The sequence below is a fragment of the Saccharothrix sp. BKS2 genome (assembly GCF_047689505.1).
Classification (GTDB): Bacteria; Actinomycetota; Actinomycetes; order Mycobacteriales; family Pseudonocardiaceae; genus Actinosynnema; species Actinosynnema lopnurensis.
On the sequence record NZ_JAUQOL010000028.1, the window covers coordinates 1 to 57509 of the forward strand.

A 57509-nucleotide genomic window follows, 5' to 3' on the forward strand; every position below is an offset into this window, starting at 1 on the left:
CCGGACCTCGCCCCCCGGACCTCGCCCCCCGGACCTCGCCCCCCGGACCTCGCCCCCCGGACCTCGCCCCCCGGACCCCGGCGCCGTGGTTCCGGCACCGTCAGTGCGACTCGCGGCCGACCCCCGAACCGCTGGAGCCGAGCAGGAAGTCCAGGTCGGCCCCCGTGTCGGCCTGGAGGACGTGGTCGACGTAGAGGCGCTCCCAGCCGCGCCGGGGGTCGGCGAACCCGGCGACCGTGGCCGCGTCGGGCGTGCGCCGGGCCAGCTCCGCGTCGGACACCTCGACGTCGATGCGGCGGGCGGCCACGTCCAGGACGACGACGTCGCCGGTCCGCACCAGCGCCAGCGGACCCCCGGCGGCCGCCTCGGGGGTGACGTGCAGGACCACGGTGCCGTAGGCGGTGCCGCTCATCCGGCCGTCGCACACCCGGACCATGTCGCGCACCCCCCGTTCCAGGAGCTTCCGGGGCAGGGGCATGTTGGCCACCTCCGGCATCCCGGGGTAGCCCCGGGGCCCGCAGCCGCGCAGCACCAGCACCGAGTCGGCGTCCACGTCCAGGTCAGGGTCGTCCACGCGGGCCCGGAAGTCCTCGACGGAGTCGAACACGACCGCGCGGCCCCGGTGGCGCAGCAGGCCCGGCGACGCGGCGGCGGGCTTGATCAGCGCGCCCCGGGGCGCCAGGTTGCCGCGCAGCACCGCGATGCCGCCCTCCGCCACCAGCGGCGCGGCGCGGGGGCGGATCACCTCCGGGTCCCAGGTCGGGGCGTCGTCCAGGTAGTCGACCAGGGGCCTGCCCGTCACGGTCAGCGCGTCCGGGTCGAGCAGGTCCCGCACCTCCCGCAGCACGGCGAGCAGACCGCCGGCGCGGTGCAGGTCCTCCATCAGGAACCGCCCGGCGGGCAGCAGGTCCACCAGCACCGGCACGCGCGAGCCGACGCGGTCGAAGTCGTCGACGGTCAGCTCGATCCCGAGCCGCCCGGCGATGGCCAGCAGGTGCACCACGGCGTTGGTCGACCCGCCGATCGCGGCCAGCGCCACGATCGCGTTGCGGAACGACCCGGCGGTCAGGAAGGAGCTCGGCCGCCGGTCGGCGGCGATCAGGGACACCGCCAGCCGCCCGGTCTCGTGGGCGGCCTCCAGCAGGCGGCTGTCCGGCGCGGGCGTGCCGGCCACCCCGGGCACGACCACGCCCAGCGCCTCGGCGACCAGCGCCATGGTGGAGGCGGTGCCCATGGTGTTGCAGTGGCCCCGGCTGCGGATCATCGCGGACTCCGACCGGGTGAACTGCTCGACCGACAGCGTCCCCGCCCGGACCTCCTCCGACAGCCGCCACACGTCGGTGCCGCACCCCAGCGGCACGCCCCGGAACGTGCCGGTCAGCATCGGCCCGCCGGGCACCACCACGGCGGGCAGGTCGACCGACGCGGCGGCCATGAGCAGCGCCGGGATGGTCTTGTCGCAGCCGCCCAGCAGCACCACCCCGTCGACCGGGTTGGCCCGCAGCAGCTCCTCGGCGGCCATCGCGGCCAGGTTGCGCCACAGCATCGCGGTCGGCCGCACCTGGGTCTCGCCCAGCGACACGACCGGCAGCTCCAGCGCGACCCCGCCCGCCTCGTGGACGCCGGTCCGCACCGACCGGGCGACCTCGGTCAGGTGCGAGTTGCACGGCGTGAGGTCAGAGGCGGTGTTGGCGATCGCGACCTGCGGCCGGTCGAAGGCGTCGCCCGGCGCACCCCGCCGCATCCACGCCCGGTGGATGTAGGCGTCGCGGTCCCGACCCGCGTACCACCGCGCGCTGCGCAGCTCCATCCCCGACCGCCTCCTGTGCACTGGGTACGGTGATCCGGATGCCGGACAACCCCGAAGGTACGCACATGCCCGACGCCGCGACAGCACCCGACCGGCGGGCGGGACGCGGCCGCGCCGCGACGGGCGCCATGCGCGCCTTCGTGCTCACCGGACCGGGCGAGTTCGAGGTCCGGGACGTCCCGGTCCCGGTCGCCGTGCCCGGCGAGGTGGTCGTGGACGTCGAGCGGGTCGGCGTCTGCGGCACGGACGTCGAGTTCTTCACCGGCGAGATGGCCTACCTGCACGAGGGGCACTCCTCCTACCCGCTGCGGCCGGGGCACGAGTGGGCGGGCCGCGTGTCCGCGCTCGGCGACGGCGTGGACCCCGCCTGGCTCGGCCGGCGCGTCATGGGCGACACCATGATCGGCGACGGCTCCTGCCGCCGCTGCCGGCGCGGGCACCGGCACGTGTGCGAGCGGCGGCAGGAGGTCGGCATCCGCGACGGCCGCCCCGGCGCGCTCGCGGAGCGGCTGGCCGTGCCCGCCTCGTCGCTGCACGCCCTGCCCGACGCCGTGGACCCCGTGCTCGGCGCGCTGGTGGAACCGGGCGGCAACGCCCTGCGCGCGGCCCGCGCCGCGGCCGCCGGACCCGGCGACCGGGCCCTGGTCCTCGGACCGGGCACCATCGGCCTGCTGGTCGCGATGTTCCTGCGCGCCGCCGGGGCCGAGGTCCACCTCATGGGCGTCACCCCGGACTCCCTCGCGTTCGCCCGCTCCCTCGGCTTCGCCCACACCTGGACCGAGCACGACCTCCCGGACCTGCCGTTCGACGCGGTCGTGGACGCCTCGAACGCCCGGCACCTGCCCGCCCTGGCCCTCGACGTCGTCGAACCCGCCGGCCGCCTCGTCTACATCGGGCTGGCGGGCGCACCGAGCAGCGTCGACACCCGCACCCTGGCGCTCAAGGACGTCACCGCGGTCGGCGTCCTGTCCGCCTCGCCGGGACTGGCCGCCACCATCGACGCCTACGCCACCGGCGCGGTCGACCCGAGGCCGCTCGTCGCCGCCACCGTCGGCCTCGACCAGGTCGGCGCGGTGCTCGCCGGGCGGCGACCCGCCGGGGCCGGCCCCGGGCCCAAGGTCCACGTCGACCCCCGCCCGGCCTGACCGGTCGCGCCGAGCGGTCGGACTTCGCCGGGGAATATGGGTCGCGGCACCGCCCGCCGCCGCATAACTTCCTCCACGAGCAGAGGAGAACCGTGGAGCACATCAACAAGCGCCTGGTGAACTGGGCGTCCATCCTCGACCCCGGCACCCGCGAGCAGGCCGAGAAGACCTCGCGCATGCCGTTCATCCACCCGCACGTGGCCCTCATGCCCGACGCCCACCTGGGGAAGGGCGCCACCGTCGGCAGCGTCATCCCGACCCTGGGCGCGATCATCCCCGCCGCCGTCGGCGTCGACATCGGCTGCGGGATGATCGCCGTGCGCACCCAGTTCACCCGGGAAGACCTCCGCTCCCGCCCCCTCGCGCCGCTCCGCCAGGCCATCGAGAAGGCCGTGCCGCTCTCCGCGGGCAAGTACAACAACTCGCTCACCGACACCGCCCGCGAGCGCGTCGAGGCGCTCACCCGCAGCGCGGAGGAGGCCGGCTTCGACCCCGCCTCGTACGCGGGCAACTGGCAGCTCCAGCTCGGCACCCTGGGCAGCGGCAACCACTTCATCGAGGTGACCGTCGACGAGACCGACCAGGTGTGGCTGTTCCTGCACTCCGGCTCCCGCGGCGTCGGCAACAAGATCGCGCAGAAGCACATCGCCATCGCCCGGCAGCAGTGCGAGCGGCGCTGGATCGACCTGCCCGACCCGGACCTGGCCTACCTCGTCGAGGGCGAGGAGCAGTTCTGGCGCTACATCCGGGAGATGCGCTGGGCCCAGGAGTTCGCCTGGCTCAACCGCGAGGAGATGATGGACCGGGTGGTCGACCGCCTGTCCGACTGGATCGGCCAGGACGTGCGGCGGCTGGAAGTTTTGAATTGCCACCACAACTACACGGAGCAGGAGAAGCACTTCGGCAAGGACGTGTGGCTGTCCCGCAAGGGCGCCATCAACGCCGAGCGGGGCCGTCCCGGCCTCATCCCCGGCTCGATGGGCACCGCGTCCTACGTCGTGGTGGGCAAGGGCAACCCGGTCTCGCTCAACTCCTCGCCCCACGGCGCGGGTCGCGAGTACTCGCGGTCGCGGGCGCGGCGGACGTTCAGCCGGGCCGACCTGCGCAAGGCGATGGAGGGCATCGAGTACCGGGACACGGACGCGTTCATCGACGAGATCCCGGCCGCGTACAAGGACATCGACGTGGTGATGCGGGACGCCGAGGACCTGGTGGAGGTGCGCCACACCCTGCGGCAGGTGGTCAACGTGAAGGGCGACTGACGGGGGCCACCCGGCGGGGTGCCACCTTTGCGCAAGCTTTCGGCAACCCTTGACCCGCTGGAGGGCCTCGTCTGACGATCGTGCTCACCGCGCCGGCCGGCACGGACCCCGGGCTCCGTTCCCGGTCCGTGCCGGCCGCCGCGTCCCGCGTCCGGAAAGGACCCGTCGAGTGCGCCGATCCTCCCGAACCGCCCTGTCCCTCGCCGTCGTGCCCGTGGTGGCCGCCGGCCTCCTGCTCGCCGCCGGCCCCGCGCTGTCGGCCGCGCCGTTGCCGGACGCGGACGCCGCCGCGGCCCGCACCGGCACGACCCTGGCCGCCGCGGCGAACCTGACCGGTCGCTGGTTCGGCACCGCCGTGGCCGCGAACAAGCTGGCCGACCCCGTGTACGCGGGCATCCTGAACCGCGAGTTCGACGTGGTGACGCCCGAGAACGAGATGAAGCTCGACGCGACCGAGCCCAGGCAGGGCGAGTTCCACTTCACCAACGCCGACCGCATCGTGGACCACGCCCTGGCGCGCGGCGCGGAGGTCCGCGGGCACACCCTGCTGTGGCACTCGGGCCTGCCGGGGTGGTTGCAGGGCCTGAGCGGCACAGCGCTGCGCCAAGCGATGCTGAACCACGTCACCGGGGTCGTGACCCACTACCGGGGCAGGATCCACTCGTGGGACGTGGTGAACGAGGCGTTCGTCGACGGGACCTCGGGTCGGCGGCGCGACTCCTCCTTCCAGCGCACCGGGGACGACTGGATCGAGGCGGCGTTCCGGACCGCGCGGGCCGCCGACCCGGGCGCGAAGCTCTGCTACAACGACTACAACGTCGAGAGCTGGGCGCACGCGAAGACCCAGGCCGTGCACCGGATGGTCCGGGACTTCAGGGCGCGCGGCGTGCCCATCGACTGCGTCGGCCTCCAGTCGCACTTCGGCAGCGGCAACCCGGTGCCCGCCGACTTCCGGACCACGTTGCGCAACTTCGCCGACCTCGGCGTGGACGTGCAGATCACCGAACTGGACGTCGAGGGCTCCGGGCAGGCCCAGGCCGACGGCTACCGCCGGGTCGTCCGGGACTGCCTCTCGGTGCTGCGGTGCGCCGGCATCACCGTGTGGGGCATCCGCGACACCGACTCGTGGCGGGCCTCGGGGACACCGCTGCTGTTCGACGGCCGGGGTGAGGAGAAGCCCGCCTACTACTCCGTGCGGTCCGCGTTGCTGGGCGGTTGAGCGGCGGGTGGGCGGTTGAACGGCCGGAACGGGCCGTTGACGCCGTCAGCGGCCCGTTCCGGCGGCGACTACGCCGACGCCAGGCCCACCTTCAGCGCGCGGGCGATCCCCACCGCGCGGCGCGCCTGGAACGAGATCGCGTCCAGCTCCACCTGGCCGGGCGGGACCTGGCCGTTGTTGGACACGTGGCTGGCACCGTAGGGGTTGCCCGCCTGGAACTGGATCGGGTCGGCGTAGCCGGGCGGGACGATGACGCAGCCCCAGTGGTAGAAGGTGTTGTTGAGCGCGGTGATCGTGGTCTCCTGGCCGCCGTGCGCGGTGGCCGCCGAGGTGAACGAGGTCGCCACCTTGTTCACCAGCTTGCCCGCGCCCCACAGCGGGCCCGTGGTGTCCAGGAACTGCTTCAGCTGCGCGGCGGGCATGCCGAACCGGGTGGGCGCGCCGAAGATCAGCAGGTCGGCCCACTCCAGGTCGTCGAGGGTCGCCTCCGGGAGGTCCTGGGTCTGCTTGGCGTGGCTCGCCCAGCCCTGGTTGCTCGCGATGGCCTCCTCCGGGGCCAGCTCCCGCACCTTCCGCAGCCGCACCTCGGAACCGGCGTCCTCGGCGGCCTTGGCGGCGGCCTGGGCCATGGCGTGGACGCTGCCGGTGGCGGAGTAGTAGACGACCGCGGTCTTCAGGTCTGACATCGGCTCTCCCGGTTCGGCGTGGTGGGGGATCAGCGGGTGGCGTACCCGCTGGGGACCGGGCCTCACCTCCACCCGGGAATTCGGCCCGATCGGGTCATCGCTGTCGAAAGTTTGCGAAACTATTCTCGACCTTTAACCGATGAAACTCACCTTGGCGACCCGCACTGGAGTGCATCGATTCAGCCTTGTGGAACGTCGTGGCTGCTCAAGCTGGTTATTGTCTTTCGCGCTCGCATCGATACTATCGCTGCCATGTGCCGATTGACGATGGCCAGCGCCGCGACCACGGCAGGGGTTCGGTCCGCCGCGGTGACCGGGGTCGCCCACCGCCGGTGCCACGTCGGCCCGTCGACCGGGTGGCGCCCGCGCGAACCCGGGTCGGCGCCGCTGGTGGAACTCGTCCTGCCCGCGCTGAACAGCTCCTGGGCCATGGAGCTCATGCGCGGCGTGGTGGACTCCGGGCTGGACGTGGTGATGTCCTCGCCGGCCGGCCGCGGCCCGTCGCCGGTCACCGGCCTCGTCGAGGCGCGCCGGGCCGGCGTGCTGCTGGTGCTGTGCCCGCTCGACCCCGCCGAGCGGCGCGTGTTCGCCCGCGCCCGGATGCCGGTGGTGCTCATCGACCCCGTCGATGTCGCGGACCCCGCGCTGCCGAGCGTCGCCGCCGCCAACCGGGAGGGCGGCGTGATGGCCGCCAAGCACCTGCTGTCGCTCGGGCACCGGCGCGTCGGCGTCGTCGGCGGCCCGCGCGACGTGCTGTGCAGCACCGCCCGCCTCGACGGGTTCCGCGCCGCCCTGGCCCGCGCCGGGGCGGGACCGGACGCCGCGCTGGTGCGCCACGCCGACTTCACCCGCGAGGGCGGTTACCGGGAGGCGCGCGAACTGCTGGCCTCGCCCCGGCGGCCCACGGCCGTCTTCGCGGCCAACGACGAACAGGCGCTCGGGGTGATCGACGCGGCCCGCGCGGCGGGGCTGTCGGTGCCCGGCGACCTGAGCGTCATCGGGTTCGACGACCTGCCCGCGGCCGGGCGCTCCTCGCCGGCGCTGAGCACCGTCCGCCAGCCGCTCGGTGAGATGGGGCGGCGCGCGGGGTGGTTGCTGGGGGACCTGATCGAGGGGCGGGAACCCGCGGTCGGGCGTGTCGAGCTGGCCACGGAGCTGGTGGTGCGGTCCTCGACCGGGCCGGTCGTGACGCGCCGGTCGTGACGCGCCGGTCGTGACGGGCCGGTCGTGACGCGCCGGTCGTGACGCGGTGGCGCGGGCTGCCGCTCCCCGCGGCACAGCGTTCCGGGTGTTGCCGGGCACGGGGCCCGGCCGGTGGGAGGGAATTCCATGAGCACCATGCGCGCCGTCGTCCAGGACGCGTTCGGCGGTCCCGACGTGCTGCGGGTGGCCGACGTGCCGAAGCCCGCGCCGCTGCCGACGGAGGTGCTGGTCCGCGTGGTCTCCGCCGGGGTGAACCCGGTCGACCACAAGACCCGGGGCGGCGGCGGGATGGCGGGGGTCCTCGGCGAGCCGCCGTTCACCGTGGGCTGGGACGTCTCCGGGGTGGTCGAGGAGGTCGGCTTCGGGGTGCACGCGCTGGAGGTCGGCGACGAGGTCTACGGGATGCCGTGGTTCCCGCGCGCCGCCGGCGGCTACGCCGAGTACGTCACCGCGCCCTCCCGGCAGTTCGCGCGCAAGCCGAAGACCCTCGACCACGACGCGGCGGCCGCGGTGCCGCTGGCCGCGCTCACCGCCTGGCAGGTCCTGGTGGACACCGCCGACGTGCGCGCCGGCCAACGGGTGCTGGTCCACGCCGCCGCCGGGGGAGTGGGCCACTTCGCCGTCCAGCTCGCCAGGCACCTGGGCGCGCACGTCATCGGCACCGCCCGCGCCGACAAGCACGGGTGGCTGCGCGAACTCGGCGCGGACGAGGTGGTCGACTACACCGCCACCCGCTTCGAGGACGCGGTCCGGGACGTGGACGTGGTGGTGGACCTGGTCGGTGACGAGGTCGACGACACCGGCACCCGCTCCCTGTCCACCCTGGCGCCCGGCGGGCTGCTGGTCGCGGTGCCCGGCGGGGCGTCGCCCGAACTGGTCGGGGCGGCGCGGGAGCGGGGCGTGCGGGCCCGGTCGTTCCTGGTCGAGCCGGACGGCGCGGCGCTGACCGAACTGGCCGGGCTGATCGACCGGGGCGTGGTCCGGGTCGAGGTGGCCGAGGTGCTGCCGCTGGAGCAGGCCGCGCGGGCGCACGAACTGCTGGGCGGTGGGCGCGTGCGGGGCAAGCTCGTGCTGCGGGTGGCCCCCTGACCGGTCAACGCCGCCCCAGCACGGTCATCCGCTCCAGCTCCAGCCGCCCGCCGGTCACCCGCACGCCGATCGCGGGTGACCAGCCCTCGACCCGCGCCGGGTCGACCGCGGTGCCGAACGGGACCTCGCGCAGTCCCCGCCACCGGCCCCCGTGCTCGACCCAGCCGGTCATCACGCCCCCGTCGAACACGACCGCGAACCGGTCCCCGGGCGTCCACGTCACGTTCGCGCAGCAGCCGCCGGCGGCGTCACCCCGGTCGCGGCCCCCGACCCGGACGTCGGCGGCCGAGGTGCGGAAGTGGTGGTTGTACCAGGCCGGCACGAGGTCGTCCGGGCCGTTCGCGCGGCCGAGCAGGACGCTGTCCTCCGGCGCGGCCCCGGCGAACGACCGGGGTTCCAGCACCACGGCCAGGTCGCCCGGCGGCGCGGTGACCGGGGCGGCGAGCACGGCGGCGGACTGCCGCAGCGCCTCGACCACCAGCGCACCGCCCTCCGTGCGCGGGTCGGGCACCGGTTCGCCGAAGCGGGCCCCGACCCGGTACGCGCCGAGCGGGCCGTCGAACCGGTCGTCCCACACCGGGGTGGTGAAGTCGGCCGGGTCGAACACCGCCTCGGCGTGCACCAGGTCGGCGGTGTCGCGACCGTCCGGCGGGAGCGTGGGGACCACCAGCCGCAGGGGTGCCCGCTGCCCCAGCGCGACGTCCGCGGGCACGTGCAGCCGCCAGCGCGGCTCCACCGGCCGGTCGGGTGCGACCGCCAGGTCGCCGGAGGGCCCGAGGGGTTCCGCCCGCCGGCCCCGGGGCACCGGCAACGCGGGCCGGACGGTCAGCGGACCGCTCGCGCGCACCTCCGCGACGACCTCGGTGACGAGTCCCGGCCGCACGCGCAGCGCCCCGTCGTCGTCCGCGCGCAGCCGGGCGGTGACCCGGGGGTCCTCGGCGCGCCACGACTGGAGCCCGGTGATGCCGACCGCGCCGCCGTCCGCGCGCGACGGCCGCACCCGCAGCCCGTCGGTCGGCACCGGGGGCGACACCAGCACCCGGTGGACCCGGCCGCGCTCGGGCGTGCGCGGTGTCCTGACCTGCCCCGGCACCTCGGCCCACTCGCCCGCGGGGGTGCGGTACTGGAGGTCGTAGGCGTCCGGGGTGCGCACCCCGCCGCCGTCGTCGTAGAAGGAGATCCGCACGTCGGAGACCGGCGTCGGCGCGCCCAGGTCCACCGCCAGCCAGTCCTGCCGGTCGGGGCTGCCGTAGCTGGTCCAGCGGGTGGACGGGACGTCGAGGTGGAAGTCCTGGCCGTCGACGGCGTCCGCGGGCGAGTCGGCGTGCCAGGTGTGGGAGGCCGACGCCGCCGGGTGGCCGGTCCCGGCGACGTTCGCCAGGTCGTCCACCAGCGGCACGGCCGCGACCCGCCGCGCCGGGCCCACCCGCACGTCGGCGGGGCGCAGGTCCGCCTGGTGGTGCACGAGCTGCCCGTCCACCCACACGCGCAGGCCCGCTCCCCGGTGGTAGGTGTCGCCGTCCCGGTCCCACACCACGGTCAGGTTGCGCCCGTGGTACGGGGCGTTCTCCACGGCGAAGTGGTCCCAGTCCGCCGGGACCAGCGGCGAGATCCGCACCTGCTCGCCGGTGCGCGGCCGGACGCCCAGCAGCCCGGACAGCACCAGGTCGTTGAACGTCGAGTGGTTGTAGTCCTCGCTGTGCCCCCGGCCGTCGTAGAGCCAGCGGTCCTCGTCCGGGTGGTGCGCCTCGGCCACGTACGGCCGGCCGTCCTTGCGCTGGGTCAGCGCGTACCCGCGCAGCACGTCGTAGTAGTCCTGCCGGTCCACGTAAGGCTGGGGCGGGTAGTCGGTGAGCAGGTTCGCCATCGCGGTCAGCGCCTGGCTGGTGGCGTACGGCCAGCTCGGTCCCGACCACCGGCAGCAGCCCACGAGCGCGTCGTGCATGAACCACGGGCTGCGGCGCTCCACCGTGGTCGGGCCGAACCGCGCGGCGAAGCCCATCGGGTCGGTCAGCTGCGCCCACGCCGGGGCGGCGCTCGGCGGGGCCATGCGGAAGTACCAGGGCACGAACCCGATCTGCTCGCGGTCGGGGACCGCGGTCCGGTCGTCGCGCATGACGTGCCGGTAGAACTGCTCGTCGGCACTCCACAGGTGCTTGTCCACATTGGACTGAAGTGCGCGGGCCGCCTCCTCGTACCGGGCGGCGGCCTGCTGGTCGCCGGACCGGCCACGTGACCGCAGCAGCTCGGCGATGGCCACCGCGTCGCCGAACTGGTAGGCGTTGATGGTCGGCCGGAAGCCGTCGCCGCCGTGGTACGGGTCGTCGCTCTGGTAGGCGCTCGCGGTGTACTCCATCGCGTCCCACACCGGGACCTGCCAGTACAGGCCCAGGTCGCGGTCGAACTGCGGCGCCCACGCGGCCCACTGCCGCTCCAGCTCCGGCAGCCGGTCCACGGCGAAGTCCCACCGGCCGTCCACCCGGGCGCGGGCCACCACCGCGTCGGCGGCCCAGAACGAGTACTGGTGGGCCCAGTCGGTGGTGTGCTCGTTGAGGAAGTCGGTGGCGGGCTTGGGTCCCGCGCCGCTGCCCCGCAGCCAGTAGTCCAGGTAATCGTCGAGGTAGCGGCTGTCGCGCAGCCAGCGGCCCTCGTAGACGTGGTGCCCGGCGGCGGCCACGATCCCGCCGCCGGGGGCGGAGTAGCCCACCGGGCCGAGGAACTCGGAGACGATCCACCCGTCCTCGGGGCCGGTGTACTTGAGGGCTTCCTTGTAGGTGCGCCAGCGGTAGTAGTAGGTGTCCTCGATCTCGGCGTCGGGCAGGTCGACGAACGGGATGTTCGCCTCGTACCAGTCCGGTTCCACGAAACCGGCCAGCTTCGCCCCGTGGTCGAACAGCGCCGTGCCCGCGCCCACCGGCGGGTACATCGGGTACGGCTCGGCGGCGGGTGCGGGCGTCGGCGCGGCTGCGACGGGCGTGGTCGCGCCGGTGATCAGCGCGACGGCGAGGAGGACGGCTCCGGGACGGCGGAAGGGCGGCACGGGCGGCTCCCGTTCTTCGTCGGGGCGGCGCCGACGGGGGCTCGTGGGTGCGCCACCCCGCGCCGTCACCGGTGAGATGTTTCTAGCCCACTTTTCCAACGTTGTAAATATGCGCGGAGCACACTGGGCCACCGACCGGTCACCGCCGCTGCCACCGTCGCTGCCGACGCGGCATCGCCGCCGGGCGCAGCTGCCGCTTCGGCCGCACCTCGGTCACCCGCCGGCCGCTCCCGGCGACGCACAGCGAACCGCTGTGGACCAGGACGTCTCAGGACGACGGCACCGGCCCCCGCTCGGTCAGCGCGGTCCCCTCGACGTCCAGCGAGGGCAGCCGGTGCAGCCAACGGGGCAGCCACCACGCGGCTCCGCCCAGCAGCGCCAGCGCGGCCGGCACGACGACCAGGCGCACCACGACGGCGTCGAACAGCACGCCGGTGGCCAGGCCGAACGCGATCGGCTTGATCGCGCCGTCGCCCTCGGGCACGAACCCGGCGAACACGGAGAACATGATCGCCGCCGCCGCGACCACGACGGGCGCGGCCTGGCGGAACCCGGTCACCACCGCGGCGCGGGGCTCGGCCCCGTGCGCGTGGGCCTCGTGCATCCGGGAGACCAGGAACACCTGGTAGTCCATCGCCAGGCCGAACAGGATGCCGACGACGATGATCGGGGACAGGCTCATCAGCGGGCCGGTGCCGTCCGCCCGGACCACGTCGGCCAGCCACCCCCACTGGAACACGGCCGTGGTCGCGCCCAGGGCCGCGCCGGTGGTCAGCAGGAAGCCCAGCACGCCGACCACGGGCACCGGGATGGAGCGGAACACCAGGACCAGCAGGACCAGCGCGAGGCCCACGACCAGCACCAGGTAGACCGGCAGGGCCCGGTCGAGCTGGTGGGAGACGTCGATGCTGACCGCGGTGGTGCCCGTGACGTACACGCGGGCCCCGTCGGTGTCGGGGATCCGGTCGCGCAGCGCGTGCACCAGGTCCTCGGTGGCCCGGTCGTCGGGCGCGGAGGACGGGACGACGGTGATCAGCGCGGCCGACCCGTCGGCGTCGACCTGCGGAGGGGTCGTCAGGGACACGTCGGGCAGGGCGGCGGCCTGCTCGCGCACCTCGGCGGACCTCGCCGCGGCGTCGGGCCCGTCGACCAGCACCAGCAGGGGACCGGTGAAGCCGGGGCCGAAGTGGTCGGAGACCAGCCGGTCGGCGCGGGCCTGCGTGGTGTCGTCGGCCGGGTGCTGGATCAGCGAGGTGCGCATGGACAGCACCGGGATCGCGACCACGCCGAGCGCGACGACGGCGACCAGCAGGCTCGTCCAGCGGTGGCGGGTCACCGTGGTCGCCCAGCCGCGGTAGAAGCCGCGGTCGCGCGGCTCGGCGGGCTCCCGGCGGGCACCGCGCGGCAGCGCGCGCGAGCCGACGAACCCCAGCACCGCCGGGACCAGGGTGACCGCGACCAGGACGGCGATGACCACCGTGCCCGCGGCGGCCAGGCCCATCTCGGCCAGGAACGGGATGCCGGTCACCGCCAGCCCGCACAGCGCGATCACCACGGTCAGTCCCGCGGTGACCACGGCCGACCCGGCGGTGCCGACCGCCGTGGCCGCCGCCTCCGCCACCGGCCGACCGGCCCGCAGCTCGTGCCGGTGCCGGGTGACGATGAACAGCGCGTAGTCGATGCCCACGGCCAGGCCGAGCATCACCGCCAGGATCGGCGTGGTCGACTGGAGCTGCACCACGCCGGTGAGCGCGGTGATGCCCAGCGCCCCGACGCCGACGCCCACGACCGCGGTCAGCAGGTTCATGCCCGCGGTGACCAGGGAGCCGTAGGTGATCGCCAGCACCACCAGCGCCACGACCACGCCGACGGCCTCGGCCGGCCCGCCGACCGCGACGGGCTCCTGGGTGGCCTCACCGCGCACCTCGACGTCCAACCCGCCGTCGCGCGCGCGGCCGACCGCGTCCAGCAGCGCCGCGCGCTCGTCGTCGGTGATCTCGGGGGCGGGCGCGGTGTAGGAGACGGTGCTGTAGGCCGCGCGCCGGTCGGCCGAGACCACCGGTGAGGCCGGGTCGAGGGGGTTGCTCGCCGACCCGACGCCGGGCAGCCGCGCCAGCTCGCCCACCAGCGCGGTCACCTGCCGGGCCGTGGCCGGGTCGGTGATCGCGCCGCCGTCCGGCGCGCGCACGACCACCTGGGCCTCGGCGCCCGAGGACGTCTCGCCGAACCGCTCGGTCACGATGTTCAGCGCCGTGGTCGACTCCTGGCCAGGGATCTCGAACGTGCTGACGGTGTCGTCGGTCAGCACGGCGGCGGCCGCGCCGACGCCGAGCAGCACGAGCAGCCAGGCCGCGACCACCACACCCCGGCGGCGGACCGACGCGAGCCCGAGGCGGTGCAGCAGAGTTGCCATGATCAGGTCCGTTCCGGCGGCGGCGGGCGCCCGTTCGCTCCCGTGGGGACGTCCTCGGGGCGCGATCGCCGTTGGTCTGTCCGGACCCGGGTTGCCGACCGGGCCGGTCGAAAACCGCCCGCGCGGGTGGTCTACCGGGGCCGCGGACCCAGCAGCGCGGTTGACGCGCGCACCGCGACGTCGGCGACCTCGCGCATCCGCCTGCCGCTCTCGGTGGTGGTGGCGCTCAGCTCGCGCAGCCCGCCCAGCAGCATGACGGCGAGCTCCCGCGACACCGGCTCGACCCCGAGGTCCCGCCACCGCTCGGTGCCGCTCAGCTCCTGGACCATGACGATGAACGCCTCCATCGCGTCGTGCTGCAACCGGCGCGCGGCGGGGCCGAGGGCGGGCACGTCGCGGATCCAGCTGACCACGAGGGCGGGCGCGGCCTCGACGCAGCCGATCCACGCCTCCACCGCCTGCCGCACCTGCGCGTCCCACGGCGCGGTCGGGTCCACGGCGGCGGAGATCCGGCGGACCATGTTCGCGGTGGTGTCGGCGAGGAGGGCGGCGAAGCACGCCTCCTTGTCGGGGAAGTGCTGGTAGAAGGTGCGGCGGGAGGTGCGCGCGTGCGCCACCACGTCCGCGACCGTGGTGGCGCGGTAGCCGTCTCGGGCGATGCACGCGGCCAGGCCGTCGAGCAGTCGCCTGCGGTAGCCGGTGGCCCGGTCGTCCTCGCCCGGGTCTGCCTCGCCCGCGCTCGGGTCTGCGACACCTGCGCCGGCCACACCCGGCCCCGCCACACCCGGCCCGGCCACACCCGGCCCCGCCGTGGTCGCCTCCTGCACGCCGTCCTCCGTCCAGCCCCTTGTGAGGCATGGTACGCCAGCGTACCGTCACCCTGGTACGCCAACGTACCAACGAAGAGGTGCCGGTCGATGACGTCGAAAGTCCTCCCGCCCGGCCCCACCGTCCCCCGCGCGGTGCAGGGCGCCTACGCCCTGACGGTCCCCGGTCGCGGCCTGAGGCAGATGCGCGAGCGCTACGGCGACGCCTTCTCGGTCAACGTGCCGATCTTCGGCCACGCCCTGGTCCTCGCCAACACCGCCGAGATCAAGCAGCTGTTCCTGAGCCGCTCCGGGGCGGTGGAGAACATCCAGCCGAACCTGGGCCGCGTGCTCGGTCCGGGCTCGTTCTTCGCGCTCGTCGGCGAGGAGCACCACAAGCAGCGCAAACTGCTCGTGCCCCCGTTCCACGGCCGTAGGCTCGCGGCGTTCGAGCGGATCGTCGAGGAGGAGGCGGCGCGCGAGCTGGCGACGTGGCCGCGCGACCGGGCGTTCGCCACCCTGCCGTCGATGATGCGCATCACCCTCAACGCCATCCTGCGCGCGGTCTTCGGCGCGGAGGGCGCCGAGCTCGACCGCCTGCGCGCGCTCCTGCCGCGCATGGTCGCCCTCGGCTCCCGCCTGGCCACCCTCCCGTTCCCGCGCGGCGGCGCGGGCCCCTGGGGCTGGTTCCGGCGGATGCGCCGCCGGTACGACGAGATCGTCGACCGGCTGATCACCCGGGCGTCCCACGACGACCACCTGGACGACCGCGACGACGTGCTGGCCCTGCTGGTCCAGAGCCGCTACGACGACGGCTCCCCGCTCGGCCGCGCCCAGATCGCCGACCAGCTGCTGACCCTGCTCAGCGCCGGGCACGAGACCACCGCGACGACCCTCGCCTGGGCGGTGGAACGGCTCCGCCGCCACCCCGACGTGCTGCGCGGGCTGGTCGAGGAGTCCGACGCGGGCGGCCGGGCGCTGCGCGACGCGACCCTGCTGGAGGTCCAGCGCACCCGCCCGGTCATCGACCTCGTCGGCCGCCAGGTCAGGGCGGAGAGCTTCCGGCTGGGCCGCTGGACGCTGCCGCGCGGGCAGAACGTCCTCGTCGCCATCTCGCTCGTGCACGAGGACGAGTCGGTCTTCCCGAACGCCCGCGCCTTCGACCCGACCCGCTTCCTCGACGCGAAGCCCGACCTGTACGAGTGGATCCCCTTCGGCGGCGGCACCCGGCGCTGCATCGGGGCCGCCTTCGCGACCATGGAGATGGACGTCGTGCTGCGCACCCTGCTGCGCGACTTCCACCTGGAGCCGACCGACGAGCGCGACGAGCGGTGGTACTCGCGCGGGGTCGCCAGCGCGCCGGGCCGGGGAGGGCGCGCGGTGGTCCGGCGGCGCGACCGGCACCCCCGCCCCGCGCCGCCGACCCGCGACAGCGCGAGTCGCTGACGCCACCGAGGCGCACCCGGGCCGCGATCCTCCGCTCGTCGGTTCCCACCGCGTGCCGGACGCGGACCTCCCGGCCCTGCGCTGACGGTCATCCGGTCGTGCCGCGGTGGTCAGGTCGGCTGATCCGCCGACGTCCGGGCATCCCGCCACATCGGCCGCAGGCGGGCCCGTCCGGGGGCAGGTCGATGTGCGGCCCCAGGGGGCGGAACCCGTGCCGGGCGTACAACTCCGCGCTGCGCGGCGTGCTCGCCTCCAGGTGGACGGGCTGCCCGTCGGCGTCGGCGCGGGCCAACCGGTGCCGCAGGATCGCGCCCCCCACGCCCCGGCCCCGGTGCCGGGGCAGCACCCCCATCGACGCCAGGTACAGGTGCGGCGCCTCCGGGTGGCGGGCGGCGGTGGCGGTGAGGACGGTGGCGAGGCGTTCGGGCAGGCCCTCCACCTCCGGCACGGCCACCGGGCCCGGTGACCACGTCGAGACGCCCTCGATGCCCGCCGGTCCCTCGGCCACCAGCACCTCGTGCTCGCGCAGCGCGTGGTCGAGGAAGACCCGGGCGAAGTCGACCGGCACCTCCTCCCGGCCCGCGCCCACCCACGCGGTGACCGCCTCGTCCGCGCACGCCTCGGCACAGGCCCGGCCGAGGGCGTCGAGTTCGTCCGGTGCCGCACGGCGCACGATCACGGGGGTTCCTCTCCGTAGGCTGTGGAGTCCACAGTGGTCCCGACGGGCCCGGCGGTCGAGCGATTGCGTCACACCGTCGAGGTGTGACGAAAGGGGGGGTGGGCAGGTGGGGTGCGCCCAGTGCGGCACGGTGATCACGCCGTCCGGGCGGGGACGGCCGCGCCGCTGCTGCGGGCGCGCCTGCCAGGCCCGCGCCTACCGCGCCCGCCGGGACCACGGGCGCCCGAGCCGGCGACCCCCGCCGGAGCGGCCGGACCGGACCTCGGTCGTGCGCGCGGCGATCGCCCTGGCCGACGCGGAGGGGCTGGGCGCGCTGTCGCCGGACGTCCTCGCGCGCCGCCTCGGCATCCCGGTGACCTCCCTGCGCCGGCACGTGCCGAGCCGGGAGGCCCTGCTCACCGCCGTGGTGGACGCCGTGCTCGCCGAGCACCGCCCGGTCCGCTCCCCGGACTGGCGGGTGGTGCTGGAGCACGAGGCGCGCGAGGAGTGGGCGCGCTACCGGCGGCACCCGTGGGCGGTGGCCGTGCTCGCCACCACGCGCCCACCGCTGGGACCCGGGGTGCTCGCGACCGTGGACCGGTTCCTCGCCGCGCTCTCCGGCCACGGCCTGGACCACCGGACCGCGCTGTCGGTGTACCTGCTGGTGAGCGGCTACGCGCAGGGCCTGGCCACCACGGCGGCGGCGGAGCACGACGCGGCGCGCGACACCGGCGTGACCGTCCGCCGCTGGTGGACCGCGCGGCTCGGCAGGCTCGCGGGCGCGATCGGGACCGGCCGCCACCCGTGGCTGGCGGTCGACCCGGCGACCCCCGACGTGGACCTCGACGCGGAGTTCGACTTCGGCCTGGCCCGGGTGCTGGACGGGGTCGAGGTGTTCCTGGCGGGGCGCGGTCGGCCTTCCTGATCGGGTCGCACGTGCCCGCCTCCGGCGACACCGGTGGTTCCACCGTTACGCCGCCGGGCTCGCCCGGTCCATGATGCCGGTGGGCCGGGAGCGCGGTCCGGCGGGCGCGGGCCGGCAGGAGCGGGCTGGCGGGCGCGGGCCGGCGGGAATGGTCCGGCGGGAGCGGGTCCGACGGGAGCGGGTTGGCGATGGTGGACGGCGCGCGGCGGGTGGTGACCCGGGACCAGGTGGTGCGGGCCGCCTGCGAGCTGTTCCTCCGGCACGGCGCGGTGGACATGGAGCGGCTGGCCACGGCCCTCGCCATCAGCCGGGCGACGCTGTACCGCGTGGTGCGCGGCCGGGACGGCCTGCTCGGTGACGTGCTGTGGCTGCTCGCGGACCGGGAGCTGGTCCGGGCGCGGCAGCGGCGCGCGCACGACGGCGTCGAGGGCGTCCTGGAGGTCACCCGCTGCTTCGTGGACCGGCTGCGGGCGGCGGCGCCGTTCCGCGCGTTCCTGCGCGGCGAACCCGACACGGCCGCCCGGGTGCTGTTCGGCGGCTGCGACGCGGTCCACCGGCGGGCGGTCCGCGCGCAGGAGCGGATCCTGCTGGAGGTCCGCGGCGAACCCGGTCCGCCGGGGCCCGCGCTCGGCCAGGTCGCGTTCCTCTACGTGCGCATCGTGGAGTCCGCGCTCTACGCCGAGCTGCTGGGCGGCACGCCGCTGGACCCCGACCTCGTCGAGCGGGCCGCCCGCACCGTGCTGCGCCGCTGAGACCGCGGTCTCACGATCCCGGCACGTGCTGGCGCCCGTCGCCGGCGGCCGGCAGGTTCGCAGGTGCCCTGCCCCCGACGAGGGAGTCGGTATGTCGCTCAGGCGCTTGGTCCCGCTCGCGGCCCTGCTGGGGCTCCTGCTCCCCACCGCCCCCGCCACCGCCGCAGAGACCGAACCGGGGCCGCGGGTGGTCGGCCCGCTGCCCGGCGCGCTGCCGGGCGACCGGCTCGCGGACCGGATCGAGGACACCTACCCGTTCTTCTCCACCCCCGACGACCTGGCCGCCGCAGGCTACGTCGAGCAGGAGTTCCACGTCTCCGGCACGGCCGACGGCTTCGCCACCGACGGCGCGCCGGTGGCCGCCGACGTGCCCTACGCGACCCGGGTCGTGGTGCGGCGGCCGGCGCACGCGCGCGACTTCAGCGGCACCGCGCTGGTCGAGTGGCAGAACGTCACCGCGGGCTACGACCTGGACGCGCTGTGGCACGCCGAGTCCGTGGTGCGCGAGGGCCACGCCTGGGTCGGGGTGTCGGCGCAGCGGGTCGGGGTCGACCAGCTGCGGGCGTGGAGCCCGGCCCGCTACGGGGGCCTGGACGTGACCGGCGGGGGACGCCTCACCGCCGACGAGCTGTCCTACGACGTGTTCACGCAGGCGGGCCGCGCCGTCGCGAACGGCTCGGTCACCGGCGGGCTGCGCCCCCGGACGCTGCTGGCGATCGGCGCGTCGCAGTCCGCCGCGCGGATGACCGTGCTCTACGACCGGGTCCTGCCCGCGCGGGAGCCGGTGTTCGACGGCTACGGCTTCGTCGTCGGCCCGGCCCCGACGCGGGTCGGCGCGGAACCCGTCTTCCAGGTGCTGTCCGAGACCGACGTGCGCACCTCCCAGCGGCCCCCGGACACCGACCGGTTCCGCCGCTGGGAGGTGGCGGGCGGGGCGCACTCCGGACACGCCGGCCAGGTCTACCGGGCCCCGATCTCCGAGCGCGACCTCGGCGGCGCGCCCGCGTACGACTGCGACCGGCCGCCGTTCAGCCGGGTGCCGGTGCACCACGTGACCGCGGCGGCCCACGAGCAGCTGCGGCGGTGGGTCGAGCGCGGCACCCCACCGCCGACGGCGCCGCCGCTGGAGTTCGAGGCCGACGGCGTGACCAGGAAGCGGGACGAACTGGGCCTGGCGCTGGGCGGCATCCGGCTGTCGCAGGTCGTCGCGCCGACCGCGCTCAACACCGGCGACAACTCCGGGGAGGCGTTCTGCCGGCTGTTCGGCACGCACGTCCCCTTCGACGAGCAGACCCTGGCGCGCCTCTACCCGGACCGCGCCTCCTACGTGCGGCGCGTGGTGGCCGCCGACCTCGCCAACGTCCGCGCGGGCCACCTGCTGCCCGCCGACGCGAAGCGGAACCTGCGCGCCGCGGTGGGTGCGCGATGAGGCTCCTGCTCGCGATCGCGCTGCTGCTGCCCACGACCGCGGTCCCGGCCCACGCCGAGACCCGCACCCCGATCGTCTTCGTGCACGGCCAGCAGGGTTCGGCGCAGCAGTGGCAGTCCAACGCCAAGCGGTTCGCCTCCAACGGCTTCCCGGACCGCCTGCTGCACGCCTACGAGTACGACACGGGCGTGGCGACCAACGACCAGGCGGTCACCGGGCTGGACGCGTTCCTGGCCGACGTGCGCGCCCGCACCGGTTCGCCCGTCGTGGACGTCGTCGCCCACTCGCGCGGCACGACCGTCCTGCACACCTTCCTCGCCACCCCGGAGCGGGCGGCCCTGGTGCGCCGGTACGTCAACGTGGACGGCCGCTCCAGCGCCTCGCCGCCCGGCGGGGTGCCGACGCTGGCGCTGTGGGGGAGCCTGCAACCCACGGGGTCGATCGGCGGCGCCACCAACGTGTACCTGACCACCCTCGGCCACACCGAGACCGCCACCTCGGCCGACGGGTTCGCGCACGTCCACCGGTTCCTGCGGGACCGGGACGCCCTCACCACGCGCGTGCTGCCCGAGGCCCCGACCTCGGTCGAGATCGCCGGGCGGGCCACCCACTTCCCGCGCAACACCGGCGTGGAGGGCCTGCTGGTGGTGTGGGAGGTCGACGGCCGGACCGGCGCCCGGCGCGGCCTTCCCCGGCACACCACGCGCACCGCGCCCGACGGCTCGTTCGGCCCGCTGCCGGTCGTCGGCGGCAGGCACCACGAACTGGTGCTGCTGCGCGAGGGGGAGCCGACGCACCACTCCTACTTCGAGCCGTTCGAGCGCGACGACCGCTTCCTGCGGCTCCAGGTGTCGGTCCCCGGCGGCATCGGGGACCAGGTCGACCGGTGCCCGACGCACACCGCCGTCACCGTCGTCCGCAACCGCGAGTGGTGGGCCGACCAGCCCGCCGACAACGACCGCCTGGAGTTCGACGGCGTCGACGTCCTCGCACCGGCCGTCGCGCCTCGGGTGCGCCAGGTGCTGGCGGCGTTCGTGTTCGACGACGGCTGCGACCTCGCGTCCACGCCCGGCGCGGTGGTGCCGCCGTTCGGCTCACTGCCGTTCCTGACCGCGACGGACACCTACCTGCCCGCCCGCGCCGACGCCGCCGGGGCCGTCCGGATCACCCAGGTCGCCCGGGGCACGGGCGGCGGGTCGCGCACGGTCGCGGTGCGGAACTGGCCGTCGGACCGGCACTCGGTCAGCGTGCAGTTCAAGGACTACCTGGACGTGCGGGTGGGCTGAACGAACCCGGGCGGGTGCGCCGGATCAGGCGGTGGTGGGCTCCTGGAACAGCACCGCCGGCGCGCTCGTCCGCGGGCGGGGCGCCACGACCTCCGGCGCCTTGAGCGCCGTCTCGTCGAAGGCGGGTCCGCCGGGCGCCTGGTTCCCCGCCCTGTGGTTCCCCGCCGTGTGGTTCCCGGGCGCCTGCTCACCGAAGGGCTGCTGCGCGAAGGGCTGCCTGCTGAACGCCTCCTGCTCGAACACCTGCCGCCCGAGCGTCTGCTGCCCGAACACCTCCTGCCCGAGCGGCTGGTGGCCCGCCGCGGCGCCCCCGAACGCGGTCTCGTCGAACGCGGTGTCGGCGGGGGTGTCGACCACCACCTCCACGGCCACCGGGGCGACGGGCGCGGCGTCGGCGGCCAGCTGCCGCTGGGCGCGGTTGATCCACAGCAGCCACATGGACTCGTCGCGGTGACCGCGGTGCTCGGCCTTGAGACCGGCCAGCGCGCCGCGGACGCGCGCCGCGACCACCGGGTCCTCCCGCACGACGGCCCAGACGGCGCGGGCGACCGCGTCCCCCGCCTTGACCATGCCGCGCACCTGCTCTAGCAGTTCCGCTGCGGGCAGGGTCGCCCACGCCGCCGCGATCCTCTGGGCCTTCGTCACGTGGCCATCATTACCCGCTGTGAGCCCTCCGGTAGACAGGACTTCGTGTAATCCACGTCTCGTTTGCGGAACGGAAAAGCCCAAGAGGGCCTGTTGGGCGATGTTCGAATCCCCACCGCAGCCGGTCGATCACCCCCCGGCACCCTCCAACAGTACCACCGGTCCGCCCCACGGCATCGATCAAGATCACCATTGGTACGGTGGCGCCATGGTGGTCAACGCACCCGACAAATGTGTGATCGTCGTCGACGGTGAGCTGCCCGTGGGGCTGGCGCTCAACACCGCGGCGATCCTCTCGCTCACCATCGGCCGCCACGTCGACGGCGTGCTGGGGGACGACGTGAAGGACGCCGACGGCTTCCTGCACCAGGGGATCACCGGCATCCCCGTCCCGATCCTGCGTGGTGACACCGCCTCGCTGGCCTCGCTGGTGGTGAGGGCCGCGGCGGTGCCCGAGGTGTTCGTCGTCGACTTCACCCGGACCGCGCAGACCTCGCGCACCTATGACGAGTACATCTCGCGGATGTCCGAGATCGGCACCGGCGACCTGCCTTACGTGGGGGTGGGCCTCGCCGGGCCGAAGAAGCCCGTGGACAAGCTCGTGGGCAACTTCGGCCTCTACCGGTAATCGGTGAACCGAATGAGCCGATGAACCGGTGGACCGGTGAATTCGGTGACGAACGGGGGTGGCCGGGCCGGCCACCCCCGCCGACCGGCTCTCAGACCCGCACCAGCGCGTCCTCCAGCACGGTGACCACCCGGGCGTTGGCCTCCGGCGTGCCGACGGTCAGCCGGATGCCCTCACCGGGGTAGAGGCGGGCCATCAGACCCGCCGCCTCCAGGGTCGCCGCCACCTGCGCCGCGCGCGGCCCCAGCGGCAGCCACAGGAAGTTGGTCTCGCTGGGCAGCACCGGCACGCCGCGCTCGGCCAGCGCCGCCCGCAGCGCGTCCCGCTCCCGCACGATCCCGTCCACGCGGGCGAACAGCTCGTCCTCCACCGCCAGCGACGCGATGGCCGCGCGCACCGCGATCCCGTTGACCCCGCAGGGGACCGCGCACTTCCGCAGCGCCGCGCTGATCACCGGGTGCGCCACGCCGTACCCGACGCGCAGCCCCGCCAGCCCGTACGCCTTGGAGAACGTGCGCAGCACGACCACGTTGGGGTGGTCGCGGTACAGCGCCACGCCGTCCACGCCGGAGCCCGAGAACTCGTGGTACGCCTCGTCCAGCACCACCAGCACCGAGGACGGCACGGCGGCCAGGAACGCCTCCAGGTCGGCCGACCGGACCGAGGTGCCGGTGGGGTTGTTGGGCTCGCACAGGAACACCAGGCGGGTGCGGTCCGTCACCCGCGCCGCCATGGCCGCCAGGTCGTGCGCGCCGTCGCGCAGCGGCACCTCGACCGCCCGCGCGCCGGCGATCCGCGCCACGATCGGGTAAGCCTCGAACGACGGCCACGCGTAGACCACCTCGTCGCCGGGTTCGAGCACCGCCTGGGCGATCTGCTGGTAGATGCCCACCGAGCCGGGGCCGGTGACCACGTCGGACTCGGGCACGCCCAGCCGCGTGGCCAGCGCGGCCACCAGGTCGCCCGGCATGATCTCCGGGTAGTGGTGGGCGACCCGCGCCGCCAGCGCCACCTCCGCCAGCACCGACGGCAGCGGCGGGTACGGGTTCTCGTTGAGGAACAGCCGGTGCGAGGTGCCGTCCGCCCGAGCGACCGGCGGTTTCGGCACGTACAGCGGCACGGTGTCCAGTGCGGGACGGGGTACCGGCGTCATCTTCCCTCCAGCGCGGCGCGGGCCACGTAGAAGCCCGACATGGTGTCCTGCACGGCCAGGCCGAGCGATTTGTAGAGGGTGGTTTCCTCGGCCGAGCCGCGGCCCGGGTGCCCGCCGAGCAGCACCTCGCCCAGCTCCGCCCGCACGTGGTCCGGCCCGATCAGGCCCTCGGCCAGCGGCGCGCGCAGGTCGCCGGACTCGGTGGCCGCCGACTCGCGGCTGTCCACGAACACGGCCGCGTCCGCGACCACCCGCGACGCCAGCTCGCGCGCGTCGGCGAACGAGCCGCCGACCACGTTGAGGTGCGCGCCGGGCGCGACCCAACCCGGCTCGACGATCGGCTCCTTGCTCGCCGTCGTCGTGCAGACCAGGTCGGCGCCCGCCAGCGCGGACCGCACGTCCGGCGCCACCTCGACGTCGACGTCCAGCTCCGCCGCCGCCCACTCCCGGTAGGCCGCGGCGTGCTCCGGCGTCCGGCTCCACACCCGGACCCGGCGCAGTTCGCGCACCGCGGCCATCGACCGCAGGTGGCTCCGCCCCTGCACGCCGGAGCCCAGCACCGCCAGGTCGCCCGCGCCCGCCGGGGCCAGGGCGTCGGTGGCCACGGCGGACACCGCGGCCGTGCGGATGGCGGTGATCGCGCCCGCGTCCATCACGGCCAGCGGCCGCCCGGTGTCGGGGTCGAACACCATGACGACGCCGATGTGCAGGTCCAGGCCGCGGGCCGGGTTCTCCGGCTTGAGCACCATCGCCTTGAGCCCGAACCCGGCGTGGCCGTCGCCCGCGACGTGGCACGGCATGGTGCCGAGCAGCCCCGTCTCGGTCGGCGGGCGCAGGATCGTGCGCAGCGGCTGGGTCACCAGGCCCGAGCTGTACCGGCGCATCGCCTCGGCCATCAGGTCGATGGCCGCCTTCACCGGGTAGAGCCGGTGCACTTCGTGCTCGTCGAGGAACAGCATGGGACTCCGATCAGGCCGGTGCGGCCGTGAACACCGACCACAGCATGCGGATCGTGCGGGTGCGGGAGATGAACTCCAGGTCGTAGGCCGCCGCCGAGGGCTGGGTGGTCAGGGCCAGGTCGACGACGCCGTCGCGGACCGCGATCGCGGCGGCGCTGGTCGAGGTGACCTTGACCGTCTCGTGGGCGGTGAACCGGTCCGGCAGCAGCTGCGCGACCAGCGGCAGCGGCGCCGGGTGGGTGGCGATCCGCGGCGCGGCGGGCACCTCCGCGCCACGCCGCCGGGCGATGCCGTACAGCGGGGTGTCCCGGATGAACGCGCCGGCCAGCGCGAGCCGGGTGTCCATGTAGAAGGCGCTGACCGCCGCGTACGCGCTGGCCACCACGACGTGGCTCACGTCGCCCGCGCGCAGCGCGTCGCCCGCGTCCTCGTAGGTGTCGAACAGCCGGACGACGGGGTCACCGCTGCCCGCGAAGCCGTGCCAGACGTGCCGGGCGGCCTGCTCGCTGCTCGTGCCCACCGGGCCGAGGGTGCCCACCGACCGGACCGGCACGTCGCGGGCCGCCAGCACGGATAAGCGCGGTTCGGCCAACAGCACGGGTTCTGCCAGTGACATCTGCTCTCCCTAAGCGTTCCGGGGCACGGGCACGCGGGTGAGCCAGTGCTCGTGCCGTTCGTCGCGGCCGCGCACCAGGTCGTGGTAGCGGCGGCGCAGTTCGGTGGTGACGGGGCCGGGTTCGCCGCGGCCGACCGGCCGTCCGGCGAGCTCGACCACCGGGGTGACGCCCAGTCCCGTGCCGGTGAGGAAGACCTCGTCGGCCAGCAGCAGGTCGGCGGGCTGGAGGTCGCGTTCGACGTGCTCCAGGCCGAGGTCGGCGGCCAGCACCCGCACGGTGTCGCGGGTGATGCCCTCCAGGATGTCGGCGTCCGGCGGTGGGGTGACCAGCGCGGTGCCGCGCACCGCGAACACGTTGGCCGTGCTCGCCTCGGCGACGCGGCCGCGGTCGTTGAGCAGGATCGCGTCGTCGTAGCCCGCCGCGCGGGCCTCGTCCACGGCCAGCGCGTTGTTCAGGTAGGCGCCGGTCGCCTTGGCGCGCACCGGGATCGACCGCGCCGACGGCCGCGCCCACGAGCTGATCGCGCACCGGACGCCGCCCTCGGGGGAGTAGGCGCCCAGCGCGAACGCGATGACCGACAGCCCGTCGGAGTTGCCCCGCAGCGACACCCCCGGCGGGGTGCCGGGCAGCAGCCGGTGCTTGTAGGCCAGCGGCCGGATGTAGGTGTCCTGCACGACGCCGTTGCGGGACAGCAGCTCCACGACGATGCCGGCCAACTCGTCCACGTCGTGCGGCAGGTCGATGCGCAGCAGCCGGCACGACCGCTCGAACCGCGCGAGGTGGTCGTGCAGGCGGAACACCGCCAGCTCGGCGCGGTCCGGCACGACGTGCGCGCGGATGCCCTCGAACACGCCGGTGCCGTAGTGCAGCCCCTGCGTGGTGACCGGCAGGGTGGCCTGCGCCATCGGCACGAAGCCGTCCAGGTGGTAGGCCCACGCCGTGGTCACCGGCCTGCTGCCGGTGCGCTCGGCCGGGGCGGTCCCGGCGGTCACGGCGCCGACCTAGCCGACGCCAGGGCGCGGGCCGTCGCGGTCTCGGCGTCCACCTCCGACCGGTTGTCCACCACGCGCGCGGCCTTCCAGCTGACCATGGCGCCGGTGCCGGTGATGCTGCCGAAGCGGTCGTGGCCCACGCTCACGTCCACGCCCAGGACGTCCCGGCAGTGCTCCCGGATGGCCGGGTCCACCCGCGGCGGCTCGCCCTCCGCCGCCTCCAGCTTGAGCACGAGCCGGTCGGCGCCCGCGCCGTCGGTGTCGATCACCACCTGGTAGTCCAGGTAGCCGCGGACGTGCCCGAGCAGCAGGTTCTCCAGGTCGTAGCCGCTGATCGGGCGACCGCCCACGACCAGCTCGTCACGGGTGCGGCCGAGCACCTCCAGCCGGTCGGCGGGCAGCGTGGCGGCCGCGTCGCCCGCGGTGAGCCGCACCAGGTCGCCGGTCCGGTAGCGCACCAGCGGCTTCGCGCCCTGGTACAGGGCGGTGACCACCAGCTCCCCGGTCCGCACGCCGCCGACCGCCGCGGTGGGCGCGCCCGTGATCGGGTCGACCACCTCGTAGTGGTTGATCAGCGGCGCGGTGTAGAGCCCGCCGTCCTCGCCCGCCGCGCCCAGCACGGACGCCTCCTGCGAGGCGTACAGGGCGTTGTAGGCGCGGGCGCCCCACACCTCGCCGATGTTGGCCAGCAGCTCCGGCGAGGCCAGCTCGCCGGTCAGCATCAGCACCCGGACGCGCAGGTCGCGCCGCGGGTCCAGGCCCGCCGCGCGGACCCGCTTGGCGAGCGTCAGGGCCATGCCGGGGGTGCAGAACAGGCCGGTGATGCCGAGCTCGCGCAGCACCGTGATGGCCCGGTCGAAGCCGACCATGGGGGAGTGCGGCCACATCTTGGCCACCGCCAGGCCGAGGTTGCGGCACACGTCGCCGAACGTGTCGCCGAACGCGTGCAGCTCCGTGGGCCCGGACACGCCGATGACCTGGTCGTCGCCGTGCCGCCGGAAGATCGTGTCGTAGTGCACGGTCAGCACGGTGTTGTTGGCCAGCGAGTCCACGTTGTCGCGCGGGCACGGCGTCGCGGCGCCCGTGGTGCCCGTGGTCTCGTAGAAGATCCACGCCTTGGACAGCGGCCGGCAGAGCATGTCGTGCCGCGCGGACCGCAGGTCGTCCTTGGTGGTGAACGGGACCGAGGTCCACGCCGCGCCGGCGGAGGACGTGATGCCCGCCGGGTCCACGTGCGCCAGGCGCTCGCGGTAGAACGGCGAGTTCTCCCGCGTGTACGCCACGGTGGCCCGCAGCGAGGCGACCCGGTGGGCCTCCAGGCGGTCCGCGTCCCACCCGCCCGCGGCGAACTCGCGGTGGTCGTCGCGGAAGCGCCGGGCGACCTCGGCCAGTTCCTCGTTGAAGATGGTGAACATCGTTCGGCTCCCGGGGTCAGCCTGCGGCGGTGACGGGCACGTCGTTGGTCACCACGGTCGCGTCCTGCTCGACGACGTCCGCGATCACCCACTCGCTGATCTCCCGCCACCGGGCGATGGCGTCCTGGTGGAACGGGTGGACCATGTACCGCCCCAGCGCGTCCTCGTCCGCGAGCAGCCCGACCACCACGAAGTCGTAGGCCACCGGCCGGTCGGAGATGTTGCGGCCCGCGTACCAGTACCGCAGGTCGGGGACCTCGTCGCCGACCCGGCGCGCGACGGCCTCCGCGGCCAGCGCGGCGTCGTCCTCCCACGACACGCCGGGTTTGAACCTGAACAGCACGATGTGCCGGATCATGCGTCTCCTCCGAAGAAGGTGAGGTCGGCGTCCTCGGCCACGTCGCCGTGCCGGGCGGCGAGCTTGGCGAAGTGCCGGATGCCCGCGAGCTGCCGCTCGCCGAGCGAGTGGTCGAGCGTGCCCAGGTAGCGGGTCAGCTCGTCGCCGCTGAACAGGCCGTTGTGCGCCAGCGACTCGGCGACGTCCGCCAGGTTCGCGGCACCGCGCCCCGCGGCCTCCAGCAGCACGGCGTGCGCGGCCCGCACGTCGTCGGGCCGGCGGGCGGCCGTCGACCGGCGGACCGCCCACACCGCGAACACCATGGGCAGCCCGGTCCAGTCCCGCCACAGGGCGCCCAGGTCGTGCACGCGCAGACCCGGCCGCGGGTGCAGCGTCTCGGCCAGCGCCGCGTCGCCGATCAGCACCGCGCCGTCGGCCTGCCGCAGCATGTCGGCCAGCACCGGCGGCTCGACCCGGTACTCGACGTCCACGCCCGCCCACTCGGCGAGCAGCACCGTCGCCAGCAGCGCCGCGGTGCGGCTGGTGGAGCCCAGCGCCACCCGGCCGCCCGCCAGGTCCTCCAGCGGGCCGCGGGTGAACAGCTGGCACGACAGGACCGGGCCGTCGCTGCCGATCGCCAGGCCGGGCAGGGCCAGCAGCTCGTCGTGGTGCCGCAGGTACTCCACGAGGCTGATGGGCGCCACGTCGACCTCGCCCACCAGCAGCGCGGCGGCCATGGCCGCCGGGGTGCCGGTCTCGGTGGGCACGTCCGCGAGGCCCCACCGCACGGTGCCGCAGTTGGCGAAGGAGAACGTGCCCAGCCGCAGCGGCCCGGTCTCGGGCTCGATCGCGGGGTGCGCGCGTTCGGCGCCGAGCCTGCCCCGGCAGATCTCCAGCACCGTCGAGCTGAGCGTGGTGCCCGCGCTGCCGAACTCGCTGCGGTAGCGGCGGAAGATCTCCCGCTCCCGTGCGGTGTCCGTGCGCACACCGCCGTTGGCGAGCCGGTCGCGCTGGATGCCCGCGGAGATGCGCCGCCGCTCGTGCAGCAGCGCGATCAGCTTGGTGTCGAGATCGTCGATCCGGCTGCGCGCGGGGGTGACGTGCGTGTCTGTCCGTACGGCCACTGAGAACTCCCAGGAGATGTCGGGCCGGTGGTTTCCTAGAAAGAGACGCCGATGCGGTCCGGGTCCTCGTCGTCCACGGTCAGCAAGAATTCCGAGAAGAAGTCGTGGACGTGGTCGATGGACCGTCCCGCGAACAGCACGTGCTGGTAATCGGTGATGTCGTACTCGGTGGTCGCCATGCCTTTCAGGTCCAGCGGCCGGATATCCGCCCCGCGGAACTTCTCCAGTTCGCCGAACGAGGACAGCAGGCCCGCGCCGTAGGCCCTGGGCTGCCCCTTCTGCTCGATCACGCCGTACTCCAGGGTGAACCAGAAGATGCGCGAGACGAGTTCGACGGTGCGCGGCAGGGTGACCCGCCGCACGGCTTCGCCGGTGAGCCGGTAGAGCTCGGAGACCTTGGGGTTGCCCAGTGCCGGCGCGTGGCCGACGAGCTCGTGCACCACGTCCGCCTCGGGCGAGAACAGCGGCTGCGAGTGGTGCCGGATGAACTGGGCGGCGAAGAACTTCCGATCCGCCTGGACGCCGTAGAACTGCTCGATCGGCACGAAGCCGACGGCGGGCTCCAGGGCGAACCCGGACATCGCGGTGAGGCGCTCGGTCACCTCGTTGAGCTGCGGCACCCGGTCGGTGGGCAGGTCCAGCTCGGCGGCCCACCGGACCACGTCCGCGGCCGCGTACTCGTCGTGCCGCTCGGCCAGCGACCGCTGGATCACCCGCCAGGTCTCGTTGTCCTGCTCGTGGTAGTCGATCTCGGGTGCGGGCGTGCCGTAGACGTGCCGCGCGCCCTGGTGGGCGATGCGGTTGCGGCGCTCGGTGTACTGCTCGTCGCCGTGCGCGGGGTGGTTCGCCGGGAACGCGTAGCGGGGATAACCCGATTCGTCGTAGGTCATCGGCGCGTACAGGGCGACGTCGTCCATGTGATCCCACCCGTTTCCGCTCGGGGGTTCGGCTCGTTGTCTGGAAACGAATCGAACCGAGACCCGGAAATCAGTGACGGGCTCAACGTAAGCACGGCACAATTTGCCGTCAACGGGGGTCCGGGGTCGTCACCGGGGTGGCCCAGCCGGTGCCACCGGGGTGGCCCACTTGGAAAAGTTTCCAAAGTTTCCAAACTTCTCCACCTACCCCGACCGGGCGGTGTCGCGCACTTCGCGGTTCGGGACCTGCCGTGCTGCTATCGTCTGGGCATGTTCGCGACGCTGATCGCATTCGCCGGCGTGTCGTTGCTCGCCACCTTGATCCCGGGACCGGACACGGCGGTCGTGATCAAGCACTCGCTGGGGCGCGGGCGCCGGGCGGCGATGGCCGCCGCCGCGGGGTGCAGCACCGGCCAGGTCGGGTGGGGGCTCGCCTCCATCGCGGGCATCGCGGCGCTGCTGGCCACCTCGGTGGTGGCGTTCACCGTGCTGAAGTGGGTCGGCGCGCTGTACCTCTGCTACATCGGCATCCGCTCGTTGATCAGCGCCATCCGCCCGGACGGGTCGGCGGACGCGACCGGCGCGCGGGCCGTCGCGCCGGGCGGCGTGGCCGCGTCCTACCGGGACGGTCTCTTCACCAACGCGCTGAACCCCAAGACGGCGCTGTTCATGTCCGCGCTGCTGCCGCAGTTCACCGGACCGGGTGACCCGGCGTGGCTGCCGGTCGCGCTGGTGGCGGTGACCGCGGTGGTCAGCTTCGGCTGCATGTCCGCCTACGCGCTGGTGTTCGCGAAGATCGGCGACGTGCTGCGGCGCCCGGTCGTGCGGCGGACCGTCGACGGCGCCATGGGCGGTGTGCTGGTGAGTTTCGGCGTGGGCCTGGCGTTCAGCCACGCCTGAGGTCGGCTGCGGGTGGGGCAGTTGCGCGTGGGGTCAGCCGCGCATGAGGTGGGCCGCCCAGCCGTAGAGGTGCCGCGGGCGCCCGGTCTTGCCGTACTGCACGGTCATCACGGCCGAACCCCGGTCCACCAGCTGCTTGAGGTAGCGCCGGCTGGCCACCGCGGACAGCTTGCACAGCTCGCCCACCTCGGAGGCCGACAGCGGGCCGGGGTTGTCGCGCAGCGCCGTCGCGACCAGGCCGAGCGTGGAGGTGGTGGACGGCCGCGGCTCGTCACGCGGACCGGGATCGACCGGGCGGTCGTCGAGCAGGTCCTCGGGCAGGTGTTCGGGCGCCTCGCGTTTGAGGCGCCACCGGACGAGCCACGCCTCCATCAGGTTGCGCAACGTCTGCGGTTCCACCGGTGCCACCAAGCAGGAGAACACGCCCGACCGCGCCACGGCGAGCACGAGTTCCGGCCGCGGCCGCGTGACGATCAGGAGCACGTCGCACCGGTGGCGACCGTCCTCCCGCATCCGCCCCAGCAGTTCCAGCACCTGCTCCTCGGCGTCGGTCTCGCAGTACACCAGGGCGATGTCCGGCCGCAGCGCCCTCATCACGTCCGGCGCCCCGGCGTCGGCCCGCACCACTCCGGCGATCTCGAGCTCGTGGAGCGACTCCACGGTCCACAAGAAGGTGAGCAGGTCATCCGTCCCGCCGACGGCCAGCACGCGGGCGCGCTCCCCGGTGTTGGCCGATCGTGGAACGGTCACTCCCAAGCCCTCGGCCACTGTCGTGTCCCCCTGGACGACGGGTCGATGTTGTGTCGGCTGCTCCACCGGTGCTCGTCGACACCGAGCAGCCACGGGATATGCGGTCACGGATTTGTGACCCCCCAGGTCGAACTGTTGCCACACTACTGCGGCCCGCAATGGGTTCCCACCGACCGGGACCGCGTTGACGACCGGTGGGCGCGGGTTCGCGGGCGCTGGGACGGCGTCACCCGGCGCGCGGTGCCGCCGACCGGGGGACCGCGCGCGGCGGGGTCCCGAACGGGCCGCGTCTGCCCTGGTGGAGGTGCCGTCGCCCGACGTGCCGCAGCGGTGCGGGTTCGGACAGGAGCGGTCGGAGCGGGGCCGGGGTACCGGATCGTGGGAAATTCCTCACGGTCAGTGGCCGGCGCGGTCGCAACTACCGCCGTTTTACGCCGAACGGCCTGCCCTCCGACTCCACACCGCGAGGAAGCGCGAATTGGAACGGAACAGTGGTGATACGTATCACACCTTCGGGAAGGCGCATCGGGCGGGTGTAACGACCGGGGGCCGGCGGGCGACCCGATGCGGGATGCGCGGCGAAGGGCGTCGTCCGTCCTCAATGGACCTGTCGCCCGGCTGTCGGGTGCCCCCACGCCGCTCCCGGTGGGATCCTGCGGGGGTGTCCCGGCTGATCGCTTCCCGGCCCGGTGTTCGCCCAAAGGTGCGTATTCACCTTTGGGCGGGAGTGGGATTGCCCGTGCGCCCCCAGGTCCGGAGAATAGTTCAACCACTCACCCAAACACGTTTGAGGGGTGGTCGCCGGAGGCGAACCGCTTCGATTCGCCAAGCCGCGTCCTGCCTGGTGGCGTCGTGTGGCGGCGGTCGTACTTGTGAAACTATTCACATTCGTGAACATTTCTCGTAAATGTTTCGCGTTTCGTCCACTGAATTGATTTCGTCATTGACTTCCCGGGTCGGGGTCTGCATGTTGGGAGGCCCCCCGTCCCCTCGTCACAGGAGTCACGACGTGGTCACCCTCGCCGAGGTAGCTCGGCACGCAGGTGTCGCCGTGAGCACGGTGTCGTACGCGCTCAGCGGCAAGCGGTCGGTGTCGCCCACCACCAGGCGGCGCGTGGAGGAGAGCGTGCGCCGGCTCGGCTACCCGCCGCGCAGGCACGACGGCCTCGTGCTCGCGGTGGTCGTCCCGCCCGGGTTCGACGCCGGGTCCGGCTGGCTGGAGGCGTTCCTCGCCGCGGCCGCCGCCCGCGCCCGGCGCGACGACGCCTCCCTGGTCGTCACCTCGTCGGTGGCCGACGCGGAGGGGCACGACGGCCTGGTCGTGCTGGCGCCCGCCACCGCCCCGTTCGGGGCGGAGGTGCCCGTGGTGCTGGTCGGGCCCGGCTACGTCGACCAGGTGCGGGTGGACGTGGACCGGGCGGAGGCCGGTGAGCTGTGCGCCGACCACCTGGCCGACCTCGGCCACCGGGTGGTGGCGTTCGTGCACGGGGGACCGCTGGCGGAGTTCTTCTGCGGCCTGGCCCGCGCCTGCCGGGCCCGGGGCGTGGAGGTCCGGCCCCACCGCTGGCCCGCCCCGGACCTGCTCGGGGACACCGCCCGGCCCACCGCCTACGTGGCCGACGGCGGCGCCGTGCTCCGCGGTGTGCTCGCCACCCTGCGCGCCGGCCGGGTGCGGGTGTCCGAGGACGCCTCGGTGGCCGCCCTCTGCCCGGACGAGGTCGCCGAACCCGAGGGCGTCACCTCGGTCTCGGTGTCACCCGCCGAACTGGGCGCGGCGGCCGTCGGGGCGGTGCTGGACGACCGGGCCACCCGGCTCCTGCGGCCCCGCCTGGCGGTCCGGGGCGGCGGCGCGCGGCGCGACCCGGCGACCGGCGGGCCTCAGGTGGAGTCGCGCACGACCAGCTCCGTCGGCAGGATCGCCGCCGCGGGCGGGTGACCCGCGGTCAGGTCCAGCAGCAGGCGGACCATCTCGCGGGTGATCCGCTCGAACGGCTGGCGGACCGTGGTCAGGGCCGGCCTGGTCGAGCGGGCGGTCACCGAGTCGTCGAAGCCGCCCACGGCCACGTCCCGCGGCACGCGCCTGCCCGCGTCGTGCAGCACGTCCAGCGCACCGGCGGCCATCAGGTCCGAGGCCACGAAGACCGCGTCCAGGTCGGGCTCCCGGGCCAGCAGCCGGGCCATGGCGGCCTCGCCGCCGGCCCGGCTGTAGTCGCCGTGCTCGACCAGCGACGCGGCGGCCCCGGCGCCGACCACGTCCCGGTAGCCGGCCAGCCGCTCGACCCCGCCGGGGGTGTCCGGCGGGCCGGTGATGGTGGCGATCCGCCGCCGGCCGCGTTCCCGCAGGTGCTCCACCAGCCGGCGCGCCCCGGCGCGGTCGTCGGCGGCGGCGTAGGCGATGCGCCCCTCGTGGCCCAGCGGCTTGCCGCAGGCCACCACCGGGATGCCGGTGTGCCGCAGGTCCTCCAGCAGCGGGTTGCCGGTGTGCGAGGACACCAGCAGCACGCCGCCGACGTGCCCGGCGGCGATGAACCGGCTGGTGCGCTCGCGCTCGACGTCGCTGCCCGCGGTCATCAGCAGCAGCGGCACGTCGTGCTCGGCCAGCGCCTGCGTGCAGCCCTGGAGCAGGACGCTGAAGTTGGGGTCCTCGAACAGCCGCTGCTGCGGCTCGGTGAGCACGAACGCCACCGAGTGCGCCCGCTGGGTCACCAGGCTGCGCGCCGCCGAGTTGGCCACGTAGCCGGTGGTGCGCACGGCCCGGCGAACCGCCTCCAGCGAGCCGGGGCTGACGTTGCGCCCGCCGTTGAGCGCCCGGGACACCGTGCCCCGGGACACCCCGGCGACGGCCGCCACGTCGTGGATGGTCGCCCTGTGCCGGGCCTTGTCGCGATCGCCGGTCATACCTTCCTCACGCCTTCACCGAACCCGAGATCAGGTCGATCCGCCAGTACCTCTGGAGCAGCAGGAACAACACGATCAAGGGTAGGACGGACAGCAGCGAACCGGCGATCACCAGGGTGTAGAGCGCCGGGACGGTGCTGCCCTGGTTGAGCAGCGTGTAGAGGCCCAGGGTGACGGGGAACTTCCGGTCGTCACCGAGCATGATGAACGGCAGCAGGAAGTTGTTCCAGATGGACACGAACTGGAACAGGAACACCGTGACCAGGCCGGGGAGCATCATCGGCAGCGCGATCGAGGTCAGGATGCGGGTCTCACCCGCCCCGTCGGTGCGGGCGGCCTCCACCACGTCGTCGGGCACGGCCGCCGCCGCGTAGACGCGCGCCAGGTAGATGCCGTAGGGGCTGATCACGCTCGGCAGCAGCACCGACAGGTGGGAGTCGGTCAGCCCGAGCTCCGAGAGCAGCAGGTACTGGGGGATCGCCAGCACCACCGAGGGCACCAGCACGCCCGCGATGAGCGCGTTGAAGAACAGGTCCCGACCGCGGAAGGAGAACTTGGCCAGCGCGTACCCGGTCACCCCGGACACCGCCGCGGACAGCAGGGCGCCCAGGCCGGCGTAGAGCGCGGAGTTGGCCATCCAGGTCAGGAACAGCCCTTCCCGGTAGGCGAACAGGTCCCCGAGGTTGGCCGGCAGGGACGAGCCCGGCTCGAACGTCGAGGTGGCGAACAGCTCGCCGCTGCTCTTGGTGGCCGCGACCACCACCCACGCCACGGGGAGCAGGCAGTACAGCGCGCCGAGCAGCAGCACCAGCGTCGGCAGCAGGGGGCGGCGGCCGGTCACCGCAGGCCCCCGAACCGCCGCGTGGCGCGCAGCAGGCCGAACGAGATCACGGCCGTGCCCAGGCCGATCAGCACCGAGGTGGCGGCCGCCGAGTGCACGTCGCCCCGGGCGAAGGCGTCCTGGTAGACCTTCATCAGCGGCGTCCAGGTGCGCGACAGGGAGTTGGTCAGCGGGGCCAGCGTGGTCGGCTCGGCGAACACCTGGAGCGTGGCGATGACCGAGAACAGGGTGGTCAGCACCAGCGCGGGCGCGAGCAGCGGCACCTTGACCCGCAGCGCCAGCTGCACCGGCGTGCAGCCGTCGATGCGGGCCGCCTCGTACAGCTCGCGCGGGATCGCCCGCAGCGCCGTGTGGAGGACGACCGTGTTGTAGCCCACGCCGCCCCACACCGCGATGTTGGCCAGCGCGAAGTAGATGCCGGTGGGGGACAGGAAGTCGGCCTCCGGCAGCGACAGCGCGCGCAGCGCCTGGGTGAACGGGCTGGTGGCGGGCAGGTACAGGAAGCCCCACAGCACGGTGGCGATGACGCCGGGGATCGCGTAGGGGAGGAAGATGGCGAGCCGGGCGAAGCCGCGCGCCCGCGCGCGCTCCTCGTCCAGCAGCAGCGCGAAGACCAGCGCCAACCCCAGCATGGTCGGCACCAGGATGCCGCCGTAGACGAGCACCCGCACCACGCCCGCGCCCAGTTCGGCGTCGGTGAGGGCGCGGGCGTAGTTGCCCAGGCCGGCGAACACCTCGCTGCGGCTGCCCTTGCCCAGGCCCAGCCCCCTGACCTCGATCCGGAAGAGGCTCAGGTACGCGGTGTAGCCGATGGGCAGCAGGAACGTCAGCGCGAAGAGCACGACCGCCGGGGCGGCGAAGGCGTACGGCGCCGCCCCGGCGGTCGTCAGCCGGGAGGTGGTCCTGCGCCGGGAGGTGGTCCCGCGCCGTGCGGCGGCCCTGTTCATCCGACCGAGAACCCGTTCGCCCTCAGGTCGGCCAGGGTCGCCTCCTGCACCCGCGCCAGCGCGGGTACCAGGTCCGCACCCGCCGTGATCGCCTCGCCGAAGGCGTTCTTGTAGGTGGTGTAGGCGACGTTCACGTTGGGGCCCCAGGTGAAGCTCGCCGCGGTGTCCGCGATCTCGGCGGCGCGGGCGTAGAAGTCGGGCTGGTTGGCGAAGAACGCGGGCGGCTCGCTCAACGCGCCCCCGGTCTGCGCGGCGGTCGCGGCGGGGTAGACGCCGCTCTCGGTCACCAGCGCGGCGACGGCCTCGGGATCGGTGTTGAGCCACACCGCGAACTCGGTGGCCGCCCGCTGGTGCGCCGAGCCCGCGGTGACGGCCGTGGTGGAACCGCCCCAGTTGCCGGTGCGCGGCGACGCCGGGTCCCACTGCGGCATCGGGGCCATGGCCCACTTGCCCCTGGTGCCCTCGGCGTTGCCCTGGAGCACGCCCGGCGCCCACACGGCGCTGAGCCAGCCGATCTGGACGCCGTCGTTGAGCGCCTTGTTCCACTCCGGGGTGTACATCGGCGACCTGTCCACCGCGCCCTCGGCGACCAGGCCGCTCCAGTACGAGGTCACCTTGCGCGACGCCGCGTCGTCGACGCCGACCTCCCACCGGTCGCCGTCCACCGACCACCACTGGCCGCCGGCCTGCTGGACCAGGCCCGCGAACCAGCCCGGGTCGTTGGAGGAGAAGGTGCCCAGGAACCGGTCGGGCGCCTTGGCCCGCAGGTCGCGGGCGGTGCGGGCGTACTCGTCCCAGGTCTTCGGCACGGTCAGGCCGTACTGCTCGAACAGGTCGGCGCGGTAGTAGAACATCATCGGGCCGGAGTCCTGGGGCACGGCGTACACGCCGCTGCCGCCCAGCGTGACCTGGTCCCACACGCCGGGCGCGAACTCCTCCGCCGCGTCCCCGACGGCCCCGGAGACGTCGGCCAGCACGTCGTTGCTCACCAGGGTCGGCAGCGCCTGGTACTCGACCTGCGCCAGGTCCGGCGGGTTGCCGCCCTTGGCGCTGGTGAGCAGCTTGGTCACCAGGTCGTCGCCCGACGCCTGCTTGCTCACCACCACCCGGGCGTCCGGGTGGCCGGCGTTCCACTTCTCGACCACCTCCTCGATGTTGGGCGCCCAGGACCAGAAGGTCAGCTCGACGGGGCCGTCGTCGTCCTCCGCGCCACCGCCGCAGCCGGCGAGCAGTGCCAGTCCGAGTCCGACCGCGAGGGACTTCTTCGCCAGATCGAGTCGCATGGGATCTCTCCGGGGTGTACGCGTCGCCGACGCCCTTGCCGGCGGGAACCGCGCTGTGAACGTGCACAGTAGTTTTGCGGTCCAGGACCGTGTCAACCACTTGACACCGCGTTGTTGCACGTCGTTAATCAGCATTGAAGGATGTGCACGTTCACAGTCGCAGGGGTGTTCATGGCGTTCGGGGTCTCGCGTCCGGGTGGTCCTCCCTGGCCGGTGGGCGTGGACGGGCTGGTGTACGGCGGCGACTACAACCCGGAGCAGTGGCCCGAGCCGGTGTGGGTCGAGGACGTCGAGCTGATGCGCCGGGCCGGGGTCAACCTGGTCAGCGTCGCCATCCACTCGTGGGCGCTGCTGGAGCCGCGCCCCGGCGAGTTCGACCTCGGCTGGCTGGACCGGCTGCTCGACCTGCTGCACGGCGCGGGCGTCTCGGTCAACCTCGCCACGCCCACGGTCGTGCCGCCCGCCTGGCTCTACCGGACCCACCCGGAGATCCGGCCGGTGACCCGCGAGGGCGTGGTCCTCGACCTCGGCTCGCGCGCGACGTTCTGCCCGAGCGCGCCCGCCTACCGCGAGGCCGCCGCGCGCGTCACCCGGACCCTGGCCGCCCGCTACGCCGGTCACCCCGCCCTGGCGCTGTGGCACGTGCACAACGAGTACGGCGCGCCGCTGGGCGCCTGCTACTGCGCGGAGTCGGCGCGGGCCTTCCGCCGCTGGCTGCGCTCCCGCTACGGCAGCGCGCAGGCGCTCAACGCCGCCTGGGGCACCGCGTTCTGGGGCCAGCGCTACGACGACTGGGACGAGGTCGAACCGCCCCGCGCCACGGCCACCGCGAACAACCCGGCGCAGGAGCTGGACTTCCTGCGGTTCTGCTCCGACGAGCTGCTGTCCTGCTACCGCGCCGAGCGCGACGTCCTGCGCGAGCACTCGTCGCTGCCGGTCACCACCAACTTCATGACCACCAACTGCCGGTCGATCGACTACTGGCGGTGGGGCGCGGAGGTCGACGTGGTGGCCAACGACCACTACCTCACCGCCGAGGCCGAGCGGCCGCACGTGGACCTGGCCCTGACCGCGGACCTGACCCGCGCGGTCGCCGACGGGCAGCCGTGGATGCTGATGGAGCACTCCACCAGCGCGGTGAACTGGCAGCCGCGCAACCTCGCCAAGCGGCCCGGGGAGATGGCCCGCAACAGCCTGGCGCACGTGGCCAGGGGCGCGGACGCGGTGATGTTCTTCCAGTGGCGGGCCTCCCGGTCGGGCGCCGAGAAGTTCCACTCCGCGATGCTGCCGCACGCCGGCACCGACAGCCGGGTGTGGCGCGAGGTGGTGCGGCTGGGCGAGGACCTGGCCTCGCTGCGCGAGGTGCGCGGCAGCCTGGTGCGCGCCGACGTGGCGGTGGTGTGGGACTGGGAGTCGTGGTGGGCGCTGGAGCTGCCCTGGCGACCCTCGGTGGACCTGGGCTACCGGGAGCGGGTCGGCGCGTTCTACGAGCACCTGTGGGACGCCCACCTGACCGCCGACTTCGTCCCGCCGGAGGGCGACCTGTCCGAGTACCGGCTGGTCGTGGTGCCCTCGCTGTACCTGACCACCACCCCGGCGGCGAAGGTGCTGGCCGACTACGTGGCGGGCGGCGGCACGCTGGCCGTGTCGTACTTCTCCGGCGTCGTCGACGGCAACGACGCCGTGCACCCCGGCGGCCACCCCGGCGCGCTGCGCGAGGTGCTCGGGCTGACCGTGGAGGAGTTCCTGCCGCTGCGCCGGGACGAGCGGGTCGCGCTGACCGGCGGCCTCACCGGCGACGTGTGGGCGGAGGACATCAGGCCGGCCGGCGCCCGGTCCGTGCTGGACTACGTCGACGGCCCGGCCTCGGGCGGGCCCGCCGTCACCCGCAACCGGTTCGGCGCGGGCAGCGCCTGGTACCTGTCCACCCGGCTGCGAGGTGAATCACTGGCCAGGGTGCTGCGGCAGGTCCGCGACGACGCCGGCGTGGCGCCCGTCGACCTGCCCCGGGACGTCGAGGTCGTGCGCCGCCACGGCGTCCACGCGGACTACGCCTTCGTCATCAACCACACCGACGCCGCCGCCGAGGTGGCGCTGAACGGGGTCGACCTGCTCACCGGCACGGCCTGGCCCGCCGGGACCACCGTGCCCGCCGGCGGGACGGCCGTGCTGCGCCTGGAGTGACCCGGGTCCTCGACGAGGGGTGACCGCTCGCCGGCGCACCCCGTTCGACCGGCTCTTCATCCACGGTTGCCCGCCCCGTGCGGCGGGTAGCCTGCCGGACACGCGGAGCCGGACGGCGGGATGGGGAGGTCAATGCAGGTGGGAAGCAGGTTGCACTGCGAGGTGCGACCGGTGGGGGACTGCCTCTTGGTGCGCCCGGAGGGCGTGCTCGACCTGGCCAACTACGCGTCGTTGCGCAACACCCTGCTCAAGTGCGCCGTCGAGCAGCCGCGGGGTGTGGTGGTGGACCTCGGGGACCTGGAGGTCCGGGACGAGTGCCTGCTCAGCGTCTTCGCCGCGGTGTGGTTGCGGACCCGCGACTGGCCGTCGGTGCCGCTGCTGCTCGTCGGGTCGGCGCGGCGGCTGCCGCGGGGCACGGCGCTGCGCCGGTACGTGGCCGTGCACGACACCGTCGACGACGCGCTGGCGCACGTCGACAGCCCCGAGGTCCCGTGCCGGCGGGCGCACCGGGTGCTGCCGTCGGCCGCGGGCAGCCCCGGGGCGGCGCGGGCGTTCGTCCGCGAGGTGTGCGGGAACTGGTCGGTGACCGGGGCGGCGTTGCACGCAGCGGTCCAGGTGGCCTCGGAGCTGGTGACGAACACCGTCTGCCACACGGTGTCCGAGGCCCGGCTGAAGCTGGAGCTGCGGCGCGGCAGGTTGACCGTCGCGGTCGCCGACGACGACCCCACGACGGTGGTGCTGCCGGACCCCGGCGGTTCGCCGCAACGCGGCACCGGCCTGCTCGTGGTGGCGCAGCTGGCCCGCACGTGGGGGTGCGTGCCGGACCCGGCGAACGGTCGCAAGGTGGTCTGGGCGGTGCTGCCTGCGGCCTGAGGCCGGGTCACTCCGGGTGGTCGGAGGGCTCCATCACGAGGATGACGCCCTGGGAAGCGCCGTCCTGGCTGCGCATCGGGGCCACGACGACCCGGATGGTGGTGTTGCGCCCACGCCGGTTGATGGCGTTGAGCATGAGCACGTCCTCGGTGTCCGTCCCGGCCAGCGCCGTGCGGACCGCGGAGCGCAGCTCGCCGACGGGCAGGCCGATGTCCAGGTTGAGCAGGTGCGCGCCCACGGCCTCGTCACGGCGCAGGCCCCACAGGTCCTCGGTGCCCCGGTTCCACACCAGCACCCGCAGGTCCGGGTCGACGACGATCACGCCGAAGCGCACGGAGGTCAGGATCGCCTCCATGAAGTCGTTGACCTGGTCCAGTTCGGCGCTGCGCTCGCGCAGGGTGTCGTTGATGGCCTGGAGCTCGTCGTTGGTGGACTGGAGCTCCTCGTTCATGGTCTCCAGCTCCTCGTTCGTGGACTGGAGCTCCTCGTTGGTCGTCTCCAGCTCCTCGACCGTGGACTGGAGCTCCTCGTTCGTGGTCTCCAGCTCCTCGTTGGTGGACTGGAGCTCCTCGTAGGCCGACTCCAGCTGGCGGTTGGTGTGCTCCAGCTCCTCCAGCAGCTTGCGCGCGGCGGTGATGTCGTGGAAGACGATGGTGACGCCCAGCAGGCCGTTGTCGGCGTGGACCAGCGGGTTGACGTGGATCTCGAACCAGATCACGTCACCCGGCGAGCGGGCCCACTCGACGTCCTTGATCCGGATCGCCCGGCGCTCGACCTTGGACTGCTCGACGTAGGCGCGCAGCTCCACCGGCCGGTAGGAGACCTCCAGGTCGCGCAGCGGCCGGCCGATGTCGCGGGGGGACAGCCCGAACACGACCTCGGCCTGCTGGTTGATCAGCGCGACGATGTCCTCGCCGGTGATGACGACCTGCGCCACGGGGCTCGCGGAGAACGCGTGCTCGCGCAGCTCGGCCAGCCCGCCCACCTCACTGGTGCGCTCGGGTCCCCGGGTGTGGGAGATGAAGCTGCCCATGCCCTCCGGCGCGCCCGGGGTGCGGCGGAACGTGCGGCGCTTGAGGTCGACCGGGTCGAAGATCCTGGTGTGCGAGAGCAGCATCTCGGCCTTGCCGAGGAACAGCATCCCGCGCGGCGACAGCGCGAAGTGGAACCGGTTGAGGATCTTGCCCTGGGTCTCGGCGTTGAAGTACATCAGCGTGTTGCGGCAGACCAGGAGGTCGATCCGGGAGATCGGGGCGTCCTGGACCAGGTCGTTGCGGCCGAAGATCACCGATCGGCGCAGGTCCTTGCGGAAGACGTACCGGTTGCCCTGCTGGTCGAAGTACCGCTGGAGCTGCTCCTCCGGGAGGCTCTGCACCTCGGCGGCGGAGTAGGACGCCTGCCGCGCCTGGATCAGCGCCTCGTCGTCGACGTCGGTGGCGTAGATCTTCACCCGCTGCCGGAACTGCTCGGGGCCCAGCACGTCGGCGAGCACCATGGCCAGGCTGTACGCCTCCTGCCCGGCCGCGCAGCCCGCGCTCCACACCCGCAGCGGGTCGTCCGGGTCGCGCTCGACGAGCAGCAGGGGGATGACGTCGGTGCGGATGTGCTCCCACGCCTCGGCGTCGCGGAAGAAGTCCGTGACGTTGATGAGGATGGTGTTGAACAGCGCGTCGAACTCCTCCGGGTTGACCTGGAGGAGGTCCATGTAGTCGCCGAAGTCGTCGGTGCCGACCTGGCTCATCCTCCGGCGCATCCGACGGGCCAGGCTGGTGCGCTTGTAGCCGGTGAAGTCGAACCCGCGAGCTTCCTTGAGGTACTTGAGGACGGTCTCGAACTTGCTGTCCGACTCGGCGGGTTTGGCATCCACGTGGGGGGAGGTTACCCCCCGTGGTGGGGTTGCCGCTCGTCGGTGACCCGATCAGCTGGTCGGGTCACCGCTCGTCGCGCCGGACTCCTCCGCCGGGACCGGTTCGCCGCCCGAGAGCAGGAAGTCGCGCAGCACGTCCACCGCGCGGAGGGACTCGTCCAACCGGCTCTGGTAGCGGCCGGCCTGGCGGCCGTCACCGCGGGCGCGCGCCGCCTCCGCCATCCGCTCGGACAGCCGCACCTTCTCCTCCAGCGTGCGCAACGCCGTCCAGAGCGCCTTCTCGAAGGCGTCGCCCTGCGCCTGCGCCAGGGCCTCCACCGACCAGGCGTGGCCGATCTGGCACCGGAAGCGCAGCGTGCCCGGTGCGATCTCGTTCAGCACCCCGCTGCAGTCCGGGCAGGTGTACTCGCTGGTCTCACCGATCATGTGCGTGCCGGTCCCCATGGTTACCCGCCAATCCCGGACGATGCGCTCCTCCTGCTCCTCCTGCTCCATCTGCGGTGACGCGGGGGTCGCCGAGGACAACTCCACGTGTTCCCGCGCCAGTTTCGCCAGCGCCGGACCCAGGTCCGCGGCGGGCAGCACGAGCTCGGGCCGGACGTGGCGCAGCGCGTTCTCCGGCATCCCCGGGTGCAGCGCGTCCGCCGGGTCCTGCACCGCGACCCGGCCGCCGCGGGCGCGGATCGCCACCACCCCCGCCACGCCGTCGTCCAGGACGCCCGAGAGGACGACGCCGGTGACCCGCGGGCCGAGCGCGATGGCGGCGGACCGGAACAGCGCGTCGACCGCGGGCCGGTGCCCGTTCTCGGTCGGGCCGTGGGACAGCGCGAACCGGTTCTCCACGACGAGCAGGTGGTGGTCCGGCGGGGCCACGTGGACCTGCCCGCGGGTCAGCGGCATCCCGGACTGCGCGAAGACCGCGGGCAGGGCGCCGGAGCGGCGCAGGATCGCCGCCAGCGCGCTGGCCCCGCCCAGGGGCATGTGGAGCACCACGGCCACCGCGGCGGGCAGGTCGGCGGGCAGGCCGGCGACGAGCGCCCGCAGCGCCTCCACACCGCCCGCCGATGCGCCCACCACGATCAGGTCACGGTGTGCCTGCGACATGCGTCACGTCCTTCGCTGAATCGTTCACCACCGTAGTACCCGGCAGGTCGGCCGTGGGCATCACCCCGCCGGCGCGGCATGGACCTGCCGGTGCGGTGCGGACCGGTCCGGATGGCGGCCCGGCCGGAGCGGGCGAGGACCTGACCGGGGCGGGTGCCGACCCACCGGGGGTGCCGATCCACCGGTCGGCGCGAGGTGAGGACCCGTCACGTGAGCGGCGGCCCGGCCAACCCGTTCTCCACCGCCTGGCGCGCCACCGCAGCGGCCTGCCGGTGCTCCTCGGCCTGCTTCAGGTGGTGTTCCCGGATTTCCCGGAACCCGTTCTCGGCGATCTTCCCGTGCAGCTCGGCGGCTCGTTCGTGCGCCTCCGCCGCCGACAGGTACGCGACCATCGTGCGTTGCAGGCGGTCGGCCGCCCGAGCCGCGGCCTGCCGGGCCCGGCGGTTGGCCTCGTCGAGGTGCCGGGGACCGGAGGTGCCGGTCATCGGGGCTTTGGAGGCGAGCCGGTGGCGAAGTTCGTCCGCCCGGTTCCCCGCGTCCTTGGCCGCCTGGCGGGCCAACTCGGTGGTGTCGCGGGCGTCGATCCCGGTCTCGACGATGATCCCGGCCAGGCGCCGCACCTTGATGTTCAGCTTCTGCGAGGCGGTGGAGAGCAGCTGGAACGCCTGGTCGGAGGTGATGCGGTGCCGTTGCATCAGGATGCCCACGGCCTGGCCGATGCCCTCGCGGCTGACCACCGCGGTGCGCAGGTCCTCCTCCCGCAGCACCGCGTCCAGCGCGAGGGCCGCGTGCGTCGAGTACAGCGCCGCCACCGCCAGGCTGTCCTCGTCGAACGCGCCGGGCTCGCGGGAGTAGAGGGTGAGGGCCGCCCGCCCGCCGTTCCGGGAGGGCAGGTGGCAGGCCAGCACGGCGCGGACGCCCCGCTCGACCGCGCGGGTGGTGAACCGCGGCCACCGCGTCTCCGCGGCCAGGTCGTCGACCCGCAGCACCCGGTCGTGGGGGAGCACGTGCAGGCCGGGTCCCTCACCGGCCTCGTACTGGGCGGCATCGGTGGACGCGGCCACCTCGTCGGTGGCGGCCACGGTCTGGAGGGCGCCGGTGCGGGCCAGCGACAGCGAGGCGGAGTCCGCGCCGGGCACGACGGTGAGCGCGAACTCCACGATGCGCTCGGCGGTCGCGACGAACGACTGCTGCTCGGCGAACGTCCGAGCCGCTTCCGTCAGCACCCTGGCCAGTTCCACGCACACAACCTTCCCCCTCCGCCTGGAAGATATGCGGAGTTCCGGACGGGCCGCCAGGTGGAACCGGCCCTCAACGGTATGTCCTTTCTATTGGCCGATGAGCATATGGGTGAAATTTCACACCTGATCGGGTACGACTTGACTGATCACCCTGGGGAACGGGGTAAGGCGGGACAGCAGGCGCCTTCCCACGCGGCCGGTCCCGGGATCAGGCCTGGTGCCCCGGCGCCCGCCGGTACGTCCCGCGCACCGGCCCCCCGGCCGCTCGTCAGTCCACAACGGACCGTCCGAACAGGCCGGTGGTTTTCGCCGTACCCCGCCCGGGTAACCCCGTTCCAGGGCCACCCTCCCCGCACGGGTGGCCCCCTCAGCCGGTCGGACAGCGCGCCGGCGCCGCCGGGTGGTGGTCGCCGTGCGCGGCACGCCCACCCGTGGCACCAGGCGCCAGAGCAGAACGGTGGAAGCCATGGGTCAGCCACTCCCGTCACCCCAGGCCCCGACGGTCGGCGTCGAGGAGGAGTTCCTGCTGGTGGATCCCGCGACCGGGGTGCCGGTGCCCAGGGCGCACGAGGTGGTCGCCGCGGCGCGCGAGCGGTTCGACCTCGACCTGGACCACGAGCTGCTCACCACGCAGGTCGAGGTCAAGACCCCGGTGTGCCACGACCTCGGGCAGGTCCGGCGGGAGCTGGTGGCGATGCGGTCGGCGGTCTCGCGGGCGGCGGGGGAGGCCGGCTGCCTGGCCCTGGCGGTGGGGTTTCCCCCGCTGGGCGAGCCCTCCGGGTCGATCACCGACCTGGCGCGGTACCGGGGGATCGCCCGCGCCTTCGGGCAGCTGGCCGACGAGCAGTCGATCTGCGGGTGCCACGTGCACGTCGGGGTGCCGGACCGCGAGGTCGCCGTCCAGGTGTGCAACCACCTGCGGCAGTGGCTGCCGGTGCTGGTGGCGCTCACCGCGAACTCGCCCCTGTCCCGGGGGCGCGACACCGGTTACGCCAGTTGGCGCACCGTGGTGTGGCACCGCTGGCCGGCCGCCGGCCCGCCGCCGTACTTCTCCTCCTGGGCGCACTACCGGGCCGTGTCCGACCTGCTGCGCGAGTCCGGCGCGGCGGTGGACCCCGCCATGGCCTACTGGGACGTGCGCCCGTCGTGCCACCTGCCGACCGTGGAGGTGCGCGTGGCCGACGTCGCGGGCAGCACCACCGAGGCCCTGCTGCTCGCCGCCCTGGTGCGGGCCCTGGTCTCCACCGCCGTGGCGGACGTCGAACGGGGGGTGCCCGCGCCGGAGGTGACCACCGAGGCGCTGCGGCTGGCCGGGTGGCGGGCCGCCCGCGACGGTCTCGCCGGCCGGACCCTCGACGTGCTCTCCGACCGGTTGGTGCCGGTGCGGCACCTGCTGCGCAGGCTGGTCCGCCACGCGCGGCCCGCGCTGTCCGCGAACGGCGACCTGGACCTGGTCGAACGGGCGCTGGCCGTGCTGCACCGGGTCGGGTGCGGCGCCGAGCGGCAGCGGCGGGTGCTGAACCGCACCGGGACGCCGACGGATTTGCTGGACGTGCTGGTGGTCGACGCGCCGGACCCGCTCGTGACGGCCCTGTACCCGGGGGCGCGGTCGGCGGCGGGGGGTTCGCTGGTGCCGTCGGGGGCCGGGCGCACCACGCCGCGTGGGGATTTCTGAGGGCGGGGCGCGGTCGCCGGCCTGCTGAACCCCGCTGCTCGACCCCCCTGCTCGACCCTGCTGGTCAAGTCCGGCTGCTCGACCCCCGCTGCTCAACCCCGCTGCTCAATCCCCCCGGCTCAACCCCCACCACGCGCCGGCGCGGTGGTCGCCCGCACCACCAGTCGCGGCGGCAGGAGCCGGGTGGTCGGCCGACCGTCGAGCACCGCCTCGACCGCGGCCCGCCCCAGGGCCGCCGGGGACACCGACACCGACGTCACGGCCCACCGACCGCGCCGCGCGGCCTCGTCCGAGCACAGCGCCAGCACCGACACGTCCTCGGGCACCCTCAACTGCCTGCGCTGGAGGTCCTCCAGGACCGCGACCAGCGCCCCCTCGTCCGCCGCCACCACGGCGGTCGGCCGGTCCTGCGCGAACACCTGGTCCACCTCGGTCGACCGGCAGTGCGCCCGCACCACCACGCTCCGCTCCCGCGCACCGCGCGCGACACCGTGGTGGAAGTCCTCCGGCGGGCCGTCGTGCACGAACGCCACCGCGCGGTGCCCCAGGTCGGCCAGGTAGTTCGCGGCCCGCACCCCCGCCGCGACCCGGTCCAGGTCCACCCGCGAGTGCGCCGGCGCACCGCCGTCCCCGCCCACGAGCACCACCGGCACCGACGTGTCCAGCGGCGGTGACGCCGGGGCCACCACCACGACGCCCGCCGCGCCCCGGTGGTGGGCCGAGGGGCTCACCAGCAGGTCGGCCCCGCCGGCGTGCGCGGTCGCGGTGGCCGCGCCCAGGAACGCGCCCAGCCAGTCCGCGCCCAGCGCGCCGTGCCCCGGCAGCGCCAGGTGGAGCAGGACCCCGTGCGCGTTCTTGCGCGGCTGGTACCCCAGGGCGCGGACGCTCGCCTCGACCCGCCGCCGCGTGCCGGCGGAGATGGAGCGCTTGCCGCTGAGGGCGTACGACACCGTGCTGACCGCGACCCCCGCGTGCCGTGCCACTTGCGCGATGGTCACCATGCCGCGTCCTCCTGGAGGTGCGTGGGAAGCGCGGGTTCAGGATGCAGAGCTATAACGCTTAAGTCAATGAATCCCTGTTAGTTGGCTCGCTGAACTATTTTTGTCCTGGTCCGGTCGTGCCCGTCGGGCGGTCGAGACTTCGGGGGTGGCCCGACTTGTTCACGAATGTGGACGGCTTGACCGCTTAATGGACCAACGCGTACCGTCCAGGTGCTCGCGCCGGAGCCGCAGGTCGGGGCCCCGCCAGCAGGTCCGCTCGACACCGCCGGCGGGGTGTCCCGATAACGACCGGCGATCGTGCGTTCATTCATGTGAACCGGTCCGGATTTCACCACCGTGAATCTCCTCGTCGTCTGCAGGAAATCGTGGCACTCCCTCCTGGGCGCGCTCCCGGGGAGATGGCGGGTCCGCGCGCCGGCAGCGATGGCGCGCCGCCGGGACCGCTTTCCCGGTTCTGCTCGCAAGGAGGCCAAGCGTGAATTCGCGCATGGACGAGCGCGGGAGGAGCCGGCTCGTGGACCTCCACCACCGACACCTCCACCACGACCACCCGGACGACCACCACGACCGACCCCGGCAACGGCCCCGCCCGCACCCCTTTCCCCGCCCGGGACCGCGGCGAGTTTGCCGCCTCCCCCCGGGGGCACCCGGTGGGAGCACAACCCCTACCGGGAATCGAGGTCGTGGTGCCGTCCGACGAGGAGACGCTGCTGGCCGGTCGCTACCGCCTCGACCGCTTGATCGGCTGCGGCGGCATGGCGGACGTGCACCGGGCGTGGGACCTGGAGCTGGGTCGCGCGGTGGCGGTCAAGGTCTTCCGGCCGGGCGACGACCTCACCGCGGGCCGCCGGTTCGACAACGAGGCCAGGGTGCTCGCCGGCCTGTCGCACCCCGGGCTGGTGCCCGTCCACGACGCCGGTCGGGACCAGGGCCTGGCGTTCGTCGTGCTGGCGCTGGTCGAGGGCGGCACCCTCCGCGACCGCCTGGCGGCCGGCCCGCTGGTCCCCGACGAGGTCAGGGCGCTGGGGGTGCGGCTGGCCGAGGCGCTGGAGCACGTGCACTCGTGCGGCGTCGTGCACCGGGACGTCAAGCCCTCCAACGTGCTGGTCGACACCGCGGGCACCGCCTACCTGGCCGACTTCGGCCTGGCCCGCCTCGTCGACGCCACCCGGCTCACCCGGGCCGACCAGATCGTCGGCACGGCCGCCTACCTCGCGCCCGAGCAGGTGCGGGGCGGCCCGACCGGTCCGGCCGCCGACGTCTACGCCCTCGGCCTGGTGCTGCTGGAGTGCCTGACCGGGCGGCGCGAGTACGACGGCGGCGAGATCGAGGCGGCCGTGGCCCGCCTGCACCGCGCGCCGCACGTGCCCGCCGACCTGCCCCCCGACCTGGCCGAACTGCTCCGGCGGATGACCGCCACCGACGCGCGGGACCGCCCGACCGCCGCGGAGTGCGCCCGCGCCCTGATCGCCGGCGCCACCTTCCCGGGCGCGGCCTTCGCGGGGTCCGGCCTGCGCGCCGCCGGCCTCGGGGCCCTCGGATTCGACCAGGACGGTGCCCCGCACGAGGAGGCCGTGCGCACCGGCCGGTCCTGGAACGTGGTGTTCGCGGCGGCCGCGCTGCTGGGCGTGGTGGGCGCGGTGGGCTTCGCGTGGTCGTCCACCGGCGAGGTCTCCGACCCGCCGCCCCGGGTCGCGCCGTCCGGCACGCAGCGCCCGGTCCAGCCGGCCGTGGAGACGGTCACGGTGACCGTCCCGGTGCCCACGGAGGCGCAGCCGGTCCAGGTGCCGGCCACGGGGACCGAACCCGTCGGCGGGACCCAGCCCGTCGGCGGGGCCGCGCCGGAGGTCGGCGTCGGCGCCGCGCCGGCGCCGGGGGTCGGGCAGCCGAAGTCCCCCAAGTCCCAGAAGGACAAGCCCAAGCAGGCCGAGAAGCAGAAGTCCAAGCCGTGACGGACCCTCTGCTTTAGCGCTTAACCAGGGTTCATCCGGCGCGGAGTTGTTCGCGCTGTCGCGCACCCCTCAGAATTCCCGCCCGATCCCTGCGCTCCCACCTGCGCTTTTAGTGAGCCGTTCAACTATTTTCGGGCAGGTCGTGAGCTGATCGATCCTCGTTTACCGCGCCCTGATTTCAGGCTGCGCAAAGCTGTGCTTGACCGGTTAATCAGAATCGGCGCACGGTCCCTCCCCTCTGGCCGGGGAGGCGCCCGCCAGCGTTCCGCCGTCGAGGTGGCCTTCGAGGCCATATGGACGAGAAGACCGCCGCGATCCCGCTCACTGCTGTTCGACGCGGTCGCCCGGGGCCTCACCGAGGACGACCCGACCACGACCGACCGGGAGTCGTCCAAGAGCATGATCGGCACCGGCGAGATCGCCACCACGATGCTCGGCTCCTGGTCGATCACCCAGCTGCGCGCCGCCGCCCCGATCCCACCGACATCGGCTACCTGCCCTTCCCGGTGAAGGTCGGCGGCAGGTTCCACTCCGCGATCGCGGGCGACCACAAGATGGGCATCAGCGTCAACTCGAAGAACAAGGACGCCGCCCGCGCGTGGCTCGACTGGTTCACCGACGAGTCCGGCTTCGCCACCTCGGAGGGCGGCGTCCCCCCGCGCGAGGACGGCCCGCAACCCGACACCCTGGCCGACCTCACGGCCGCCGGCGTCCAGTTCTTCGAGGTCGACCACGCCCAGGACGCCGTGGTCACCGAGATCGACGAGGCGGCCGGGATCGGGTTGTACGAGCAGACCTACCGGCAGGCCCTGATCGACGCGGCGCGCGGGGTGAGCGGCAAGTCGAAGCAGGCGGTGTTCGACGACCTGAACACGCGGTGGGCGGAGGCCAGGGCGCTGGTCACGAGGTGAAAATCGCGGTGCGGGAGACGCACACCCACCCGGACCTGGGCGACCACCCGCAGCGCGTGGTCGACGAGCAACTGGGCGCGGACTTCGACGTCTTCGTCGGCATCATGTGGAGCCGCTTCGGCACGCCCACCTGGCGTGCCGGGTCCGGCACCGAGCACGAGTTCCGCGACGCCCACGCGGGGTGGCGCGCCCGGCGGCAGCCCGCGCACATCCTGTTCTACTTCTGCGAAGCGCCCGTGGACCACCCCGACGACACCCAGCAGCAGGCGATCCGGGTGTTCCGGCGCGAGCTGGAGCGCATCGGGTTGGTCGGTGTCTACGACGACCGGACGTCGTTCGCCGACAAGGTCCGCCGTGACCTGGTCCTCGTGCTCGGCAGGCTGCTGCACGGCGACCGCACGCCCACCGCTCCGGCGTCGCCTGCGGACCTGGGGATCGCCCGTGACCAGGTGACCGCGCTGGCCGCCGAGTACGACCGGTTGCGCGCCACCACGCCCGCGGGCCCCTCCCGCACCCGGAGGCTGGAGGTCGTCGCCTCCTCCCTGCGGACGCTCGCGCGGTCGGCCTCGCCGCTCCTGCCGGACCTGGTGGCCGACGGGTCGGCCGGCGCGCGGTTGGCCGCCGTGTGCGCGTTGCAGGTGCTCCCCGACGTGCGGCACCTCGACTGGCTCGCCGGCCGCTTCGGCGGTGACCAGCCGTTCATCGCCTACCACGCCGGGATGGCGCTGCTGACGGCGGCGCGCGAGCTGCCCGACGCGGACCTGCGTCACCTCGCCGGAGCGCTGCAACTGGCCGAGGCCCTGACCGCGCGGCTGGCACCCACCACGGATCGGGCGAGCGCGGTGCGCGCGGCCAGGACGGCCCTCGAAGCCAGGCGTTCGACCTGACCACCAAGCCGGTTCGGTTGCCACCGGCAAGCGCCACCACGCCACCTCTTCCGCGGAGCAGCAGCACCGCAGCCCCTCCGACATCAGCACCGACCACCTACCGGTCACGAGGTGAAAATCGCGGGTCCCCGGTGTTCCGCTGGTCCACACTGGCCCCCGTGCTGCTCACCCTGACCACCACCCACCGCCCGGCGACCGACCTCGGCCACCTCCTGCACAAGCACCCCGACCGCGCGCAGTCGTTCACCACCTCCTCGGGTACCGCGCACGTCTTCTACCCCCGCGCGGACGAGGAGGAGTGCACCGTCGCGCTCCTGCTGGAGGTCGACCCGGTCGGCCTGGTGCGCAAACCCGGCAGCACCCTCACCCAGTACGTCAACGACCGCCCCTACGTGGCCGACTCGCTGTTCACCGTCGCCCTCGGCGCGGTCTTCCGCAGCGCCGTGAACGGCCGCAGCGAGAGCCACGCGGAGCTGGCCGCCACCCCGATCCCGCTGACCGTGCGCATCCCGGTCCTGCCGCACCGCCTGGTGGAGCGCCTGTTCACCCCGCTGGGCTGGACCGTCGACCTCACCCCGGTCCCGCCGGCCGGCGTCGACGAGGACTCCCGCTACGCCGACGTCACCCTCACCGGCACCCACACCCTGTCCGACGCACTCCGGCACCTCTACGTCCTGCTGCCCGTGCTCGACGGCAGCAAGCACTACTGGGTCGCCGAGGACGAGGTGGACAAGCTGCTGCGGGCGGGGGAGGGGTGGCTCGGCGCGCACCCCGACCGCGAGCTGATCACCACCCGCTACCTGGCGCGCCAACGCCCGCTGGTGCAGTCGGCGCTCGCCCGCCTGGCCGAGGTCGAGGAGGTCGAGCCGGAGGCGCTGGACAACGCGCTGGAGGAACCGGTCCTGGCCGAGCGGCAGGTCCCGCTGGCCGTGCTGCGGCGGGAGACCGTCGTCGCGCGGCTCAGGGCCGCCGGCGCCCTCCGGGTGCTCGACCTGGGCTGCGGCGACGGCGCGCTGCTGCGCGACCTGCTCCAGGAGCCGGGGTTCACCGAGGTCCAGGGCGTGGACGTGTCCGTGCGGGCGCTCCAGGTCGCGGCCCGCCGGCTGCACCTGGACCAGCTGCCCGACCGGCAGCGCGAACGCCTCGTGCTGCGCCAGTCCTCGCTGACCTACGCCGACCCGGAGCTGGCCGGCTACGACGCGGCCGTGCTGATGGAGGTCGTCGAGCACCTCGACCCCGACCGGCTGCCCGCCCTGGAGCACTCGGTGTTCACCGTCGCCCGCCCGCGCACGGTCCTGGTCACCACCCCCAACGTCGAGTACAACGACCTGTTCGACACGCTGCCGCGCGGGCGGTACCGGCACGCCGACCACCGCTTCGAGTGGACCCGCGCCGAGTTCCGCGACTGGGCCGCCGGCGTGGCCGGGCGGCGCGGCTACACCGTGCGCCACCTGCCGATCGGGCCGGAGGACGCCGAGCGCGGTGCGCCGACCCAGCTCGCGGTCTTCACCCTGGGGGACGACGACTGATGGAGCTCAGGATCCCGGACCTGTGCCTGGTCGTGCTGGTCGGCGCGTCCGGCTCGGGCAAGTCGACGTTCGCGCGCCGGCACTTCGCCCCCACGCAGGTGCTGTCCGGCGACTACTTCCGCGGCCTGGTCGCCGACGACGAGAACGACCAGTCGGCCTCCGCCGCGGCGTTCGAGGCGCTGCACTTCGTGGCCGGCAAGCGCCTGGACGCGGGCCGCACCACGGTCGTGGACGCCACGAACGTGCAGCGCGGCGACCGGGCGCAGCTGGTCGAGCTGGCCAAGCGGCACGACGTCCTGCCGGTCGCGATCGTGCTCGACCTGCCGGAAGGGGTGTGCCTGGCGCGCAACGCCGACCGCCCCGACCGCGACTTCGGGCCGCACGTGGTGCGCCGCCACCGGACCGCGCTGCGCGGATCGCTCAAGGCGCTGGGCCGCGAGGGCTTCAAGCGCGTCCACGTGCTGTCCTCGCAGTCCGAAGTGGACGAAGCGGTGCTGGTGCGGGAGCCGCTGCTCAACGACCTGCGCCACGAGACCGGGCCGTTCGACGTGATCGGCGACGTGCACGGCTGCCGCGCGGAGCTGGAGGAGCTGCTGGTCGAGCTGGGCTACGCCCTGGTGCGCGACGGGGAGGGCCGCCCGGTGGACGCCGTCCCGCCGGCGGGGCGGCGGGCGGTGTTCGTCGGCGACCTGGTCGACCGCGGCCCGGACACGCCGGGCGTGCTGCGCCTGGCCATGGGCATGGTCGAGGCGGGTCACGCGTTCGCGGTGTGCGGCAACCACGAGCAGAAGCTGGTGCGCGCCCTGCGCGGCCGGGACGTGCGGGTCGCGCACGGCCTGGCCGAGTCGCTGGCGCAGTTGGCGGCCGAGCCCGAGGAGTTCCGCCGCCGGGTCGAGCGGTTCTGCGACGGCCTGGTCGCGCACTACGTGCTCGACGGCGGTGACCTGGTCGTCGCGCACGCCGGCCTGCCCGAGCGCTACCACGGCCGGGCCTCCGCGCGGGTGCGCGCCTTCGCGCTCTACGGCGACACCACCGGCGAGACCGACGAGTACGGCCTGCCGGTGCGCTACCCGTGGGCCGACGAGTACCGGGGCCGGGCGACCGTGCTGTACGGGCACACGCCGGTGCCGGAGGCCCGGTGGGTCAACAACACCCTGTGCCTGGACACCGGCGTGGTGTTCGGCGGGGCGCTGACCGCGCTGCGCCACCCGGAGCGCGAGGTGGTGTCGGTGCCCGCGCACCAGGTTTGGTACGAGCCGGTGCGCCCGCTGGTCGCGGCGGAGCCGGAGCGGGCGCCGGACGTGCCGGCGCTCACCGACGTCGCCGGCCGCCGGGCGGTCGAGACCTCGCAGCACGGCCGGGTCACCGTGCGACCGGAGCAGGCCGCGTCGGCTCTGGAGGTGATGAGCCGCTTCGCCGTCGACCCGCGCGTGCTGCTGTACCTGCCGCCGACGATGGCGCCGACGGCGACCTCCGCGCGCCCGGACGTGCTGGAGCACCCCGAGGACGCCTTCGCCGAGTACCGCGCGGCGGGCGTGCGGGAGGTGATCTGCGAGGAGAAGCACATGGGGTCGCGGGCGGTGCTGCACGTGCGCCGGGACGCCGGTGGAGTGGACCCCGGTGGAGTGGATGCCGGTGGAGTGGATGCCGGTGGAGTGGATGCCGGTGGAGTGGATGCCGGTGGAGTGGATGCCGGTGGAGTGGGTGCCGGTGGAGTGGGTGCCGGTGGCGTGGGTGCCGGTGGCGTGGTGCACACGCGCACCGGCCGCGCGTTCTTCGACGGGCCGCTGGGCGACGAGCTGGTGGCGGTGGTGCGCGAGGAGGTGACCCGGGCCGGCCTGTGGGAGGAGTTCGACACCGACTGGCTGCTGATCGACGCCGAGCTGATGCCGTGGAACGCCAAGGCGGCGGGCCTGGTCCGGGACCAGTACGCCTCGGTCGGGGCGGCCGCCACGAGCGCGCTGTCCACCGCGGCGGACGTCCTGGGCCGGGCGGGCGAACGCGGTGTCGACGTGGCCGAGCTGCTGGACCGCACCACGCGGAGGCTGGCCAACGCCACCGCGTACCGCGACGCCTACCTGCGGTACTGCGCGCCCACCGACGGGCTCGCGGGCGTGACCATCGCGCCGTTCCAGCTGCTGGCCGCGCGCGGGCGGACCTTCCACGACCGGGACCACCTCTGGCACCTGGACGTGCTGTCGCGCCTGGGCGGCCCGTTCCGGCCGACCCGGCGCCTGGTGGTCGACACCACCGACGAGGAGCAGGTCGCGGCGGGCGTCCGCTGGTGGGAGGAGCTGACCGCGGCCGGTGGCGAGGGCGTGGTGGTCAAGCCGCTGGCCAACCTGGTGCGCGGCGAGCGCGGCCTGGTGCAGCCGGGCGTGAAGGTGCGGGGCCGCGAGTACCTGCGCATCGTCTACGGCCCGGACTACACCGAGCCGGTGAACCTGGAGCGGCTGCGCAAGCGCGGCCTGGGCGCGAAGAGGTCGCTGGCGCTGCGCGAGTACGCGCTGGGGCTGGAGGCGCTGGAGCGCGTGGCCCGGGGCGAGCCGCTGTGGCGCGTGCACGAGTGCGTGTTCGCCGTGCTCGCGCTGGAGTCCGAACCGGTGGACCCGAGGCTCTGAAGGGCCGCCCTCACCCGCTCGGGGTGTGGGCTCCGACGGGTCGCTTCGGACAGCTCGGGTGCGCCCCGCCCCCACCCCCTCGGGGTGGGGGCTCCGGGCGCGGCTCGGTGATCACCCCGATGTGACGCGGTCGCGCGCTGCCTAGCTTCGGGCCATGCGAAGGACACGATCGACCCACCGCCGGTTCGGCGCGCTGGCCTGCGCGGTGGTGACCGGTGCGGTGGTGACCGGTGCGGTGGTGACCGGTGCGGTGGTGGCCGCGATCCCGGCGACCGCGGCCACCGCGCCTCCCCGGCTCGACCTGCCACCGCCGACCGGACCGCACGCGGTCGGCGTCACCGACCTGCACCTGGTCGACCACGCCCGCCGGGACCCCTGGGTGCCGGGCGCCGTGCGGGAGCTGGTGGTGACCGTCCGGTACCCGGCCCGGCGCGGCGGCGCGCCCGCGCCGTTCCTGCCGCCCGCCGCGGCCGAGGTGATGGCACGGGCGGACGCGGCCAGGCTCGGCCTCGACGCGGGCCTGCTCGACTACCGCTTCGCCACCCACTCGGTGCCGGGCGCCGCGGCGCTGGGCGGTGACCGGCCCGTGGTGCTCTACTCGCCCGGCCTGGGCGAGTCGCGCGCGTTCGGCACCGCGCTGAGCGAGCAGCTGGCGGCCGAGGGGTACGTGGTGGTGGCCCTCGACCACACGCACGAGCCACCGGTGGTGGAGTTCCCCGACGGCCGGTTGGCGCGACGCGCGTTGCCGCCGTCGAGCGCCGAGGTGCTCAAGGAGGTCCTGGCGACCAGGGTCCGGGACACCCGCTTCGTCCTGGACCGGCTCCAGGTGCTGGCCGCGGGCGGGAACCCCGACGCCGGCGGGCGGCGGCCGCCGCCGGGGCTGGGCCGGGCCCTGGACCTGTCCCGGGTGGGGATGTTCGGCCACTCGGCCGGCGGGTTCACCGCGGGGGAGACCATGCTGTCGGACCGGCGCGTCGACGCGGGTGCCGATCTCGACGGCAGCATGGCCTACGCCCAGTCGACCGGCGACTTCGGCCGGGTCGCGGAGGAGGGCCTGGACCGGCCGTTCCTGCTGATGAGCGCCGGCGACCACAGCGCGGCGTCCGACCCGTCCTGGCAGCGGTTCCTGGCCAACCACCGGGGCTGGCTGCGGCAGCTGCACCTGCCGGCGGGCGAGCACTTCAGCTACACCGACCACCAGGTGCTGCTGCCGCGGCTGGGCCTGGACCCCGCGGTGACCGCGCCCGCCGTCGGCACCGTGGACCCGGCGCGGAGCGTCGCCGCCCAGCGCGCGTACCTGACCGCCTTCTTCGACCGGCACCTGCGGCACCGGCCCCAGCGGCTGTTCGACGGGCCGTCGGACCGGTACCCCGAGGTGGAGTTCCGCTAGACGGGATTCCGCTGGGTGGGATTCCGTTGGGCGGGCACCGCGCCGCGCGCCCGTGAGCGCGCGGCGCGGACCACCGGGTGCACGACCACGACCAGCAGCGACAGCACCGGCGTGGCCCCACCCAGCACCAGCTCGCCCAGCGCGTAGTCGAGCGCGGGTACCGCGAGGCACGCGGCGAACGCCCACGGGGACGCGGTGCGCGGTTTCGGGCCCCTCGCCCACGGCGTGCGCCCGAACGGCTTGGCCACCGACAGCCACACCTGGCACGCCAGCGCCGAGAACATCAGCAGCGACCCGACGCGCATCAGCCCCGGCGAGCCGCCGGGGTGCAGGTTGGGGCTGAGCACGAAGATGCCCGCGTAGAGCTGGCTCATCGTGACGGCGAACTTGACCGCCACCCACCAGTGCCGGAAGTAGCCCCAGGGCGTGAGCCCGGACAGCAGCAACCCGCTGAACGCCGACGTGGTGGCCATGAACTGGAGCACCTCGACGTCCAGCAGCAGCGCCACCTCGAACGCCCACGAGCGCCCGGCCAGGGCGTGGCCCACCACCACGAACAGCGCCAACGCCATGATCATCCACCCGGTGGACGTCACGACGTGCAACCAGACCAGCAGTTTCCGGCTCATCCACAACCCCCACTAGTAGCCACACTACATATAGTACGGCTACTAGTGGGGGAAGGTTTCAGACCCGGTG

The 57509-nt window shown here is 74.2% G+C and carries 48 protein-coding genes; 23 read left to right on the top strand and 25 right to left on the bottom strand.

Going from position 1 to position 57509, the window contains the following annotated elements:
- Positions 1–100: 100 nt before the first annotated feature.
- Positions 101–1810 carry a dihydroxy-acid dehydratase gene (locus Q5530_RS36675; protein WP_415367512.1) on the bottom strand — a complete coding sequence of 570 codons (1710 nt, stop codon included), beginning with the start codon at positions 1808–1810 and terminating at the stop codon, positions 101–103.
- Positions 1811–1938: 128 nt separating this feature from the next.
- Between Q5530_RS36675 and Q5530_RS36680 the strand changes: the two genes are divergently transcribed.
- From Q5530_RS36680 to Q5530_RS36690, 3 genes are all read left to right on the top strand, one after another.
- Positions 1939–2955, top strand: a complete 1017-nt coding sequence (locus Q5530_RS36680) for a zinc-dependent alcohol dehydrogenase (protein ID WP_380639094.1) — start codon at positions 1939–1941, stop codon at positions 2953–2955.
- 92 nt (positions 2956–3047) lie between these two features.
- Complete coding sequence (locus tag Q5530_RS36685) at positions 3048–4217, top strand: RtcB family protein (protein ID WP_415367513.1); 1170 nt, start codon at positions 3048–3050, stop codon at positions 4215–4217.
- A 169-nt stretch (positions 4218–4386) separates the two neighbouring features.
- Positions 4387–5436, top strand: coding sequence for an endo-1,4-beta-xylanase (locus Q5530_RS36690; RefSeq protein ID WP_415367515.1), 1050 nt, complete (start codon positions 4387–4389; stop codon positions 5434–5436).
- 68 nt (positions 5437–5504) lie between these two features.
- Here Q5530_RS36690 and wrbA read toward each other — a convergent pair whose 3' ends face one another.
- Positions 5505–6122, bottom strand: coding sequence for an NAD(P)H:quinone oxidoreductase (gene wrbA, locus Q5530_RS36695; protein WP_415367516.1), 618 nt, complete (start codon positions 6120–6122; stop codon positions 5505–5507).
- A 252-nt stretch (positions 6123–6374) separates the two neighbouring features.
- On the opposite strand from wrbA, the gene Q5530_RS36700 reads away from it, so the two are divergent.
- Both Q5530_RS36700 and Q5530_RS36705 read left to right on the top strand, forming a co-directional pair.
- Positions 6375–7325 carry a substrate-binding domain-containing protein gene (locus Q5530_RS36700; protein ID WP_415367517.1) on the top strand — a complete coding sequence of 317 codons (951 nt, stop codon included), beginning with the start codon at positions 6375–6377 and terminating at the stop codon, positions 7323–7325.
- 135 nt (positions 7326–7460) lie between these two features.
- Positions 7461–8414: an NADP-dependent oxidoreductase gene (locus Q5530_RS36705; protein WP_415367565.1), complete on the top strand. Its 954-nt coding sequence runs from the start codon at positions 7461–7463 to the stop codon at positions 8412–8414.
- A 4-nt stretch (positions 8415–8418) separates the two neighbouring features.
- Here the strand turns inward: Q5530_RS36705 and Q5530_RS36710 are convergent, their stop codons facing one another.
- The 3 genes from Q5530_RS36710 to Q5530_RS36720 all read right to left on the bottom strand — a co-directional run bounded on the left by Q5530_RS36710 (position 8419) and on the right by Q5530_RS36720 (position 14694).
- Entirely contained in the window at positions 8419–11454 is a 3036-nt protein-coding gene (locus Q5530_RS36710) for a discoidin domain-containing protein (RefSeq protein WP_415367519.1), read from the bottom strand.
- Positions 11455–11722: 268 nt separating this feature from the next.
- Entirely contained in the window at positions 11723–13867 is a 2145-nt protein-coding gene (locus Q5530_RS36715) for an MMPL family transporter (RefSeq protein ID WP_415367520.1), read from the bottom strand.
- A 131-nt stretch (positions 13868–13998) separates the two neighbouring features.
- A complete protein-coding gene (locus Q5530_RS36720) occupies positions 13999–14694 on the bottom strand; it encodes a TetR/AcrR family transcriptional regulator (RefSeq protein ID WP_415367521.1) in 696 nt (231 codons plus the stop codon).
- Positions 14695–14784: 90 nt separating this feature from the next.
- On the opposite strand from Q5530_RS36720, the gene Q5530_RS36725 reads away from it, so the two are divergent.
- On the top strand, positions 14785–16119 hold the full coding sequence (locus Q5530_RS36725; RefSeq protein ID WP_415367523.1) for a cytochrome P450: 1335 nt from the start codon (positions 14785–14787) through the stop codon (positions 16117–16119).
- 88 nt (positions 16120–16207) lie between these two features.
- On the opposite strand, the gene Q5530_RS36730 is transcribed toward Q5530_RS36725, so the two are convergent.
- Complete coding sequence (locus Q5530_RS36730) at positions 16208–16798, bottom strand: GNAT family N-acetyltransferase (protein ID WP_415367524.1); 591 nt, start codon at positions 16796–16798, stop codon at positions 16208–16210.
- Between the two features lie 106 nt (positions 16799–16904).
- Between Q5530_RS36730 and Q5530_RS36735 the strand changes: the two genes are divergently transcribed.
- The 4 genes from Q5530_RS36735 to Q5530_RS36750 all read left to right on the top strand — a co-directional run bounded on the left by Q5530_RS36735 (position 16905) and on the right by Q5530_RS36750 (position 21169).
- Entirely contained in the window at positions 16905–17702 is a 798-nt protein-coding gene (locus Q5530_RS36735; RefSeq protein WP_415367526.1) for a TetR/AcrR family transcriptional regulator, read from the top strand.
- Positions 17703–17890: 188 nt separating this feature from the next.
- Complete coding sequence (locus Q5530_RS36740; RefSeq protein ID WP_415367566.1) at positions 17891–18454, top strand: QsdR family transcriptional regulator; 564 nt, start codon at positions 17891–17893, stop codon at positions 18452–18454.
- Between the two features lie 91 nt (positions 18455–18545).
- Entirely contained in the window at positions 18546–19883 is a 1338-nt protein-coding gene (locus tag Q5530_RS36745) for an alpha/beta hydrolase domain-containing protein (RefSeq protein ID WP_415367527.1), read from the top strand.
- Positions 19880–21169: a hypothetical protein gene (locus Q5530_RS36750; RefSeq protein WP_415367528.1), complete on the top strand. Its 1290-nt coding sequence runs from the start codon at positions 19880–19882 to the stop codon at positions 21167–21169. The genes Q5530_RS36745 and Q5530_RS36750 overlap by 4 nt, the downstream gene beginning before the upstream one ends.
- 24 nt (positions 21170–21193) lie before the next feature.
- Here Q5530_RS36750 and Q5530_RS36755 read toward each other — a convergent pair whose 3' ends face one another.
- Positions 21194–21814: a hypothetical protein gene (locus Q5530_RS36755; RefSeq protein WP_415367530.1), complete on the bottom strand. Its 621-nt coding sequence runs from the start codon at positions 21812–21814 to the stop codon at positions 21194–21196.
- Between the two features lie 208 nt (positions 21815–22022).
- On the opposite strand from Q5530_RS36755, the gene Q5530_RS36760 reads away from it, so the two are divergent.
- A complete protein-coding gene (locus Q5530_RS36760; protein WP_380638987.1) occupies positions 22023–22442 on the top strand; it encodes a DUF2000 domain-containing protein in 420 nt (139 codons plus the stop codon).
- 91 nt (positions 22443–22533) lie between these two features.
- Here Q5530_RS36760 and Q5530_RS36765 read toward each other — a convergent pair whose 3' ends face one another.
- From Q5530_RS36765 to Q5530_RS36800, 8 genes are read right to left on the bottom strand one after another with little or no spacing between them, the layout of a single operon-like run.
- Complete coding sequence (locus tag Q5530_RS36765; protein WP_415367531.1) at positions 22534–23595, bottom strand: histidinol-phosphate transaminase; 1062 nt, start codon at positions 23593–23595, stop codon at positions 22534–22536.
- Complete coding sequence (locus Q5530_RS36770) at positions 23592–24554, bottom strand: ornithine cyclodeaminase family protein (RefSeq protein WP_415367532.1); 963 nt, start codon at positions 24552–24554, stop codon at positions 23592–23594. The genes Q5530_RS36765 and Q5530_RS36770 overlap by 4 nt, the downstream gene beginning before the upstream one ends.
- Before the next feature lie 10 nt (positions 24555–24564).
- Positions 24565–25170: a hypothetical protein gene (locus tag Q5530_RS36775; protein WP_415367533.1), complete on the bottom strand. Its 606-nt coding sequence runs from the start codon at positions 25168–25170 to the stop codon at positions 24565–24567.
- A 9-nt stretch (positions 25171–25179) separates the two neighbouring features.
- Positions 25180–26163 (bottom strand): branched-chain amino acid transaminase, encoded by a 984-nt coding sequence (locus tag Q5530_RS36780; RefSeq protein WP_415367534.1) that lies wholly within the window; start codon positions 26161–26163, stop codon positions 25180–25182.
- Complete coding sequence (locus Q5530_RS36785; protein ID WP_415367535.1) at positions 26160–27578, bottom strand: phenylacetate--CoA ligase family protein; 1419 nt, start codon at positions 27576–27578, stop codon at positions 26160–26162. Before Q5530_RS36785 ends, Q5530_RS36780 begins: the two co-directional genes overlap by 4 nt.
- Positions 27579–27594: 16 nt before the next feature.
- Positions 27595–27936: a Dabb family protein gene (locus tag Q5530_RS36790; protein WP_380639001.1), complete on the bottom strand. Its 342-nt coding sequence runs from the start codon at positions 27934–27936 to the stop codon at positions 27595–27597.
- Positions 27933–29039, bottom strand: coding sequence for a chorismate mutase (locus Q5530_RS36795; protein WP_415367537.1), 1107 nt, complete (start codon positions 29037–29039; stop codon positions 27933–27935). The genes Q5530_RS36790 and Q5530_RS36795 overlap by 4 nt, the downstream gene beginning before the upstream one ends.
- A 35-nt stretch (positions 29040–29074) precedes the next feature.
- Positions 29075–29956, bottom strand: a complete 882-nt coding sequence (locus Q5530_RS36800) for a hypothetical protein (RefSeq protein WP_415367538.1) — start codon at positions 29954–29956, stop codon at positions 29075–29077.
- Positions 29957–30226: 270 nt separating this feature from the next.
- Between Q5530_RS36800 and Q5530_RS36805 the strand changes: the two genes are divergently transcribed.
- Positions 30227–30856 carry a LysE family translocator gene (locus Q5530_RS36805; RefSeq protein WP_415367540.1) on the top strand — a complete coding sequence of 210 codons (630 nt, stop codon included), beginning with the start codon at positions 30227–30229 and terminating at the stop codon, positions 30854–30856.
- 33 nt (positions 30857–30889) lie between these two features.
- On the opposite strand, the gene Q5530_RS36810 is transcribed toward Q5530_RS36805, so the two are convergent.
- A complete protein-coding gene (locus Q5530_RS36810) occupies positions 30890–31606 on the bottom strand; it encodes a hypothetical protein (protein ID WP_415367541.1) in 717 nt (238 codons plus the stop codon).
- 967 nt (positions 31607–32573) lie between these two features.
- Here Q5530_RS36810 and Q5530_RS36815 point away from each other — a divergent pair.
- A complete protein-coding gene (locus Q5530_RS36815) occupies positions 32574–33542 on the top strand; it encodes a LacI family DNA-binding transcriptional regulator (RefSeq protein ID WP_415367542.1) in 969 nt (322 codons plus the stop codon).
- Here Q5530_RS36815 and Q5530_RS36820 read toward each other — a convergent pair.
- Genes Q5530_RS36820 through Q5530_RS36835 form a run of 4 tightly spaced genes read right to left on the bottom strand, consistent with a single transcriptional unit; the run spans position 33485 to position 37575 of the window.
- Entirely contained in the window at positions 33485–34504 is a 1020-nt protein-coding gene (locus tag Q5530_RS36820) for a LacI family DNA-binding transcriptional regulator (RefSeq protein WP_415367543.1), read from the bottom strand. The two genes, Q5530_RS36815 and Q5530_RS36820, sit on opposite strands and share 58 nt — an antisense overlap.
- A 7-nt stretch (positions 34505–34511) precedes the next feature.
- Positions 34512–35345, bottom strand: coding sequence for a carbohydrate ABC transporter permease (locus Q5530_RS36825; protein WP_380639020.1), 834 nt, complete (start codon positions 35343–35345; stop codon positions 34512–34514).
- Positions 35342–36292 carry a carbohydrate ABC transporter permease gene (locus Q5530_RS36830; protein WP_415367544.1) on the bottom strand — a complete coding sequence of 317 codons (951 nt, stop codon included), beginning with the start codon at positions 36290–36292 and terminating at the stop codon, positions 35342–35344. The genes Q5530_RS36825 and Q5530_RS36830 overlap by 4 nt, the downstream gene beginning before the upstream one ends.
- Entirely contained in the window at positions 36289–37575 is a 1287-nt protein-coding gene (locus Q5530_RS36835; RefSeq protein ID WP_415367546.1) for an extracellular solute-binding protein, read from the bottom strand. The genes Q5530_RS36830 and Q5530_RS36835 overlap by 4 nt, the downstream gene beginning before the upstream one ends.
- A 141-nt stretch (positions 37576–37716) precedes the next feature.
- Here Q5530_RS36835 and Q5530_RS36840 point away from each other — a divergent pair, with 141 nt between their 5' ends.
- Both Q5530_RS36840 and Q5530_RS36845 read left to right on the top strand, forming a co-directional pair.
- On the top strand, positions 37717–39759 hold the full coding sequence (locus Q5530_RS36840) for a beta-galactosidase (protein WP_415367547.1): 2043 nt from the start codon (positions 37717–37719) through the stop codon (positions 39757–39759).
- A gap of 171 nt (positions 39760–39930) precedes the next feature.
- A complete protein-coding gene (locus tag Q5530_RS36845; protein ID WP_415367548.1) occupies positions 39931–40632 on the top strand; it encodes an ATP-binding protein in 702 nt (233 codons plus the stop codon).
- 7 nt (positions 40633–40639) lie between these two features.
- Here Q5530_RS36845 and Q5530_RS36850 read toward each other — a convergent pair whose 3' ends face one another.
- From Q5530_RS36850 to Q5530_RS36860, 3 genes are all read right to left on the bottom strand, one after another.
- The gene (locus Q5530_RS36850) at positions 40640–42499 is read right to left on the bottom strand and encodes a CheR family methyltransferase (RefSeq protein ID WP_415367549.1); all 1860 of its coding nucleotides are present in this window, start codon (positions 42497–42499) and stop codon (positions 40640–40642) included.
- A 51-nt stretch (positions 42500–42550) separates the two neighbouring features.
- Positions 42551–43603 (bottom strand): chemotaxis protein CheB, encoded by a 1053-nt coding sequence (locus Q5530_RS36855; RefSeq protein WP_415367550.1) that lies wholly within the window; start codon positions 43601–43603, stop codon positions 42551–42553.
- A 206-nt stretch (positions 43604–43809) separates the two neighbouring features.
- Positions 43810–44844, bottom strand: coding sequence for an ANTAR domain-containing protein (locus Q5530_RS36860; RefSeq protein WP_415367551.1), 1035 nt, complete (start codon positions 44842–44844; stop codon positions 43810–43812).
- 466 nt (positions 44845–45310) lie between these two features.
- On the opposite strand from Q5530_RS36860, the gene Q5530_RS36865 reads away from it, so the two are divergent.
- A complete protein-coding gene (locus Q5530_RS36865) occupies positions 45311–46519 on the top strand; it encodes a carboxylate-amine ligase (protein ID WP_415367552.1) in 1209 nt (402 codons plus the stop codon).
- Between the two features lie 119 nt (positions 46520–46638).
- Here the strand turns inward: Q5530_RS36865 and Q5530_RS36870 are convergent, their stop codons facing one another.
- The gene (locus Q5530_RS36870) at positions 46639–47520 is read right to left on the bottom strand and encodes a LacI family DNA-binding transcriptional regulator (protein WP_415367553.1); all 882 of its coding nucleotides are present in this window, start codon (positions 47518–47520) and stop codon (positions 46639–46641) included.
- Between the two features lie 650 nt (positions 47521–48170).
- Here Q5530_RS36870 and Q5530_RS36875 point away from each other — a divergent pair.
- The 7 genes from Q5530_RS36875 to Q5530_RS36905 all read left to right on the top strand — a co-directional run bounded on the left by Q5530_RS36875 (position 48171) and on the right by Q5530_RS36905 (position 56810).
- Positions 48171–49472 (top strand): protein kinase domain-containing protein, encoded by a 1302-nt coding sequence (locus Q5530_RS36875; protein WP_415367554.1) that lies wholly within the window; start codon positions 48171–48173, stop codon positions 49470–49472.
- Between the two features lie 276 nt (positions 49473–49748).
- On the top strand, positions 49749–49982 hold the full coding sequence (locus tag Q5530_RS36880) for a hypothetical protein (RefSeq protein WP_415367555.1): 234 nt from the start codon (positions 49749–49751) through the stop codon (positions 49980–49982).
- A complete protein-coding gene (locus Q5530_RS36885) occupies positions 49979–50383 on the top strand; it encodes a hypothetical protein (protein WP_415367557.1) in 405 nt (134 codons plus the stop codon). The genes Q5530_RS36880 and Q5530_RS36885 overlap by 4 nt, the downstream gene beginning before the upstream one ends.
- Positions 50384–50391: 8 nt before the next feature.
- Positions 50392–51270: a hypothetical protein gene (locus Q5530_RS36890; RefSeq protein WP_415367558.1), complete on the top strand. Its 879-nt coding sequence runs from the start codon at positions 50392–50394 to the stop codon at positions 51268–51270.
- Positions 51271–51428: 158 nt separating this feature from the next.
- Entirely contained in the window at positions 51429–52799 is a 1371-nt protein-coding gene (locus tag Q5530_RS36895) for a 3' terminal RNA ribose 2'-O-methyltransferase Hen1 (RefSeq protein ID WP_415367559.1), read from the top strand.
- Positions 52799–55420 carry a polynucleotide kinase-phosphatase gene (locus Q5530_RS36900; RefSeq protein ID WP_415367560.1) on the top strand — a complete coding sequence of 874 codons (2622 nt, stop codon included), beginning with the start codon at positions 52799–52801 and terminating at the stop codon, positions 55418–55420. The genes Q5530_RS36895 and Q5530_RS36900 overlap by 1 nt, the downstream gene beginning before the upstream one ends.
- A 154-nt stretch (positions 55421–55574) precedes the next feature.
- Complete coding sequence (locus tag Q5530_RS36905; RefSeq protein WP_415367561.1) at positions 55575–56810, top strand: alpha/beta hydrolase family protein; 1236 nt, start codon at positions 55575–55577, stop codon at positions 56808–56810.
- On the opposite strand, the gene Q5530_RS36910 is transcribed toward Q5530_RS36905, so the two are convergent.
- Positions 56807–57439: a hypothetical protein gene (locus Q5530_RS36910; RefSeq protein WP_415367562.1), complete on the bottom strand. Its 633-nt coding sequence runs from the start codon at positions 57437–57439 to the stop codon at positions 56807–56809. The two genes, Q5530_RS36905 and Q5530_RS36910, sit on opposite strands and share 4 nt — an antisense overlap.
- Positions 57440–57509: the final 70 nt, after the last annotated feature.

Excerpts from the sequence above, each read along its gene's own strand:
- Q5530_RS36675 (WP_415367512.1), bottom strand. The coding sequence starts at position 1,810 with ATGGAGCTGCGCAGCGCGCGGTGGTACGCGGGTCGGGACCGCGACGCC.
- Q5530_RS36680 (WP_380639094.1), top strand. The coding sequence starts at position 1,939 with ATGCGCGCCTTCGTGCTCACCGGACCGGGCGAGTTCGAGGTCCGGGAC.
- wrbA (WP_415367516.1), bottom strand. The coding sequence starts at position 6,122 with ATGTCAGACCTGAAGACCGCGGTCGTCTACTACTCCGCCACCGGCAGC.
- Q5530_RS36700 (WP_415367517.1), top strand. The coding sequence starts at position 6,375 with ATGTGCCGATTGACGATGGCCAGCGCCGCGACCACGGCAGGGGTTCGG.
- Q5530_RS36705 (WP_415367565.1), top strand. The coding sequence starts at position 7,461 with ATGCGCGCCGTCGTCCAGGACGCGTTCGGCGGTCCCGACGTGCTGCGG.
- Q5530_RS36715 (WP_415367520.1), bottom strand. The coding sequence starts at position 13,867 with ATGGCAACTCTGCTGCACCGCCTCGGGCTCGCGTCGGTCCGCCGCCGG.
- Q5530_RS36725 (WP_415367523.1), top strand. The coding sequence starts at position 14,785 with ATGACGTCGAAAGTCCTCCCGCCCGGCCCCACCGTCCCCCGCGCGGTG.
- Q5530_RS36740 (WP_415367566.1), top strand. The coding sequence starts at position 17,891 with ATGGTGGACGGCGCGCGGCGGGTGGTGACCCGGGACCAGGTGGTGCGG.
- Q5530_RS36745 (WP_415367527.1), top strand. The coding sequence starts at position 18,546 with ATGTCGCTCAGGCGCTTGGTCCCGCTCGCGGCCCTGCTGGGGCTCCTG.
- Q5530_RS36750 (WP_415367528.1), top strand. The coding sequence starts at position 19,880 with ATGAGGCTCCTGCTCGCGATCGCGCTGCTGCTGCCCACGACCGCGGTC.
- Q5530_RS36760 (WP_380638987.1), top strand. The coding sequence starts at position 22,023 with ATGGTGGTCAACGCACCCGACAAATGTGTGATCGTCGTCGACGGTGAG.
- Q5530_RS36765 (WP_415367531.1), bottom strand. The coding sequence starts at position 23,595 with ATGACGCCGGTACCCCGTCCCGCACTGGACACCGTGCCGCTGTACGTG.
- Q5530_RS36770 (WP_415367532.1), bottom strand. The coding sequence starts at position 24,554 with ATGCTGTTCCTCGACGAGCACGAAGTGCACCGGCTCTACCCGGTGAAG.
- Q5530_RS36775 (WP_415367533.1), bottom strand. The coding sequence starts at position 25,170 with ATGTCACTGGCAGAACCCGTGCTGTTGGCCGAACCGCGCTTATCCGTG.
- Q5530_RS36785 (WP_415367535.1), bottom strand. The coding sequence starts at position 27,578 with ATGTTCACCATCTTCAACGAGGAACTGGCCGAGGTCGCCCGGCGCTTC.
- Q5530_RS36790 (WP_380639001.1), bottom strand. The coding sequence starts at position 27,936 with ATGATCCGGCACATCGTGCTGTTCAGGTTCAAACCCGGCGTGTCGTGG.
- Q5530_RS36800 (WP_415367538.1), bottom strand. The coding sequence starts at position 29,956 with ATGGACGACGTCGCCCTGTACGCGCCGATGACCTACGACGAATCGGGT.
- Q5530_RS36805 (WP_415367540.1), top strand. The coding sequence starts at position 30,227 with ATGTTCGCGACGCTGATCGCATTCGCCGGCGTGTCGTTGCTCGCCACC.
- Q5530_RS36815 (WP_415367542.1), top strand. The coding sequence starts at position 32,574 with ATGTTGGGAGGCCCCCCGTCCCCTCGTCACAGGAGTCACGACGTGGTC.
- Q5530_RS36820 (WP_415367543.1), bottom strand. The coding sequence starts at position 34,504 with ATGACCGGCGATCGCGACAAGGCCCGGCACAGGGCGACCATCCACGAC.
- Q5530_RS36830 (WP_415367544.1), bottom strand. The coding sequence starts at position 36,292 with ATGAACAGGGCCGCCGCACGGCGCGGGACCACCTCCCGGCGCAGGACC.
- Q5530_RS36835 (WP_415367546.1), bottom strand. The coding sequence starts at position 37,575 with ATGCGACTCGATCTGGCGAAGAAGTCCCTCGCGGTCGGACTCGGACTG.
- Q5530_RS36840 (WP_415367547.1), top strand. The coding sequence starts at position 37,717 with ATGTGCACGTTCACAGTCGCAGGGGTGTTCATGGCGTTCGGGGTCTCG.
- Q5530_RS36855 (WP_415367550.1), bottom strand. The coding sequence starts at position 43,603 with ATGTCGCAGGCACACCGTGACCTGATCGTGGTGGGCGCATCGGCGGGC.
- Q5530_RS36865 (WP_415367552.1), top strand. The coding sequence starts at position 45,311 with ATGGGTCAGCCACTCCCGTCACCCCAGGCCCCGACGGTCGGCGTCGAG.
- Q5530_RS36870 (WP_415367553.1), bottom strand. The coding sequence starts at position 47,520 with ATGGTGACCATCGCGCAAGTGGCACGGCACGCGGGGGTCGCGGTCAGC.
- Q5530_RS36900 (WP_415367560.1), top strand. The coding sequence starts at position 52,799 with ATGGAGCTCAGGATCCCGGACCTGTGCCTGGTCGTGCTGGTCGGCGCG.
- Q5530_RS36905 (WP_415367561.1), top strand. The coding sequence starts at position 55,575 with ATGCGAAGGACACGATCGACCCACCGCCGGTTCGGCGCGCTGGCCTGC.
- Q5530_RS36910 (WP_415367562.1), bottom strand. The coding sequence starts at position 57,439 with ATGAGCCGGAAACTGCTGGTCTGGTTGCACGTCGTGACGTCCACCGGG.